This window comes from Leptodesmis sp., from assembly GCF_052746595.1.
This window is the reverse complement of the sequence record NZ_JBRAGO010000017.1, coordinates 11,988-54,161: the sequence shown is the minus strand read 5'-3', so window position 1 is coordinate 54,161 and position 42,174 is coordinate 11,988. Positions and strand designations below refer to the sequence as shown.

40 protein-coding genes and 1 tRNA gene are annotated in these 42,174 nt (G+C 50.5%); 21 read left to right on the top strand and 20 right to left on the bottom strand.

Annotation, left to right across the window (positions count from 1 at the left end; translation table 11 throughout):
- Positions 1-255: 255 nt before the first annotated feature.
- A complete protein-coding gene (locus ACUVQO_RS05835) occupies positions 256-651 on the top strand; it encodes a DUF3110 domain-containing protein (RefSeq protein WP_445924949.1) in 396 nt (131 codons plus the stop codon).
- Positions 652-668: 17 nt separating this feature from the next.
- The gene (gene murQ, locus ACUVQO_RS05830; RefSeq protein WP_445924948.1) at positions 669-1,601 is read left to right on the top strand and encodes an N-acetylmuramic acid 6-phosphate etherase; all 933 of its coding nucleotides are present in this window, start codon (positions 669-671) and stop codon (positions 1,599-1,601) included.
- 57 nt (positions 1,602-1,658) lie between these two features.
- Here the strand turns inward: murQ and ACUVQO_RS05825 are convergent, their stop codons facing one another.
- The 3 genes from ACUVQO_RS05825 to ACUVQO_RS05815 all read right to left on the bottom strand — a co-directional run bounded on the left by ACUVQO_RS05825 (position 1,659) and on the right by ACUVQO_RS05815 (position 4,282).
- The gene (locus ACUVQO_RS05825; protein WP_445924947.1) at positions 1,659-1,973 is read right to left on the bottom strand and encodes a hypothetical protein; all 315 of its coding nucleotides are present in this window, start codon (positions 1,971-1,973) and stop codon (positions 1,659-1,661) included.
- Between the two features lie 123 nt (positions 1,974-2,096).
- Positions 2,097-3,587, bottom strand: a complete 1,491-nt coding sequence (locus ACUVQO_RS05820; RefSeq protein WP_445924946.1) for a hemolysin family protein — start codon at positions 3,585-3,587, stop codon at positions 2,097-2,099.
- A gap of 44 nt (positions 3,588-3,631) precedes the next feature.
- Positions 3,632-4,282, bottom strand: coding sequence for a hypothetical protein (locus ACUVQO_RS05815; protein WP_445924945.1), 651 nt, complete (start codon positions 4,280-4,282; stop codon positions 3,632-3,634).
- Positions 4,283-4,598: 316 nt separating this feature from the next.
- On the opposite strand from ACUVQO_RS05815, the gene ACUVQO_RS05810 reads away from it, so the two are divergent.
- Positions 4,599-4,671: transfer RNA gene (locus tag ACUVQO_RS05810), tRNA-Ile, on the top strand.
- Positions 4,672-4,855: 184 nt separating this feature from the next.
- Here ACUVQO_RS05810 and ACUVQO_RS05805 read toward each other — a convergent pair.
- The 4 genes from ACUVQO_RS05805 to ACUVQO_RS05790 form a co-directional block, all read right to left on the bottom strand.
- Positions 4,856-5,398: a hypothetical protein gene (locus ACUVQO_RS05805; RefSeq protein WP_445924944.1), complete on the bottom strand. Its 543-nt coding sequence runs from the start codon at positions 5,396-5,398 to the stop codon at positions 4,856-4,858.
- A gap of 274 nt (positions 5,399-5,672) precedes the next feature.
- Positions 5,673-7,640 carry an acetate--CoA ligase gene (acs, locus tag ACUVQO_RS05800; RefSeq protein WP_445924943.1) on the bottom strand — a complete coding sequence of 656 codons (1,968 nt, stop codon included), beginning with the start codon at positions 7,638-7,640 and terminating at the stop codon, positions 5,673-5,675.
- 650 nt (positions 7,641-8,290) lie between these two features.
- Positions 8,291-9,508 carry a glycosyltransferase family 4 protein gene (locus tag ACUVQO_RS05795; RefSeq protein WP_445924942.1) on the bottom strand — a complete coding sequence of 406 codons (1,218 nt, stop codon included), beginning with the start codon at positions 9,506-9,508 and terminating at the stop codon, positions 8,291-8,293.
- 168 nt (positions 9,509-9,676) lie between these two features.
- Positions 9,677-9,964, bottom strand: coding sequence for a hypothetical protein (locus tag ACUVQO_RS05790; protein ID WP_445924952.1), 288 nt, complete (start codon positions 9,962-9,964; stop codon positions 9,677-9,679).
- Between ACUVQO_RS05790 and ACUVQO_RS05785 the strand changes: the two genes are divergently transcribed.
- The gene (locus ACUVQO_RS05785; protein WP_445924951.1) at positions 9,903-10,253 is read left to right on the top strand and encodes an AAA family ATPase; all 351 of its coding nucleotides are present in this window, start codon (positions 9,903-9,905) and stop codon (positions 10,251-10,253) included. The genes ACUVQO_RS05790 and ACUVQO_RS05785 overlap by 62 nt on opposite strands.
- A 126-nt stretch (positions 10,254-10,379) precedes the next feature.
- On the opposite strand, the gene ACUVQO_RS05780 is transcribed toward ACUVQO_RS05785, so the two are convergent.
- The 3 genes from ACUVQO_RS05780 to deoC form a co-directional block, all read right to left on the bottom strand.
- Entirely contained in the window at positions 10,380-12,101 is a 1,722-nt protein-coding gene (locus tag ACUVQO_RS05780) for an MFS transporter (RefSeq protein WP_445924941.1), read from the bottom strand.
- Positions 12,098-13,075: a DNA repair protein RecO gene (recO, locus tag ACUVQO_RS05775; protein WP_445924940.1), complete on the bottom strand. Its 978-nt coding sequence runs from the start codon at positions 13,073-13,075 to the stop codon at positions 12,098-12,100. The genes ACUVQO_RS05780 and recO overlap by 4 nt, the downstream gene beginning before the upstream one ends.
- Positions 13,076-13,151: 76 nt before the next feature.
- Entirely contained in the window at positions 13,152-13,838 is a 687-nt protein-coding gene (gene deoC, locus ACUVQO_RS05770) for a deoxyribose-phosphate aldolase (RefSeq protein WP_445924939.1), read from the bottom strand.
- Between the two features lie 206 nt (positions 13,839-14,044).
- Between deoC and ACUVQO_RS05765 the strand changes: the two genes are divergently transcribed.
- On the top strand, positions 14,045-14,530 hold the full coding sequence (locus ACUVQO_RS05765) for a helix-turn-helix domain-containing protein (protein ID WP_445924938.1): 486 nt from the start codon (positions 14,045-14,047) through the stop codon (positions 14,528-14,530).
- Between the two features lie 158 nt (positions 14,531-14,688).
- Here the strand turns inward: ACUVQO_RS05765 and ACUVQO_RS05760 are convergent, their stop codons facing one another.
- Positions 14,689-15,246: a pilus assembly FimT family protein gene (locus ACUVQO_RS05760; protein WP_445924937.1), complete on the bottom strand. Its 558-nt coding sequence runs from the start codon at positions 15,244-15,246 to the stop codon at positions 14,689-14,691.
- A gap of 144 nt (positions 15,247-15,390) precedes the next feature.
- Here ACUVQO_RS05760 and ACUVQO_RS05755 point away from each other — a divergent pair, with 144 nt between their 5' ends.
- From ACUVQO_RS05755 to aceA, 12 genes are all read left to right on the top strand, one after another.
- Positions 15,391-15,936: a single-stranded DNA-binding protein gene (locus tag ACUVQO_RS05755; RefSeq protein ID WP_445924936.1), complete on the top strand. Its 546-nt coding sequence runs from the start codon at positions 15,391-15,393 to the stop codon at positions 15,934-15,936.
- A 428-nt stretch (positions 15,937-16,364) separates the two neighbouring features.
- Positions 16,365-17,180 (top strand): acyl-ACP--UDP-N-acetylglucosamine O-acyltransferase, encoded by an 816-nt coding sequence (lpxA, locus tag ACUVQO_RS05750; RefSeq protein WP_445924935.1) that lies wholly within the window; start codon positions 16,365-16,367, stop codon positions 17,178-17,180.
- Positions 17,164-18,348 (top strand): pyridoxal phosphate-dependent aminotransferase, encoded by a 1,185-nt coding sequence (locus tag ACUVQO_RS05745; RefSeq protein ID WP_445924934.1) that lies wholly within the window; start codon positions 17,164-17,166, stop codon positions 18,346-18,348. The genes lpxA and ACUVQO_RS05745 overlap by 17 nt, the downstream gene beginning before the upstream one ends.
- 128 nt (positions 18,349-18,476) lie before the next feature.
- Positions 18,477-19,460 (top strand): S-layer homology domain-containing protein, encoded by a 984-nt coding sequence (locus ACUVQO_RS05740; RefSeq protein WP_445924933.1) that lies wholly within the window; start codon positions 18,477-18,479, stop codon positions 19,458-19,460.
- Positions 19,461-19,494: 34 nt separating this feature from the next.
- Entirely contained in the window at positions 19,495-19,650 is a 156-nt protein-coding gene (locus ACUVQO_RS05735) for a hypothetical protein (protein WP_445924932.1), read from the top strand.
- Positions 19,651-19,928: 278 nt separating this feature from the next.
- Positions 19,929-22,442 carry a molecular chaperone DnaK gene (gene dnaK, locus ACUVQO_RS05730; protein WP_445924931.1) on the top strand — a complete coding sequence of 838 codons (2,514 nt, stop codon included), beginning with the start codon at positions 19,929-19,931 and terminating at the stop codon, positions 22,440-22,442.
- A gap of 103 nt (positions 22,443-22,545) precedes the next feature.
- Positions 22,546-23,508, top strand: coding sequence for a DnaJ C-terminal domain-containing protein (locus tag ACUVQO_RS05725; RefSeq protein WP_445924930.1), 963 nt, complete (start codon positions 22,546-22,548; stop codon positions 23,506-23,508).
- Between the two features lie 256 nt (positions 23,509-23,764).
- Positions 23,765-26,038 carry an adenylate/guanylate cyclase domain-containing protein gene (locus ACUVQO_RS05720; RefSeq protein ID WP_445924929.1) on the top strand — a complete coding sequence of 758 codons (2,274 nt, stop codon included), beginning with the start codon at positions 23,765-23,767 and terminating at the stop codon, positions 26,036-26,038.
- The gene (locus ACUVQO_RS05715; protein ID WP_445924928.1) at positions 25,990-26,379 is read left to right on the top strand and encodes a WD40 repeat domain-containing protein; all 390 of its coding nucleotides are present in this window, start codon (positions 25,990-25,992) and stop codon (positions 26,377-26,379) included. The genes ACUVQO_RS05720 and ACUVQO_RS05715 overlap by 49 nt, the downstream gene beginning before the upstream one ends.
- Before the next feature lie 188 nt (positions 26,380-26,567).
- A complete protein-coding gene (locus ACUVQO_RS05710) occupies positions 26,568-27,065 on the top strand; it encodes a CopG family ribbon-helix-helix protein (protein ID WP_445924927.1) in 498 nt (165 codons plus the stop codon).
- Between the two features lie 712 nt (positions 27,066-27,777).
- Complete coding sequence (gene aceB / locus ACUVQO_RS05705; RefSeq protein ID WP_445924926.1) at positions 27,778-29,421, top strand: malate synthase A; 1,644 nt, start codon at positions 27,778-27,780, stop codon at positions 29,419-29,421.
- Between the two features lie 229 nt (positions 29,422-29,650).
- Complete coding sequence (gene aceA / locus ACUVQO_RS05700) at positions 29,651-31,096, top strand: isocitrate lyase (protein WP_445924925.1); 1,446 nt, start codon at positions 29,651-29,653, stop codon at positions 31,094-31,096.
- Positions 31,097-31,388: 292 nt separating this feature from the next.
- On the opposite strand, the gene ACUVQO_RS05695 is transcribed toward aceA, so the two are convergent.
- The 6 genes from ACUVQO_RS05695 to ACUVQO_RS05670 form a co-directional block, all read right to left on the bottom strand.
- Entirely contained in the window at positions 31,389-31,712 is a 324-nt protein-coding gene (locus tag ACUVQO_RS05695; RefSeq protein ID WP_445924924.1) for a TatA/E family twin arginine-targeting protein translocase, read from the bottom strand.
- Positions 31,713-31,819: 107 nt separating this feature from the next.
- Complete coding sequence (locus ACUVQO_RS05690; RefSeq protein ID WP_445924923.1) at positions 31,820-32,140, bottom strand: hypothetical protein; 321 nt, start codon at positions 32,138-32,140, stop codon at positions 31,820-31,822.
- A gap of 144 nt (positions 32,141-32,284) precedes the next feature.
- A complete protein-coding gene (gene nblB / locus ACUVQO_RS05685) occupies positions 32,285-32,947 on the bottom strand; it encodes a phycobilisome degradation protein NblB (protein WP_445924922.1) in 663 nt (220 codons plus the stop codon).
- A 176-nt stretch (positions 32,948-33,123) separates the two neighbouring features.
- Entirely contained in the window at positions 33,124-33,588 is a 465-nt protein-coding gene (locus tag ACUVQO_RS05680) for a CBS domain-containing protein (RefSeq protein WP_445924921.1), read from the bottom strand.
- Between the two features lie 91 nt (positions 33,589-33,679).
- A complete protein-coding gene (locus ACUVQO_RS05675) occupies positions 33,680-35,017 on the bottom strand; it encodes an S-layer homology domain-containing protein (protein WP_445924920.1) in 1,338 nt (445 codons plus the stop codon).
- 219 nt (positions 35,018-35,236) lie between these two features.
- Positions 35,237-36,037, bottom strand: a complete 801-nt coding sequence (locus ACUVQO_RS05670) for a pentapeptide repeat-containing protein (RefSeq protein WP_445924919.1) — start codon at positions 36,035-36,037, stop codon at positions 35,237-35,239.
- A gap of 127 nt (positions 36,038-36,164) precedes the next feature.
- Between ACUVQO_RS05670 and ACUVQO_RS05665 the strand changes: the two genes are divergently transcribed.
- The 3 genes from ACUVQO_RS05665 (at position 36,165) to ACUVQO_RS05655 (ending at position 37,869) form a co-directional block, all read left to right on the top strand.
- Positions 36,165-36,560 carry an MAPEG family protein gene (locus ACUVQO_RS05665; protein ID WP_445924918.1) on the top strand — a complete coding sequence of 132 codons (396 nt, stop codon included), beginning with the start codon at positions 36,165-36,167 and terminating at the stop codon, positions 36,558-36,560.
- A 24-nt stretch (positions 36,561-36,584) separates the two neighbouring features.
- The gene (locus ACUVQO_RS05660) at positions 36,585-36,830 is read left to right on the top strand and encodes a TIGR02450 family Trp-rich protein (protein ID WP_445924917.1); all 246 of its coding nucleotides are present in this window, start codon (positions 36,585-36,587) and stop codon (positions 36,828-36,830) included.
- A gap of 208 nt (positions 36,831-37,038) precedes the next feature.
- A complete protein-coding gene (locus ACUVQO_RS05655) occupies positions 37,039-37,869 on the top strand; it encodes an Npun_R2479 family HD domain-containing metalloprotein (RefSeq protein ID WP_445924916.1) in 831 nt (276 codons plus the stop codon).
- 60 nt (positions 37,870-37,929) lie between these two features.
- Here ACUVQO_RS05655 and clpS read toward each other — a convergent pair whose 3' ends face one another.
- On the bottom strand, positions 37,930-38,253 hold the full coding sequence (gene clpS, locus ACUVQO_RS05650) for an ATP-dependent Clp protease adapter ClpS (RefSeq protein ID WP_445924915.1): 324 nt from the start codon (positions 38,251-38,253) through the stop codon (positions 37,930-37,932).
- A 197-nt stretch (positions 38,254-38,450) separates the two neighbouring features.
- The gene (gene lnt / locus ACUVQO_RS05645) at positions 38,451-40,088 is read right to left on the bottom strand and encodes an apolipoprotein N-acyltransferase (protein WP_445924914.1); all 1,638 of its coding nucleotides are present in this window, start codon (positions 40,086-40,088) and stop codon (positions 38,451-38,453) included.
- 236 nt (positions 40,089-40,324) lie between these two features.
- Between lnt and ACUVQO_RS05640 the strand changes: the two genes are divergently transcribed.
- Positions 40,325-40,687: a methyltransferase family protein gene (locus tag ACUVQO_RS05640; protein WP_445924950.1), complete on the top strand. Its 363-nt coding sequence runs from the start codon at positions 40,325-40,327 to the stop codon at positions 40,685-40,687.
- Here ACUVQO_RS05640 and ACUVQO_RS05635 read toward each other — a convergent pair.
- A partial coding sequence (locus ACUVQO_RS05635; protein WP_445924913.1) for an RAMP superfamily CRISPR-associated protein occupies positions 40,607-42,174 on the bottom strand: 1,568 nt, incomplete at its 5' end. The two genes, ACUVQO_RS05640 and ACUVQO_RS05635, sit on opposite strands and share 81 nt — an antisense overlap.

The window sequence follows — 42,174 nt, the reverse complement described above, 5'->3', positions numbered from 1 at the left end:
AGATAAGTGGCGTGGGGCAGGAATGCTCAAGAGCGATCTTGGGAAGCCCGCACCGCATGCGTAGCATCGGTGTCGGGAGGATGTCACTAAAACAAGGCCAGCTGACTATTTTTGTAGTTTAGACTCGTTCTATGGTCAAGCAGCAGAACATTTTCGAGATGGAGCTTGCAGAAAACAGCCCCTATTATAAGGGAAGGTTAATCGCGTAATCTGCCAGTAATATGGATGAACGACGGTTTAAGAGCACCTGGAACCATGCAAGTATTTGTACTGCTGTTTAATGTTGGGACGGAAAATGAGGGGCTGCATACGTTGCAGATTGGCGATCGCAATCTGGTGCTGATGTTTGAAGAGGAGGACGATGCCACTCGCTATGCCCTCCTGCTAGAAGCTCAAGACTTCCCGACTCCTTCTGTAGAGTCTCTAGATCAGGAGGAAATTGAGGAGTTCTGCAAGGGGGCAGGCTATGAGTATCAGCTTGTTCCTAAAGGGTTTATTCCCCAATCGGATGCAGAACGGCTGTTGCTGGCCCCTCCTGAAACCAACGTGCCCCAAACGGACTGGGAACTGACCGCTGACCAACCGAAAGAAAGGTCAATGGCGAATGATGAGTTAGACAAAATCCGGCGCAGGTTGGAAGGATTGTTATAAAAGGTGGATCGCAGATTGTGACTAAGGGACAATGGATAGTGGGGCAAGAACGGGGACATTTGCTGACGGAGCAGGCCAATCCCAATAGCCAGAACTTAGATCAACTGAGTCCTTTGGAGTTGGTAGATCTGTTTAATCAGGAAGATGCCAGGGTGTTAGAGGCGATCGCAGGTGCCCGTCTGGAATTAGCCGCCGCCATCACCCGGACAGCATCCGCTTTGCGCCAGGGAGGACGGCTATTTTATGTGGGAACGGGAACCAGTGGCCGCCTGGGAGTGCTGGATGCCGCCGAATGTCCACCCACCTTCTGCACGGATCCCGAACTGGTGCAGGGGATTATTGCTGGAGGAGCTGGAGCACTGATTCGTAGCTCAGAAGATTTGGAAGATCGAGCTGAGGATGGATCTGCCGCGATCGCTCATCGCCATATCACTGAACTGGATGTAGTAGTTGGCATTACAGCAGGCGGCACGACTCCTTATGTGCAGGGCGCGTTACAGGCGGCCCGCCAACGAGGAGCGACGACCATCTTTATGGCCTGTGTGCCAGCGGAGCAGGTGAGCGCTCACGTAGACATCGACATCCGATTACTGGTGGGGCCAGAAATTCTAGCGGGATCGACCCGGCTGAAAGCAGGCACTGCAACGAAGTTAGCCCTGAATATTCTCTCAACTGGCGTGATGGTGCAGTTGGGGAAGGTTTACGGCAACCGGATGGTGGATGTCGCGGTGACTAATACCAAACTCCACGATCGCGCTTTGCGAATTATCTGTGACCTCACAAATTTGAGTCGAGAAGAAGCCGGATATCTCCTGGAACGCAGTGGACGCAGGGTAAAACTGGCTCTGTTGATGCACTGGACAGATCTGGATCAGGAGCAGAGCGATCGACTTTTAGCGCAGCATCAGGGCAATTTACGAGAGGCCATCAATGCTTTAAAGAATAAATAAAGGTAATTTGCCCCTCAGCTACGCTACTAGGTCTGCAGGCTCGACAGGCTCCAAGCTTTAAGCCGGCGTTTCTGCATTCTCCTCAGCCGGAGTTTCTACAGAGGTCTCTGCGCTCTCTTCGGCACTCTCTTCGGGTTCCGGTGGAGCCTCTGGTTCGGGTTGGGGCTTCACGGGTTTTGGCCCGCGCATTAAAGCTGGATTGATGGGGGGCTTAGGTGCTTCCTGTCGCGACCCTCGTTTGCCTTTGCCCTTGCCTCCCTTACGACGATCAGAACGGGTATCACTACGCTCAGACGGCTGAGCGCTAACATTCTCACCTGCTGCAGCGGCTTTGGCTAACCGCTCAGACTTTTTGATAGGACGTTCTACCATTTGTTAAATTCTGTGAACTATCTGTATCCTACCCCTTCTGGAGTTCCCCTGACAGTCTAAATTCATGGCTTTAATTGTCCCTGGGCATTGAAGGCATTGAGCAGCGATCGCTCATCCATAGCGCTATTGATCTGATGCTGAAGGACGATCGCTGATTGGATCTTTCTGACTGTCCCGATTCAAGAGATCTTCCAGGTTAGTTTCGGGGGGTTCTAGGCGATGAATTCGAATCTGATCCAGTCTTGGCCCTTCTGCTGCCGTCACCATAAACTCATAGCCACCGTAATGCATCACTTCGCCAGGTTGGGGAATCCGTTGTAGACGAAACAGAACAAAGCCTCCCAGAGTCTGGTACTCATCGGTGAGGGGCAAATCCAGGTGCAGTACCTCATTCACTTCTTCCAGATCCACCTGCGCCTGCACCAAAAAGGTCTGATCATCCAGAATGCGAATTGTTGGCTCTTCCGGGTTGTCAGGTTCAACGGAATCACCCAGGATTTCAGCAACTACATCTTCAATCGTGACCAAACCCGCCGTGCCCCCAAATTCATCCACGACCAGAACCATCGGTTGTCCCGATCGCTGCATCAAGGCTAATAGTTCACTTAAGGGTGTATATTCAGGCACAAAGTGTGCTGGCCGGATCCAAGGCTCAATCGATTGATCGAGCCATTGAGCATTTTGGGACAGGGGTTCTGCCAGTTCCTTGAAGTGGATCAGGCCACGAATATCATCCAAAGACTCACCCATTACCGGATAGCGAGAATGGCCTGATGCCGCCACTTCCTGTAATAAGGTTCTGAGGGTGGCATCACTGGGGATAGCGACAATACTGGTGCGAGGAATCATCACTTCCCCTGTGATCACCTCTCCAAATTCAAAAACATTCTGGAGTAACTGCCGTTCTTCCGCTTCCAGCCCCGTCGATTCGCTGGAAGTGGTAATAATTAACTGGAGTTCCTCCGGAGTCACCTGGTTATACCATCCCTGCCCAGTATATTGAATGCCAACTAAGCGAAGTAGCAGCCGGGTAGATTGGTTGAGAATCCAGATAAAGGGGTTGAAGATGCGGGCGATCGCCAGACTGGGGGCCCCCAGAAAGCGGGCCAGTTCTTCGGAATACAACAATGCCACCGACTTGGGGCACAGTTCTCCCAGAACGATTTGCAGGTAGGCAATCACTAGAAAGGTTAGGGGAAGGGCCAGGGAATGGGAGACGGCCTGATTTAGGGCAGACGGTAAGGGTAAGTGGGTCAGCCAGTAAGCCATTAATCCGGCCATGGCGGTTTCACTGATCCATCCCAAAGCCAGGCTGGAAAGGGTAATTCCCAATTGGGTAGTGGAGAGCAACCGATCAATACTACGCTGCAAATCCTGTACTGTTTTAGCCTGAACGTCTCCCGCTCCCACCAGTTGATTAATGCGCGATCGCCGGACTGAGACAATGGAAAACTCAGCCGTAACGAAAAATGCATTGATCGCAATCAGCAAAAAAACGGACAGTAACCGCCCCGCAACCTCTGGCCACGGGTATTCAGTCGCGAGTTGATTTACCAGGTCTTGATTCACAGCCGAAGCAACCAATATAGACGCAGAGATCGCCGTCGATTGCACACCCTTCCCCTGTGCTCCGCTATCAAAAAGGGCATATCCATTCTCTACCGAGTAATTGGAATATTTGCCATTTGAATTTGCACCTGCTGGTCTGGGTAATCAGCCAGAGACAACGATAGTTTGGTTGCCTTATCCACCGAGGTTGCTGGAATCCGAATTGTGCCGGAATAGGTCTGGCTGGAAGGCGGTAATTCAGACGGCAATCCTTCAGTGTTGGTACTTAAGGTGCGGCCCTGGTCATCCTTGATTTCCAGAAAGCTGTAGAGAAACTTAATTGAATCGTTGCTGCTGTTTTGTAAAGAGACAGATAGGGCCAAGAACTCGCCCTGAAATTGCACTGAGTTGACTGTCAAGATAATTCCATCACTTTCACTGGAGATGGGAAATTTAGCCGCCTGTTCTTCTTTCACAGGGGCTGGGGTTGGTTTAGCAGCATTAGTGCCCCCGGCTCCACCGGACATCCGTTCTTTAACACTGGCAATAATTTTGTCTTCTTGCAAAAGAACCAGGTCATCCCGACGAGAACCATTCCCACTCTGTTTAGTCAGATTATTTGTAGGGCGGGTGTCCGGTTGGGTAATTCCCTTGAGTGCTTCTCGGCCTATCTTCATTCCGGCTACGGCACTCATGATTCCGGCCCCCAGCATTGCTGCCAGAAGAATGAGAGTCAGCCCAATTGTTGAATTCCACTTCATGAGTTATTACCTAACCGCGATCGCTCGCCACGAACTACGCTACCAGAAATTACCCTCTAATTTCACGGAAGCGGGGACAGCTTTCGTCCCAGATGAAATAGAGTAGTTGCAATTTTAGACAGGATCTGTGCAATTCGACAGAAACGTTTCAAAAAGTTTTGAGTTTTAAGTTAACAAAACTTTCCATGCGCCTCGTGCCAGAGGTCAGTTTCCCAACTGAAAAACCGAGATCCCAACAGGAATCCCGGCTCTCGGAGAATCAGTTTCCAGGGAATTTTATGCAATTTGCAGGAAGAGCGCTTACAATGAGGGCTAGCCAGGGTTGGCCGAGCGGTTTAGGCAGCGAACTCATAATTCGCCTCAGGCAGGTTCGACCCCTGCACCCTGGATTTTTTCTGGCGCTGCATTAGCCACCCTAGCGACTGAAGTCGCGGCTATAGAGAGGAAACCTGCCGACGCAGGTTACTGAAAACTTCGATTGTGTTGAGTCTGCGTCGGCAGATTGGGTGAGTGTAGTCGCGGTTTTAACCGCCAGATACTTTTCAAACTTAATTGACTTACCAATCGCTTTTTTTACCACAAAGCGGGAACTGGGCCTGCAGGTTTGGCTGGAGGAGTTTGAGGTAAGGGACGCGCCATTGGAGGTGGGGCCGCCAAAGGAGGTTCTACGGCTTGAACTGGAATGGCAACAGCGGGGCGAGGTAGGGTTCGCAAGGAGGCGGGGAAGGGGGAGGGCAGATCCAAGGTGCGAACAATGGGACCTGCATTTAGCTGCCGATACATGGTTGCTTGGTAGACCTGATAAACCTCCTTAGCATCCCTTGCCGCTGAGTTTTCTGGAAAGCCAGGAGTACCAAAGATTGTTTTAAGCTGCCCAGGGATATTTGCACTCCCAAAAAAGTCGCGACCGTGGGAAAAGCATGCTTCGGTAAATTCGTTATAAACTTGCCCAAACGGCACTCCACCCACTGTCGGAAAATCGGTGTATTGACTCCCCGCTGTAACGACCACTTGGGCGATCGCACCAGAACTCAGAACAGTCGATAAAGATAGTGCAGTCAATCCGGCGATCGCGCATGGGCAGGCGATACTGATGAAACGACTCCCAAATTTCATGAGACCACTCCTCAAATTTGCAGTCAGTAATTACCAATGTTCATGCTCAAGATCGGGATTGAATATGCCCCATCTCAATGCTTAACCTTCAGTAAAATTGTACTCAGACTATTTCAAATTGAACCCATAAATTTTTAGGCATTTTGTGTAGAAATAGTTGCAAATGAATAAGCAGGGACTCATGAAGGCAGAAGGAGGGGAAGATAATGGAATGACGAAATCATGAGATTCATCACTCATCTACTCGTCATCCCGTCATCTCATCATTGCCTCCTCATCCCTGACGCAGTTTTTCCAGCACGCCGCGATCTTCCAGGGTTGAAGTATCACCGGAAACTTCTTCACCGGCAGCCAGCGATCGCAACAGACGACGCATGATTTTGCCGGAGCGAGTTTTGGGCAGGGCATCGGCAAAGCGGATTTCACCGGGACGGGCGATTGCTCCGATTTCTGCCACGACGTGCTTCTTCAAGTTTTCCTTGAGTTCATTACTGGGTTCAAAGTCCCCTTCCAGGGTGACAAAAGCAACAATCTCCTGTCCCTTGACCTCATCGGGCTTGCCAACTACAGCCGCTTCTGCGACGGCTGGATGCGACACCAGCGCCGACTCAATTTCCATCGTTCCCAAACGGTGTCCTGCCACGTTGATCACATCATCCACTCGGCCCATTACCCAGTAATAGCCATCCTCATCGCGACGGGCACCATCTCCAGCAAAGTAAACGTACTGCCCATCTTTGGGAGGAATATGTTCCCAATAGGTGCGGCGGAATCGTTCTGGGTCGCCATAAACGGTTCGCATCATTCCTGGCCAGGGGTAGCGAACAACCAGATAGCCACCCTCATTGGGTTTAACCGGATCGCCTTCTAGATCTACCACATCAGCCAGAATGCCAGGGAAAGGCAGCGTGGCGGAGCCTGGCTTGGTGGGAATGGCTCCAGGGAGGGGAGTGATCATAATGCCGCCGGTTTCCGTTTGCCACCAGGTATCGACGATCGGACAGCGCTCTCCGCCAATAATCCGGTAGTACCACATCCAGGCTTCTGGGTTAATCGGTTCGCCTACAGTCCCCAGCAGTCGCAGGGAAGAAAGATCCCGCGCCTTAGGTAAATGTTCGCCCATCTTGATAAAGGAACGAATCGCGGTCGGAGCGGTATAGAAAACTGTCACGCCGTATTTCTCGATTACATCCCAGAAGCAACCGGGATTAGACGATCGGGGTGCTCCTTCATACATTAACGTGGTGGCTCCATTAGACAGAGGGCCGTAGACAATGTAGCTGTGTCCAGTAATCCAGCCGACATCAGCCGTACACCAATAGACATCAGTGTCCTGCAGATCAAAGATCCACTGAGTCGTCATGTGAGTATAGAGATTGTAGCCCCCTGTGGTATGCACCACGCCTTTCGGTTTACCCGTGCTACCGGAGGTATAGAGGATAAACAACATATCCTCACTGTCCATCGGTTCAGCAGGGCAATCGGCAGACACGCCAGCTTGCAAATCCTGCCACCAGTGGTCGCGGCCCGGTTCCATGTGTACATGCTGACCGGTGCGCTTCACCACGAGAACATTCTTCGCGCTGGGAACGCTATTATTGGCAAGTGCTTTATCCACCTGATCTTTCAGGGGAACAGCTGCATCCTTACGCCATCCTCCATCGGCAGTTACCACCGCCTTTGCCTCGGCATCTACCAGGCGATCGCGCAATGCCTCAGCACTGAAGCCGCCAAAAACCACCGAGTGGGGCGCACCAATCCGGGCACAGGCCAGCATCGCGATCGCCGCTTCGGGAATCATCGGCATATAGATGCCTACCCGATCGCCCTTAGTTATACCCAATTGCTTAAGAACATTTGCAAATTGGCAGACTTCCCGATGCAACTGAGCGTAAGTGAGCGTGCGAGAATCTCCCGGTTCCCCTTCCCAAATCAGTGCCGCCTTATTCTTGCGCCAGGTGGCCAGGTGGCGATCAAGGCAATTGTAAGAAATATTAATTTTGCCGTTCACGAACCATTTGGCGAAGGGCGGTTGCCAGTCCAAGACCGTGTCCCATTTCTGGAACCAGTGCAACTCTTGCTCGGCCAACTCAGCCCAAAACGTTTCTGGGTTCGCTTTTGCCTTTTCGTAGAGTTGCTGATATTCTGCCAGACTTTTGATGCGGGCAGCCTGAGAGAATTCGGCAGGCGGATTAAATAAACGATTTTCTTGAAGAATAGATTCAATTGTAGGCTGCGGCATAGCGTTCTAAACCCAAAATCTAAACATCCCCAAAGGGTGATTTCAAAACCATACAACGATTTGGGAAAGAAGATAGAAGGGAAGGAGAGTCAGGGAGAAGCTATCCCTATGCAAAATTCTCAGTGATTCACAACGAAGGTGTATTTTCCTGAGAAATTACAGTATTTTTTAGATTTTTTAACTAAACCCGGTTTAGCTAGAGAACGGTCGTTTTCCGATCAGAGAAACTACAGTTCTGGACTTGGATAAGATTTATTTCTTTAGCGAGTCTAAGGGTTGTAATGAATTGTGTATTTTCTTTGTATCTGGTTTATGGTGAAATTGCTGATTCAACTTTTGGAGGAGATGATACTGATGGTTCAGTTTTTTTAGATCTTGCCGGAGTTCCTGAATGGTATTGAAGGAGAGAAATAGCAAGATCAGCATGAAGGGAGAACTGAGCAGCAGTACTTTAGGAACAGCATGAGTGACTCCGTGAATCAGGGCATACCAGAGGGGGCGTTGGGGATTGGAATGTCAGGAAGGGATTGCATGGGGGAAGAACAATACTACGCAAATAACTACCGCGATCTTAGTTCACAAACCGGAAACCGCTGATTTATCGCAACATACTGATTTATCGCAACATATTGGATCTCTTGTGGCAACGGCTAAGAACGGCCTGAGCGAAGAATATTGTTGCTGAAGCGATCGCGGAATGAATGGCTACTATAATGCTGCACCCGTTTTAAGGATGCCCGCTCTGCCAGCAAATCATGATACAGTTCCATCACTTTTTGAATGTTGCTGCTTAAGGTGTAGCGTTCTTCCACTCGTTGACGTGCATTTCTCCCCAATGCCTTCGTCCAGCCCACATGGTCGCGCAATTGGGGAAGCAAAGTTTTCAATTGAGTGGCAACACTCTGAGTCTTTAAAATCACACCTGCTTCCGCTTCTAACACCTCTCCATCGGCACCAGCATCCGTAGCAACACAGGCCACCCCACAAGCCATAGCCTCTAGTAGGGAGAGAGACAAACCTTCGACCAGAGATGGCAGAACAAAAACATCAGTTCCCCGCAAAATTTCAATGCGTCGCTGCTCATCGGCAATAAACCCCATCCAGACAATTCCCTGTTCCGAACCGTAGAAGGGCATGAGGGAGGCCGCTAATGGCCCATGATTACCTACGATCACAAGTTTAGAGCGGGAACCCATACGGGCCTGCTTCCAGGCTTTCAGCAGGGATTCCACGTTTTTTTCGGGAGAAATTCTACCCTGATAGAGAAAAATTCGATCGGCCTCTAGCTCAGTTTTCAAGCTAGAAGGGCCAGGAGAATATTTCTCAATATCAACGCCATTGGGAATTACGACCACCCGTTCTGCAGGCACCCCCAACTTGGCGAGAATGGAACGCTGCAGGCGAGAGAAGATAATCACGCGATCGTACTGAGCCAACCAGGGTGCATAGAGTTGGTAAGCCAAGTGCTGGGTGCCAGAAGAGATGTTCCGCAGCTTGCGATCAAAGGCAGGATGAAAAGTTGCGACCAAGGGCAATCCTAAATCCTGGCAAATTTCCGGTAGAGCAAAGTCGAGAGGGGAGAGGGTCAGGGAAGCGTGAACAATATCCGGTTGCAGTTCCTCCAGTGCCTGCGTTAACACTTTTTTCGAGCGCAGGGTGGGGATAGTGTAAACATTTTGCAACTGGTAGAGAAAGGGAATAGAGATTTCGTGATCGTCTGCTGGCCAATTGTCTGGCGGAGGTTCATCCTGAGCAAAGTGAAAAAAACTGACCTGATGCCCAAATTCTCGCAGAGCGTGAGTTACTTCCCGACTGTAAGTAACATTGCCGCAGAAAGGTGATTTTTTTCCAAGCCAAGCAATATGCATTCAGATGAGCCGTGTAGTAGACAGAGACAAGTCAAGCGATACTCAGATTAAAAGAAATTTAAGTTCATCGCGCTACTGGGTATGGCGTGAATCTACAGAGTATTGCCTAAGAGCATACGATAAAACTTTACCCTTGCAGACATTAGTTAATCAAAACAGTGAAGGTAGCTAACTTCCTGGTGCTGGCGATCGAGCCGGAATAGTGGTGGAACGATCGGTATCCATAAGAGTCAGGTTGAGGAACAAAGATATGCAGCAGCAAGGAAAACTCGTCTGCTTTTGCGGCAAGATGGCGGCGGGAAAATCAACCCTTGCCAGGGAAATAGCACGATAAGAGGATGCCGTTTTGGTAGAGCAAGACGACTGGCTAAGTAAGTTGTTTCCGGATGAAATTGTGGACATCTCTAGCTTCGTCAAATATTCATCCAGTCTGAGAGAGGCTCTGACAACACACATCTGCTTTCTGCTCTCAAAGGGACTAACCATTGTGCTTGACTTTCCCGTTAACACAAGAACCCAGCGCGCCTGGTTTCGGGAGCTAATTGAATGGACAAACGTCGCTCACGAGTTACACTACATCGATGCTATAGACGAGGTATGCAAGCGCCAGTTACGAGAGCGGAGTGAGAATCTTGCTGAAGGCTCACCTTTTACCAGTAATGCCGAGTTTGAGGCTATTACCAAGTACTTTCAGGCACCATCAGACGATGAAAACTCTAATGTTATTCGTCATCAGCGCACTTAAGATAATTTATGACAGTAGAAAATAAGGAAGGAGAGATAAGTCTATTGTTCCCTCGTACTTAAATTATTGAATGTCAATGCTGCACAAAACTGACATCTATATCAAGCGATTTAGCAATCACTACACCTAAACGGGTTTACCTCGCCGTGCCATATACCAGGTCAGGACGCCACCTGCAACCATGAGTGCGGCCAATCCTAAAAAGACAGCTCGAATCCCAAACAAGGTTTCAGCGACTCCAGCCAGAGCCAGGGGTAAACTGAGGGCAATATTGATGGCGTTATTTTGCAGGCCGAACACCTTACCCCGCATCTCCTCCGGTGTTTCTTCCTGAATTGTGGTCTGCATCGGCACCCCAACGATCGCCGCAAACGCTCCCAACCCCGTAATCAACAGCAGCGCAGGCCACAAATGTGCAGAGAACAATGACAGGCCTAGCAACGCAGCCGCCATCCCCAGAGATCCATAGAGACTGAGACGATAATGGGGGAAGCGCTGGCCAAATTGGCCCACAAATGTCGCACCGATCGCCATACCCACACCGCCTGCAGCCAGCAAGAAGCCAAATTGGGAGGCTTTGATTTCGGGAATCACTTCTGCCAGTCGCACCGAGAGCACCGCCAGGGCCGCAAAAACGGAAAATAGGAGCACCAGCTGGATCATGGCGCTGCGCACCCGATGCTGTTGCCCCAGATAGCGAATACCATCTCGAATATCGGCAAATACGTGGGGTTGTTCAATCGCCCCTGCCCCATTGGAAACTCCATTGGCTGAGAAGCGATTCTTTTCAGAAATCTTCAGTAATATCAGGATCAACCCGGCAATGCCGTAACCGCCCCCTACAACCAATTCTTTGCCCAGTCCTACCGCTTTCCAGCCCAGATTCGCGGTGATTATATCAGCGATCGCCAGCAGGGGTTCTCCCACCGCAAACCCAATAATGACCGAGGCCATCATCGTGGTGGTATACAGGGAATTGGCAGAAAGCAAATGTCGCCGATCGACTATCAGGGGAATAGCCGACTGTTCAGCAGGGGCGAAAAACTGGGTTAGAGTCGAAACCAGGAAGGTGACCCCCAACAAGATACCAAAGCCGATCGGTAAGCCTGCTACAGGCCCCCATCCCTTTGTCAGCCAGAACAGAAAGGGAAGGGACAGGACTAAACCTCCCCGCAGTAAATTGGTGGCGACCAGAATGGCTTTTTTCGGCCAGCGATCAACATAAGCTCCGGCAATCGAACCAAACAACACGGCTGGAATGGTGAAGGCAATCATGATGGAGGATACCCAGCCACTGATGGTCTGATCTTCGGATTGAAACCGAGTGGCGATCAGGGCAATCATCAATACCAGATAAACCTTGTCTGCCAGTTGGGAGAAAACCTGCCCACTCCAGAGGGTGAGAAAATTGCGATTTTTTAAGACTGGTAAAAAACCCTGTTCTAATTGCAAGTCAGTATTGCCATTCTCCAGGTCTGAGCTACTGAAACCATTCACCTGATCCGCTTCGGTACCAACTAAGAAAGCGGGCCGTTGAGATGCCAGATCCTGATTTGAAAAATCAGTGACGACTTCAAAATCGTCCTCTTCGGAGCGAAACATGGGCAGCTTGTTCTCCTTATCCTCACCATCAAAACTGTCCTGAGCCAGTACTGGTTTTTCGAGCAAGGGTGATTTTAAATCAGTTATTTGATCTGCTGCGGATTGTAACAAAGTTTGTGGAGTGTTGGAATCCGCATGGGGAGTGGCTGAAGTAGAGGCACGATCGCTCAATTCACGGCCTGCATCTGCGGCATCACAGGACAGCATCAACAGGGATTCTAAATCAGGTTTTGGCAATTGCATCATGGCTCAGGCGACTGGGAAGAGATGGACGAATTCAAAAAGCAGGCATCCATCAAGGCAGCCGAGCGAATGGGTCGATCAAAATGATACTGTGCATACTGGCGCAAGAGTCGTTCAAGGGAAAACCAAAGTTCATTAAAGGTGGCCAGTTGGGCAAAGTCCAACGTGGATGGTTCGGTTTCAGTCGGGTTGGATGGTAACGCCTGAATCAGAGTTTGCAGCAGGGTTAATTCGATCGCTCCCAGTTCCCGGTTCAAATGAGGCGATCGTGAACTGTATGACAATGAACGCCAGGATTTAGACTCAGCGACCACCGAACTGCTGGCACCAGATTTGCTGGGATGAGCAGGTGGATCAGGGTGGGAACGCAATCGAGCCGGCACAGGTTTAGGGATCTCGCGTAATTGTTGCAGGGCTGCCAACGTTACCACTCCACCTGCGGCCACACTGAACCCGGAACGCCAATTGGGATCGGTCAGATCGGGTTGCAGCAGTTCTCCTGTCAGGCAGCAGCGATCGACCTGGGGCATCACTCCGCCCAGGCTCAGGAGTTGCACGAAGCCATACAGAAAGCAGGGCAGAACCTCTCCGGCAGCGGCCTGTTGCAGTTGCTGCAACTGTTGATTTAAGGCAACAAACAATTCTTCTTGGGGTTGGTCACTGAGTGCCTGACATAAACAAAGTTCTGCCAGGTATTGGCTAACCGTCAGTTTCTGTAAATTCTTGCCCAACTTCGGGTAGGATTCCAGCGTTTCTGCCTGAGTCACTTTATCCAGCGATCGCCCTTTCACAATCAGCAAATCATTCACCACAAACAGCCCACTCCGCCCCGCCAGACTGGAGTTATGTTTGCGTGATCCCATCGCGATCGCCTGAATCAGCCCATGCTCCCGCGTCAGAATCGTCAGCAGGCGATCGGCCTCACCAAACGGTATACTTTTGAGATTAATTCCAGTGGCGCGGTAAGTACGGCTCATCAAAAATAGCTATGAACTATAAGTTTAAGTTATAAGTTAACCAGATTAAGGAGGTAAAGCCAGGGCAGTTTGCCTTTTAAATCTCCTTCACTTCCATTGTTTCTCGCTGCCGCACCAGTTCTGGCCCACGGGAGGTGCCAATGCGGGTAGCCCCAGCAATGATTAACTCTAAAGCTTGTTCTGCAGTACGGATTCCTCCGGAAGCTTTAATGCCCACCCGGTCTTGAGTCAGTTCTTTAAGTAAACGGACATCTTCTACCGTCGCACCGCTATATAACCCTGTACTGGTTTTTAGAAAGGCGGCTCCGGCATCCATACACAGTTCAGCAGCTAACTTTTTCTCATCCGGAGTTAATAGCGCCATTTCCAGAATGGCTTTAATGGTTTGCCCGGTTTCTTCTCGAATTTCAGCAATTTCTCGATGCACTTCGTTAGTTTTGCCTGCTTTCAGCCAGCCAATGTTAATTACAACATCCAGTTCGGTGGCCCCATTTTCTACCGCATCCTCCGCTTCGTAAAGTTTCACCGCAGAGGTCGTGGCTCCATAGGGAAAGCCAATCACGGTACAGACTCTGGGCGATTTATTGTGCAATAAATTAGCAGCCAGTCGCACATAGGTAGGATGAACACAAACGGCGGCAAAGTTGAAGCGATCGGCTTCTGCACACCAGCGCTCTACTTGTTCGGGAGTGGCCGTGGGCACCAACAGCGCATGGTCAATAAAGGGAGCAAGGTCTATGTCCGGATGGGATGTGATCGCCATATTCTTTCACCCATATTCACCCTTACTTAGGGTAGCAAGGTACTTTTCTAACCATCTAAGAAAAATTATGAACGGATCTTGCCGGAATAATAAAATATGAGAATGAGGGATTCTAGAGTTGCGATTTTGGCTGGGCGACTGTGCTGGTTCTGGCTTTTTACAGGTGTTTCAAGCTTCGTCTCTGGTGTAATCGGGAATGAATACCGATGATGAAAGGAGGAAGCAAGTACCAGCCCTTACAAACCTTTTTGCAGGGAAGCGATCGCACCCAAGTAACCCTGACTTTTGATGAAATTGAGGCTGTCATGGGAATTCCCCTACCCGCTTCTGCCCGCACCCAGCGAGCCTGGTGGAGTAACCGTAGTAAAGGAGCTTTACAGGCGATAGCCTGGATGGGAGCAGGGTATCTGGTTAAAGAACTAGATTTAGCTAGGGAACAAGTGACTTTTCATAAGCCTCCCGAAGTCTACAAGGTTCAGCGGGTGGATGATGTAGTGCAATGGAATGGTGAATTGATCCGTGCCTTGCGACTGCACATGGGTCTGACCCAGTCTGCAATGGCTAAGGAATTAGGAGTTCGGCAACAGACGGTGAGCGAGTGGGAGAAGGGGGTGTATGTTCCCACTAAGGCCAGTGCCAAATATTTAACCTTAGTGGCGGAGAAAGCCAACTTTAAGTATGAGGAGAGTTAGTAGTACTCGTGGACAATCGAGGAACAGAAACAGTTTGTGCAGGCATACTAGCGGGGTCAGAAATAACTAGCCAAGTGCCGAAATCCCGCAAGGGAGTAACCAGAAAAGCCAAATCGTGAGGTTTGGAATCCCCATCCGCCGATGCGGTGGGGAGGATGTCAATAACAATATTTGCCGTCCTTGGGAGTGGTCTGATCTGCTCCCTTCCGTAAGGTTCCTAATAATGTGGAGACAATTACGCAGCGTTTGGTTCTTCCCCCTTGTTTTCCAGATAGAGTAATGCGTCCCAGTTGTCCATTGACCCGCCCCAACGGGCTAAATTCAATTCGCCAAACGTTATCAGTCTTTTGCAGCGTAGTTTCGGGATCTAAGCGAACATTGGGATCCAGACTATGCCACTGAGCCTCAGAGGGAGTGCTTCCATCAGGATGGATCGCCCACTGCACCACCTGATTGACTTGACGGAAATCTGCCTGCCAGGCTAAATGCTGCTGTTTGGCACTTGTCTGAGCGGTTCGCATAGCCAGAAAAACCTGTTCCTGAGCCGTATTCAGACGATAAATGTTGAGAAAGACGTTCCAACTTGTTGCAGCGATCGTAAACAGAATTCCGGTGATAACAATAACGATGACAATTTCCAGCAAGGTAAATCCCTGCGATCGAGTGAGTTTGTGTAGCGTTCCCCAAAACCCACGGCGATCAATGGCTTTCTTCACTGTGCAGGCACCCTGAATTTCAAAGACTGATGCCTTTTAAGGTGCCCTGGAAGAAATGAAAACTACCAAGTAAATTCTCCTGTTAGATCTCTTCCAGGACGGGAACCCTACAAAAAATAATCTCGTCAGGAACCTACCCTACTCATGTCTAGCGTTGGATTGAATAAATGGATTGTTAGTGGACATTTAGCAGCAGATGCAGAAATTAAGACCGTTGACCTAAAGAGCGGTGAAAAGGCCAAGGTTGCAAAAGCCACAATTTATGTACGTAAACCCCGCAATCGAGAAGATGCATTTACTGTGGCGCTCACCATTTGGGAAGGATCCAACGCGTGGCGCAGACTTCCTTATCTGAAAAAAGGTTCTTTGATCATCTGTACGGGATCCCTGGATGCGAATCCCTACATCTCCAGCAGCGATAATTTACCCAAGGCGGGTCTAGCGATGACAGTTCTAGATATTGATCTGGATAACGTCCGGTATCCGGAGGAGGAAGAGGAAGAGATTGCTGGCGATCGCGGAGAAACCACTCCTGAACCCAAGATTCCCGCTCCCCCAATCCCATCTACACCCAATTCACCCAAGGCAGGAGATAAAAAATCCAGTCCTTCAGGAGTCGATATCAAATCTCAGAAACAAGCGTCTCCTGCAGCACCAAAGCAAGAATCCAAAGCTTCCATTAAACCTTAGAGAGCGTTTGAAAAGTATCTGGCGGTTAAAACTGCCACTACACTCACCCAGTCTGCCGACGCAGACTCCATATAATCGAAGTTTTCAGTAACCTGCGTTGGCAGGTTTCCTCCCTATAGCCGCGACTTCAGTCGCCAGGGTGATTATTCAAATATCCGGTTTTCCAGTAAGTCAATCTAAACTAGGAAGAACCGGGTATTTTTCATTTTTGGGTATTTTTTATTTTTAAAGAGAACCTCGATTGCCTACAAAAAGATGTGATGAGACAGGTCATTGATTTCTCAAAATATTTCTCAGAATAAATCACGTTTCATCTATCACCTATTGCCACTCATCTACTTATCTTTTCAGTTTCCTTTAACAGAAACTCGATGGGCCTCTGATAATCCATTCAGTTTCTGAATTAGTGTTAAGAGCGAGGATTGTGAATGGAGATTCACCCAACGGCTGTCATTGAGCCTGGGGCCGAATTGGGCAAAGAGGCCAAGATTGGAGCCTTTGCATATATTGAGAGCAAGGTCAAGATTGGAGATGGGTGCGTCATTAGCCCCCATGTCACAATTTTGAACTATACGACGCTAGGCGATCGCTGTCGGGTTCATGCCGGAGCCGTACTGGGGGATTTGCCGCAGGATCTGGCCTATCGGGAAGCAGAAAGTTATGTTCGGATTGGAGATGATTGTGTGATTCGGGAAAATGTCACCATTCACCGGGGGACGCAGGCCGGAAGTGTGACCGAAGTTGGCAATGGCTGTCTGCTGATGGCCCAAAGTCATCTGGCCCATAATGTCAAACTGGGCAATCAAGTGATTGTGGCGAACGGGGCACTGCTGGCTGGGTACGTGGAAGTGGGCGATCGGGCATTCATCAGCGGCAATTGTCTGGTGCATCAGTTTACGCGGGTGGGCCGACTGGCGATGATGTCTGGGGCTTCTGCTGTGCAAAAAGATGTGCTGCCCTTTTGCATCACTCGTAGTGTCAGTCCTAACACGATCATGGGCTTGAATGTGGTGGGACTGAGACGGGCTGGATTTACCGCCAGCGATCGCCGGATGCTCAAACAAGCGTTGCTGGTGCTGTATACCTCTGGCCTCAATGTTTCCCAGGCTACCGATAAACTGGAACGGGAATTTGACTCAGAACTGGTGCAGGAACTGTGTCAATTCATCCGCGAGTCTAAACGTGGCATCTGTAAGTTCTTCAAGCGTTCCGGGGGAGGAGAAGGGAATGGAGACATGGAGTAAGCCAAACTCCACCCGGATGGAGCAGGTGCAAACTCCCGTGATTCCGATCGTAGGAGAACTCATTCGGCAACATCCAGGCACCATTTCGCTGGGGCAGGGAGTTGTCTCCTATGGGCCGCCGCCAGAAGCGATCGCTCAGATTAGCGCATTTCTCAACCGTCCCAACAACCACAAATACCAATCTGTCCAGGGTATTCCACCCCTACTGGCGGCGATCGCGACCAAACTGCAAACGGAAAACGGGATCACGATCGGTGATCAGCAGCAGGTTGTGGTCACCGCAGGCAGCAATATGGGCTTTTTGAATGCGGTGCTGGCGATTACCAATCCCAGTGACGAGATCATTCTGCAAACGCCCTATTACTTCAATCATGAAATGGCGATTCAAATTGCCGGATGTCATGCTATTTGCGTTCCCACAGATGAAAACTACCAGCTTCAAATTGAGGCTATTCAACAGGCGATTACCGAACGCACACGGGCGATCGTCACTATTTCACCGAATAACCCAACCGGCGTCGTTTACCCGGAAGCGGTATTGCGGCAGGTGAATCAGCTTTGCCGCACCTATGGCCTGTATCACATTCATGATGCCGCTTATGAGTATTTCACCTACAACGATGTGGCAGCCTTTACTCCGGGTAGCATTGCCGGAAGCGCGGACTATACGATTTCCCTGTTCAGCCTCTCGAAAGCTTATGGATTTGCCAGTTGGCGGATTGGCTACATGGTCATCCCAGAGTCGCTGCTGCTATCAATCATGAAGATTCAGGATACGAACGTCATCTGTCCTGCTGTGATTTCCCAATACGCGGCTCTGGGAGCTTTGCAGGTGGGCAGGAAGTACTGTCAGGAACGGTTAGGAGCGATCGCGGAAGTCCGCCAACTGATGCTGCAAGAACTGCAAACCATTCCAGACCTGTGTACCATTCCTCCCACCGATGGCGCGTTCTACTTCCTCCTCCGTATCCACACGTCTCTTGAAGCCATGGATCTGGTTCAACAACTCATCCAGCACTATCGCGTAGCCGCTCTCCCCGGAACCACCTTTGGCCTTCAGAACGGCTGCTATCTGCGAGTGGCCTATGCCGCTCTGGAACGAGACACAGCACAGGAGGGAATTGGGCGGCTGGTGAGAGGATTAAAGGAGATCATAGGGAGAGGGTAACTAGGTGGATGGGTAAAAGTGGCTAAGGTCTTATGAGTGAAATTCACAATCCTGAGCTTTACAAAAATGATTCACCTCTCTAGGATTGTGGCATCTTGGATAGCATTCATCCTGTCAGGGTAAATTCCATGTCAAACTCTTCTCCTCCTGGGCAACGTCCCCCCCGTTTCGGAGATGATGAGCCGATCGCGCTACTGGTCGCCTTTCTTGCGTTTGGTGCGATTTTCTTCTGGGCCTTGACTCAGGGGCGACAGGGATTTGATGTCTCAAGCTGGCTGAATCAACCCGGTGAAACTGCTACCAAACTCTTCCCATTCCTCCAAACGTCTCCCTCTCCAACTCCCATAGTCACACTTTCCCCACCAACCGTACAAGCCAGTCCTACCGTCAGTCCTACTGTGCAGGTCAGCCCAACGGTAGAATCCAGTCCAACAGCTAGCCCCACTCCCACCATCAGTCCTGAAGTTTCGTTGGTAACGCCTACTCCTACGCTCACCCCCACTCCTGTTCCTACTCAAACGGTCGTACCAGCACCTCCACCGCAGGCTGCGATCGCCTTTCCGGATGTTCCCAATACCTACTGGGCCTATCCCTTTATTGCTGCACTCTCCGCCCGTGGCATTATCGGCGGCTTTCCAGACGGTAACTTCAAACCAAACGAACCTGTGACACGGGGACAATTTGCAATTCAACTCCAGAAAGCCTTTACCAAACCGGATCAGCGCCCCCCGAAGCAATTTCCCGACGTGCCAGCGAATTATGGGCCAGCCGTCGATCAAGCGGTTAAGAGCAACTTCATGACAGGCTACCCTGATGGTACCTTCCGACCTGGGCAGCAGGTTTCACGAGTGGAAGCAGTCAGTGCAATGGTAAAAGGGTTGGGCACCCAGATTCCAGCCAATCCAGAAGCTGTTTTGCAGGCTTACCCAGACAATGCAGAGGTGCCAGCTTGGGCTAGAGGCAGTATGGCAGCTGCAATCCGGGCTGGTTTACTTCCCGGAGATCCAAACAGTCAATTGCTGAACCCAAATCAAGCTGCCACCCGTGCTGATGTTGCCGCCTTGGTTTATAAGGGCATGGAAGCGACGGGCCAGATTCCCAAGGGGCCGTGAGGGATGGAGTCGGTTACGGGGACGTGCTCTGGCGGTGGATAGCCATCACCGACTAGTCGTGCGGTTGGGCATTATTCCAGAAACGATTTTGCTTGGGCCTGCTCACGCAATCTTTCAGGCATTATTACCGGCAGACTGGACAGTCCAGCAGGTTTACGATCGTCATGAAGTCATGATGTTGCATGGGTAAAAGTGCTGCTATTATCGCAATCCAGAGTGCAATCGCTATCCTTTGCTAAATGAATGTCCTTCGGGAAAGACAGAACGCAATCGTAAAAGTAGCCGTTGCGCTTGATGCTCTGCCCGAACAGGGCAGGCTCCTTTCGCACGATACAATGGAATTCAACTAAGCCACGTCCAGCTCAAGAACTGGAGATTTTCCTCAGAAAAACTACAGGTCTGGACGTGGCAGCGGTTTAGTTCCAGCCATAATCCATCGCTCAAGCAGCAACGGGAGATCACATACGAATGGGCAGAGTAGTCGGCATAGATTTGGGAACCACCAATTCGGTCGTCGCAGTCATGGAAGGCGGCAAGCCCGTCGTGATTGCGAACGCCGAGGGCATGCGGACTACCCCTTCCGTCGTGGGTTTCAGTAAAGAGGGAGAACGGTTAGTGGGGCAACTGGCCCGTCGTCAGGCCGTTCTGGATCCGCAAAACACCTTTTTTGGCGTGAAACGGTTTATTGGCCGCAAGTATTCCGAATTATCGCCAGAATCAAAACGAGTTCCTTACACAATTCGTAAGGACGAGAACGGCAACGTCAAGATCAAGTGTCCGCGATTGCAGCGAGAATTTGCGCCCGAAGAAATATCAGCCATGATCCTAAAAAAGCTGGTGGATGAGGCTAGCCGATATCTGGGAGAACCCGTGACCGGCGCTGTAATCACTGTTCCAGCTTATTTCAACGATTCCCAACGACAGGCCACCCGGGACGCAGGACGGATTGCCGGATTAGAAGTCAAGCGGATTCTGAACGAACCCACCGCCGCGTCGCTAGCTTATGGCCTGGAACGGCGGGACAACCAAACCATTCTCGTCTTTGACTTGGGGGGTGGCACCTTTGATGTGTCGATCCTAGATGTAGGCGATGGTGTGTTTGAGGTCAAAGCGACTTCTGGGGATACCCAACTGGGCGGTAACGATTTTGATAAGAAAATTGTGAATTGGTTGGCCGAGAAGTTTTTAGAAACCGAAGGGGTGGACTTGCGGCGCGATCGCCAGGCCCTGCAACGTCTTACAGAAGCGGCAGAAAAAGCCAAGATTGAACTGTCTGGAGTTAGCGTGACCGACATCAACCTGCCCTTTATCACCGCCACGCCAGACGGCCCCAAGCATATTGAAACGCGCCTCACCCGTTCCCAGTTTGAAGACCTGTGTGCCGATTTATTTGCCCGTCTGCGTGGCCCCGTGAAGCAAGCCATGCGCGATGCTGGCCTCAGTCCTTCCCAAATTGATGAAGTGGTGTTGGTGGGCGGCTCCACTCGCATTCCGGCAGTGCAGCAACTAGTGCGTAGTTTTATTGATCGCGAACCCAACCAGAATGTGAACCCCGACGAAGTTGTAGCTGTGGGAGCCGCAATTCAGGCAGGCATTTTAGGGGGTGAAGTCAAAGACATCCTGTTGCTGGACGTTACGCCCCTTTCCCTGGGACTGGAAACGATCGGCGGCTTAATGAAAAAGCTGATCCCCCGCAATACCACTATTCCTGTCCGGCGTTCGGATGTTTTCTCCACCGGGGAAGATAACCAGACGATGGTAGAGATTCACGTCCTGCAAGGCGAGCGGGAAATGGCAGCAGGCAATAAATCCCTGGGACGGTTCAAGCTGACGGGCATTCCTCCGGCTCCCAGAGGCATTCCCCAGGTGCAGGTCGCCTTTGATATTGATGCCAACGGTATCCTGCAGGTGACAGCGATGGATCGCACCACGGGCCGGGAGCAGAGCATCACCATTCAGGGCGCTTCTACCCTCAGTGATGAGGAAGTGAAGCGGATGATTCAGGATGCGGAAGAATTTGCCGCCAGCGATCGCCTGAAGAAAGAAAAAGTTCAAAAGCGAAACGATGCGGAATCCCTGATCTTGAAGGCAGAGCGGCAACTGCGAGAGGCTACCCTCGACTTTGGCATGCAGTTTGTCAGCAGCTACCGCAACCGCATTGAAGGTGCCTCTCAACGGCTGCGGGATGCACTGAAACAAAACGACGATCGCAACATTGATCGCTTTCAAGCCGATCTGCAGGATGCTCTGTACGATCTGACCCGCGAAGTCTATCAACGCAACAAACAGGAGGAAGAGGAAGACAGCCTGTTGGGAGCCATCAAGAGCTTCTTTACCGATGACGACGATGACTACTATGAATACGATGATCGCTCCTCCTCCTACGGACGTCAGGGGTACGGCAGCGATCGCTATGGCAGCAGTAGTTACAGCAACGATCGCTATAGCAGTAGCAGCTATGGCAGTAACAGAAGCAGCGGTGGGTACGGGAGCAGCAGTTATGGTAACGATCGCTATGGCAACAACCGCTATACCAATTCCGGCAGTTCTGCCCCCCGTAACAACAATCTTCCTTCCCGGTACGACGAGCGCGCTGATCGCGACCTTTGGGATGACGAGTACAGCCCACGGGAGAGCAAACGGGAACCTAATCGAGAACGAAACACGCCCAGTCGCTATGGTAATCAGGACTACAGCAAACCTGCCCGCCCGAACGATCGCTATGGCACCAGCAGCCGCAAATCCGATGCTTATGATGACTGGGGAGATGACGAGGCTTACAGCAAACGAACTCGTCGAGAACAGCCTGCCACTGAGCGCGATCGCCCTGTTGCCACCCCGCGTCCGCCTGCTAGAGAGCCTCGCAGTTCACAGCCCGATCGCTATGAGCCACCCCGCAGCGATCGCAAACCCACCCCTCCTCGCAACGCCCGCCCCAACCTGTACCAGGACAACTGGGATGATGAGGATGACTGGCTTTAGAGAAGAGTGAATAGTGGATGGGGGATAGTGAATGGTATCTCCTAACCCCCGTTCCCTGATCCCCACTCCCTAATCCCCAATCCCCCTCCTACCGTTCACGTCCATGCAAAATTTTCGGAACTATTACGACATATTAGAAGTTTCCAGAGAGGCGACTCCTGAGGAGATTAAGAAGGCTTTTCGGCGGTTAGCCCGTCAATTTCATCCTGACTTAAATCCCAACGACAAAGCCGCAGAAGAGCGGTTCAAAAGCATCAACGAGGCTTATGAAGTCCTCTCGGATGCCAGCAAACGCGCTCAGTACGATCGCTATGGGCAGTTCTGGAAACAGCGGGGATTTCAGAGAGCCGCAGGTGCCGCAGCCAAAGTTTGGGATCGGATGAGCGATCGTGGGGTAGATGACTTCAATTTCAGTGAATTCAGTGACTTCAACAGTTTTGTAGATCAACTTTTAAATCGTCGGGAGGCAACAGCCAGCAGTACTACAACCAATAAGGAACCTTACCGTCCCGGTACCAGCAAAAAGGCTTATACAGTCTCCCGTCCCAGTAATCGTCGCGATGCGGAAGCTCGGCTGACAGTCCCCCTGGAAAAAGCTTACCTGGGTGGACGAGAGCGAATTCGCCTGGAGGATGGCCGATCGCTGGAAGTCAATATGCCTTCTTGCATGGTGACAGGACAACGGATCCGGCTGAAGGGGCAGGGAGTTGCTGGGGGGGATTTGTATTTAAAGATCGAGGTTGCCCCCCATCCTTACTTCAAGCTAGAGGGGAATGATATTGTTTGTCAGCTTCCCATTACGCCCAGTGAAGCAGTGTTGGGAGAACAGGTACAGGTACCAACCCTGGATGGATTAGTGAAAGTTTCGATTCCACCGGGAGTCCGTTCTGGGCAGCGGCTCCGGTTAGCGAACAAGGGCTATCCATCGGGCGAGGGCGATCGCGGCGATCAAATTGTGGAAATTCAGATTGTGGTTCCCAAGGAACTAAGTGAGCAGGAGCGGGAACTGTACGAGAAACTGCGCCAGTTAGAAACCTTTAATCCCCGTGCAGATTTGCCAATCTAAGCAGATTCAGCTTTTTAATTGCATCAGGTGGATGAGGGAAATTGCGGCAAAGCCGATACACTAAGAGACAAAACTAAACCAGGTCCAGCTAGGGTACAGTCGTTTTCCGATCAGGGAAACTACGATTCTGGACTTGAACAAGGTTTAATTCGTGATTGGGTTCAAATATAGCTGATATGGCCAATGGGCAGGGGTAGAAGCCGTTCACATCCCCGCTCCTGGATTCTCTGGGTTATTTGTTCAAGGTGCATTTACCATGACTACTCCTCCCTGGAACGCTCAGCAGGCCGTCCCACCCATGCTGCGAGGACAGCGAATGTTGGCCGCGATCGCCTTTACGGATGGAGTGGGGTTCAGTACCCGCATGGCCGCAGATGAGGAAAACATTCTGAAGCTGATTCAGCGGGACTTGCAAACCATGATGGAACTGTGTCAGCAGTTTGAGGGCCAGGTGCTGAAAACGACTGGGGATGGTTTGCTGATGGCCTTTACCAGTGCGGTGCAGGCAGTGGAGTGTGCCGTAGCGATTCAACGAGCGATCGCAGACATGGCGGCCCAGCTTCCTCCGCAAGACACCCTGGCTCACTGGATTGGCATTCACCTGGGCGATGTCTTTTTCAGCGAAAACGATGTCATGGGGAATGGGGTCAATATTGCCGCCCGCTTGCGGACGAAGTCTGAACCCGGTGGGATTTGCATTTCCCAGATGGTCTACGACCTGGTGAAAAATCAACTCGACCTGAAAGCGACCTATCTTGGCCCCCAGCAACTCAAGAATATTCAGGAACCTGTTCCGGCTTATCAGATTCTGGTTGCTCCTGCCCCGGAAACACCAACCGCTCCTGCTGGGCCTGTCAGGGAACGGGTGGAACCGGAGCTGACTTCTCCTTATCAGGGACTGAAAAAATTTGAGCCAGAGGATAAGGATCGATTTTTTGGGCGCGATCAACTGGTGGCCAGCTTAGTAACTGAGCTAGAGCGCGGCCAGATGATTTTATTGCTGGGAGCCTCTGGAAGTGGCAAATCCTCAGTGGTGAGGGCGGGTGTCATTCCCCAGTTAGCAGCAAAGTGGGGCAGTGGCTTTGTGCCTCTGATGTTTACCCCAGATGAGGATCCCTTTGAGTCGTTGTATGCCAGTTTGCTCAGTAAGTACAAGCAATCTGAGGTGAAGTCGGTGCGGCGAGGCAAGGCAGATACTCTGGTGCAATTGGTCAAGACATTGAAGCGACCCAACGAACACTGGCTGATTTTTGTTGACCAGTTTGAGGAAGTATTTACTCTGGCGACGGCAGAACGGCGCAATCAGTTTATCGATGGTCTGGTGCAATTGCTGCGTCTGCCCGATCGCACCGTCATGGTCATACTTACCATGCGAGCCGATTTTCTGGATCATTTCAGCCCCTATCCCAATCTGGGCAAACTCACGCAGCGGCAGATTCGCCTGATGACGGATATGCAGCGGGATGAACTGTGGTTGGCCATTAAACAGCCTGCAGTCCGTCAGGGGGTGATGTTTGAAGAAGGGCTGATTGCCGAGATTTTAAAGGATGTGCAGGGACAGGCAGGATATTTGCCATTGTTGCAATATACATTAGATTTATTGTGGGAGAGCGAACGGCACAATGGCAATTTTCAGGATCGGATTTTGCACACTCGCACTTACCGGGAATTGGGTGGCGTGCGGGGCGCGTTGCAAAAACGGGTGGATCAAATCTATGAGTCGCTGCCAGAATCGAAGCAGGCGGCGGTGAAGCAAATTTTTCTGCAGCTGGTGAGCATTGAGAGTACTCAGGAAGCAGGCACGATCGCCAAAGCAGTCAGCCGTCGGGCCTATCGAGCGGAATTTACGGGTGATCTGGTCAACAGTACGCTGGATGAATTGATCAATCAGAATTTGCTGGTTAGTAACGATGCCAATCGCCTGCAACCGACGGTAAAAGTCGCCCATGAAGCACTGCCAGGCTCCTGGCAGTCATTCAAGGACTGGATTGCGGATGCCCATCAGGTGATTGCAATTAAACACCGACTGGCCGAAGATATGGCTCACTGGCAAGAGTTGCAACGTACGGATGGGGAGCGTGCGGATGAAGAGTTATGGAGTGGATCCAAGCTGGAACAGGCTCTGGAAGTGCGCCGAGAGAAAATCTTTGATGGTGCGCTGGGTGGTTTGAGTGCAGAGGAAAACCACTTTATTGATGCCAGTGTGGGACGACGCGATCGCCAGCGGCGCAAAACGTTGTTCAGCTTTACCAGCTTTTCTGCTGTAGCCCTGGGATTGGCAGTTGCGGCGGGCTGGCAATCCTGGCGGGCGGAAACCCAACGGAGACAGGCGATCGTCGGTCATATTGAGACCCTCAGCCTGTCCTCGGATTCCCTGTTTAAATCCAATCAAGAATTGGATGCCTTGATGGAATCGCTGAAGGCAGTACAAAAGCTGGCAACGGCTTCCTGGGTAGATGATACCACCGTAATCAGGCTCAATTGGCGCTCCAACAGGTTGTTTACGGCACTCGAGAACGCAATCATTTAGAAGGCCATACGCAAGCGGTTTACAGTGTCGTCTTCAGTCCAGATGGTCAGATGTTGGCTTCGACCAGTGAGGATAGCACGATCCGCCTGTGGGATAAGGATGGCCGATCGCTGCACGTCCTCAAAGGTAATGGGGAGCCAGTTTACGCTGTAGCGTTCAGCCTGGATGGCAAAACGCTTGCCTCTGGCAGTGAAGATAAAACCATCAAACTTTGGAAAACCAAAACCTTCCCCTTTCATACCCTGGTAGAACGGGGCTGTCACTGGCTGCAACCTTATCTGAATACCAGTCCGAAGTTGCGAGATAGCGATCGTCAACTGTGTCGGGCAATCAACCCCTAATACCAAGTCCGCTTTCAGTAGGCCCTGAAGTACAAATAATTAAATTCCTGTAGAATTCGCTGAAATCTGCTGCCTTGCTTCAATAGGGTGGTATTACTAGGTTAGGGGTGATTTTAACTGGCCTTACCGCGCAGCATTGTAACTGGCTAGTCCCCTGATGACTGCTGAGGATGTTGGAGGTGCCGACGATGGCCAATTCCCCACTCATATCAATTCGTATTCCACCAGAAACCTTAGCGCGGATTGACCAACTGGCGCAAAAGCGCTATCCCTCTCGACGAACCGGGAGAAAACCTAATCGATCGCAGGTGATTCTGGATGCCATCGAGCAATTTTTAGACCAGTACGAATTGCAGGAATCCACATTCACGAATACCGAGTTTAACTCTGTGAATTCAGGTGAGCTACTGACACCGATCCAGATTGCAACAGACGAACAACGGGTTATGCGATCGGAGTCTAACTATCAAGTGATTCACGCGATAGCAGCAAACCAACCGGGTGAATTAAACTTGCCAGATGCTCTCAATAGCTACGAAACCGATTGGCCTCAGCCTACCAATCAATTTCCTGAGATTCCAGCGGATATGAAAGTTTCTTCAACCCGCAAATACATTGATTGGTGGCTAGATTATTTCTCTTACGTGGGTAAGTTGACTAAACCCTGGTTCATTTCTAAACGCTAATTCAAGCCAGGAATTTGCTTCCCTAACACTTTGCGCAGTCCCCTTGTTGATTGCGTTAGTTCAATACGTGAAAGTTCTTCTTTACAGTGTCATACACTTCTAAGTCATACACTTATAAAGACATAAACTAGATTTTTTTAAGAATTAAAGAATAATGTATTACACTGTTATTCAGTGTTGTAAAAAGAAGAATAAAAATTTTGAAACCCTTATCTGAAAGACTTTTTGAGGTTTTCTTTTAACTGGAAAAGTATCCAATCTTAGTAGTTTTGCAATGTTTGTTTAAATATTAAGTTTTTGTGTTATATGACACACATTTAAGATGAGAAAAAGTATAGTTGCTAACACATACCTATTCTTCACATATTCAATGCGCTGAGAATTCATTTCACAAATCATTAAGCCTCAATCTGGTTTGGACGAGTGAAGTTGGTTCAGTATTGCTTTATTCTTCAGATAAACGCATTAACGAAGAAAATCGCGAAACCACGAATTTTCAGTTCAATCGGTTTACAAGATCAGGTTGCATGAGGGCAAGCTGATTGCTACTCATTCCATTCGGTGAGTAAATTTCTACTTAAACCAAGTCCAGCTAGAAAACGATCGTTTTCCTATCAAAGAAACTACAGTTCTGGGAAACTGCAGTTCTGGACTTGAACAAGCTTTATTTAATTAACGTAACGAATTCTTTTGCGAGATGACGGGAGTTGACATGACAGGCACTCTTCTAGCTCAAACGAATCAATTATTGCCCCAGGGCATTACTTTACGGAGCAATGTTTCTGCGGCCCATACCGAAATTTTGACTCCCGACGCACTCAGCTTTCTGGCCCGATTGCACCGTCAGTTTGAGCCTGAACGATCGCGCTTAATGCACCTGAGAGCCACCATTCAGCAACAACTGGATGCGGGCCGGCTTCCCGATTTTCCAGCAGAAACGGCAAATATCCGGGCGGCTGATTGGAAGGTGGCTCCCATCCCACAGGATTTACAAGATCGACGAGTAGAACTCACTGGTCCGACCGATCGCAAGACGGTGATTAATGCCCTCAATTCGGGAGCCAATGCCTTCATGGCTGACTTTGAGGATGCCAGCAGTCCCACTTGGGAAACGATGCTCTCCGGTCAGGTGAATTTGCGCGATGCCGTCGATCGCACCATTTTTTACCGGGATCCGAAAACCGGCAAAGACTATACCCTTGGCCCCAATCCCGCTGTCCTGATTGCCCGTCCCCGTGGCTGGCATTTGCTGGAAGAGCATCTGTTGATTGACGGCCAACCGATCTCCGCTGCTCTGTTTGACTTTGGTTTGTACTGTTTCCACAATGCTCACCGTCTGCTGCTGCAGGGTTCTGGGCCTTATTTCTACCTGCACAAGTTGGAAAATCGCCATGAAGCCGCACTCTGGAATGCCATCTTTGTGGCCGCAGAAGAGGCATTGGGATTATCCATTGGCACCATCAAAGCTACCGTCTTGATTGAAACCATTCTGGCCGCCTTCGAGATGGATGAAATTCTGTATGCCCTGCGTGATCATATTGTGGCGTTGAACTGTGGCCGCTGGGACTACATTTTCAGTTTCATCAAAAAGTTTCGCAATCGACCGGATTGGGTGCTGCCCGATCGCCAGCAAGTCACCATGACTACCCACTTCTTACGATCCTACAGTCTGCTGACCATCAAAACCTGTCATCGTCGGGGGGCACTGGCGATCGGGGGGATGGCGGCCCAAATTCCGATCAAAAATGATCTGGAGGCGAATGCAGCCGCACTGGCGAGAGTGCGGGCTGACAAGGAACGGGAAGCCCAGGATGGTCATGATGGCACCTGGGTCGCGCATCCCGCCCTCGTACCTGTGGCCCGTGAAGTGTTCGATCGGCGCTTGTATGGATTTAATCAACTGTCGGTATTGCGAGAAGATGTGCAAGTTGTGGCTACCGACCTGCTCACCCTGCCCCAGGGAACGATTACGGAAACTGGGCTACGGACTAACATCCGGGTGGGCATTCTCTATTTGACCTACTGGTTGGCTGGAACAGGCTGTGTGCCCTTGTTCAACCTGATGGAAGATGCAGCTACGGCTGAGATTTGTCGTGCTCAAGTCTGGCAGTGGCTGCATCATGGCGCTCACCTGGATGATGGTCGATTGATCGATCAGGCATTATTCCAGAACGTATTGATGGAAGAAATCGCCACCGTCGCCGAGTATCTGGGACAGCGATCGCCCAACGGCGACCATTCCAGTTGGCGCACGCCTCTGGATCAAGCCATTCATTTATTTGAATGTCTGGTCACTAATGACCACTTTGAAGAGTTTCTGACCTTACCCGCTTATCGATTGCTTGTTCAGTTGTAACTCCCCCCGTCGTCAGGGAGATGCTCTAGGCCATTCAACGAGTGAATGGTCACAGTTGGTTATTAGCTCGTGGCGATTTACAAGTCTTAAGTTCTAAGTTTTGAGTTTTAAGTTTTAAGTTGCACTCCTCACTGAGAACTTAAAACTTTTCTTCCGCCTCGCGCCAAACCCCAACCAATGCCCCATTCGTCTAAATTACCTAATTCGTCTACTTACTGAGAGGAACACCATGTCTGAACCAACTTTTGCCGCATTGATCCCAAAAGCTCCAGCAGGCCGATTTAATGGCATTCGCCGTAACTATACCCCGGCGGATGTCGCCCGCTTACGGGGATCGGTTTCCATCTGCTATACCCTGGCAGAAATGGGCGCCAATCGCCTGTGGGAATTGCTGCACCAGGAAGATTACATTCATGCATTGGGAGCCGTGACGGGCAACCAGGCCATGCAAATGGTGAAAGCTGGCTTAAAGGCGATTTATCTATCCGGCTGGCAGGTGGCGGCGGATGCAAATGTGGCCGGGGCGATGTACCCCGACCAGAGCCTCTACCCGTCCAATAGTGGGCCAGAACTCTGCCGCCGGATTAATCGCACCTTCCAGCGAGCCGATCAGATTCAACACATGGAAGGTAAGGGAGATACCTATTGGTTTGCCCCGATCGTGGCTGACGCCGAAGCTGGATTTGGTGGCCCGCTCAACAGTTTTGAAATCATGAAAGCCTACATTGAGGCCGGAGCAGCGGCGGTTCATTATGAAGACCAACTGGCTTCCGAGAAGAAATGTGGTCACTTAGGCGGTAAGGTGTTGATTCCCACTGCGGCGCACATTCGCAACCTGAATGCGGCTCGTCTGGCTGCAGATACGATGGGGGTGCCGACGCTAATTGTGGCTCGTACTGACGCGGAAAGTGCCCGTCTGATTACCAGCGATATTGATGAACGCGATCGTCCCTTCCTGACTGGAGAACGCACCGCTGAAGGATTCTTCCGTCTCAAGCCAGAAACCGGATTATTGCATTGCATTGCCCGTGGGTTAGCGTATGCCCCCTATGCCGATCTGCTCTGGTGGGAAACCTCGAAACCCAACCTGGAAGAAGCCCGCCAGTTTGCCGAAGCAATCCACAAACACTATCCGGGTAAGCTGTTGGCCTATAACTGTTCACCCTCCTTCAACTGGAAGGCGAATCTGGATGACTCGACGATCGCTACCTTCCAGCGAGAATTGGGCGCAATGGGCTATAAATTCCAGTTTGTCACGCTGGCTGGCTTCCATTGCCTGAACCACAGCATGTATGAGTTGGCCCAACGTTATCGGCAGCATGGCATGACCGCTTATGCTCACTTGCAAGAGGCAGAATTCCTCAGTGAGACTGAAGGCTATACGGCGGTACGCCACCAGCGCGAAGTTGGCACGGGCTACTTTGATGCGGTGTCTGTGGCGATCTCCGGTGGTCAATCCTCTACTACGGCAATGGCAACTTCCACGGAAGCTCAGCAGTTCCATACTGATACCCATGACAGCCGCTCTGGTTATGCAACTTATTCCGGTCAATACGGTGGCTCTCGCCAGTCAGATGAGTTGCGGGCACTGGAAGAACTAAGAAAAGAAGCCTACTATGCCCGTGCCAAGGAAGTCTACAAGGAAATTGAAGAATTCGCCTGGATTGATGATTAGGGTGTGGTTTCAGAAACCGGGTTGCTGCTCCTAAATGGCATGGCTTGATCGCCGCTTCTGATTCAGAAACCTGGTTTCTCGCAATGCAGTTCCTCTCTGCTTCCCGTTTGTCCAGCCGAGATCCTCCGCGTAAACAGAGGATTTCTTCTTTAAGATGTAAGTTGAAGGGGCTTGCTACAGTTTGGCTTGAGGATGGAACAGTATGTGAGGCAGAAGTTCACTTTGTCGATGAATCAGGCGAAGACTATCTCTATCCCAGCAGCTACTTCATGCCATTTGAGGAAATACCTGGTCAACTTTTAGCGTCTTCACTAGACTCGACAACCTCTGCTTCTACAGGCGTTGTTTCAGAAGTGACCGTGGCTCCTGGAACTGGAGAGAGGGCCGGTTGTTCGGGTTTTTCCAGTTTGGCCTCCATCGGTTCTTTGACCATTTTCTCTAGCTGTTCTGCTTCTCGCTTAAATTCAGCTTCAAATTCCTTGGAGGCATCCTGAAATCCCCGAATGGCCTTACCCAGACTGCGGCCAATTTCTGGTAATTTCTTAGGGCCAAAGATTAGCAATGCCAGAATGAAAATCAGTGCCATCTCTGGCAATCCAATTCCAAATACATTCATGGCCGCCTCCTACCTATAGGGAATGCTCATTAGTTTAGTTTCTGATTGTAAAACAGATTTGCAACCCTAGAGGCAGCCGATGCGGCAGGCAAGGACTCAAGCCCTACTTATGTCTGCAGGTATTCATGTTTCGGAACAGTACTGGCAAACGTTTCGTAATCAGATTGATCGATCAATGCCCCTTGAAATAGCAGCGCGATCGGCAATTTTTCTGAAACTGTAGTGGCTCCAGGAAGCACCGGGTAGTAGATCTGGGTTACATCCGAGCCGCCGTCACTTCTGGGAATCACGGTAGAGTAGCGGGTAGCCTGTTCAAAGAGGGGAGCCGGATTGAAGGTGGCGGCGATCGCAGAAGTTGCGCCCAGGGCCACACAGGTAATACCGATCGCTGTTACAGATGGCAGGTAATTAAACAGAGTCAAATTCATTGCTTGAGAAAAGCAATGCTTTACAGAGAAAAGTCGCAGAAACTTTCTCCACCTAACAGTTATAGATGGATAGCTAAGCTTCAGCTTCTCATTAAACCTCTGCCAAAACTTTAAAGTAAAACTTAAATATTCTCTTTCCTCCGGTTACTGATTGCTCAGTCCCGCCTTGGCCTCCTCCGCGACGGGTTCTATCTCATCCTGCGCCAGTTGTTGTAGGGTTGCTTTGGCTTCTGGTGTACCCAGCCGACTGAGGGCTTGAGCAACTCGATGGCGAATTTGCCAATCTGGATTTGTTGCCTGGTGAATCAACAATTGCACTGCTCGTTCATCTCCTAACTCACCAAGAGAACCGATCGCGGCCATTTGCATCAACTCATTGGGAGATTGCAACGCCTCTTCTAATAGAGGGAAACTGCGGCTATCTCCCAGTTCCCCCAGTGCCGCCAGAATGCTGAACTGTACCAGCCATTCTGACGTGGAGCGATAAAGCTGCTCCAGATCCTCAAAGGCATCAGTCAGTTGCAAGGCTCCAATTGAATCTGCTGCCGCTGCCTGCACATCCGGTTCTGGATCATGGAGCGACTGCCGCAGAATTTCGATGGTGCGGCTCTGGTCGTGCTGCCCCAGGCTGGATAGCTGACTCACGGCGGCATATCGAATTCGCGGATTGGCATCAGTAACTGCGTGTTGGATCAAGGCAAAGCCATCTGCGGGAGCTAATGTGCGAATTTGGTTGACAGCCTGCAGGCGATCGCCCAGATTTGGCGATTGCAACAACTCTCCAACCGATTCGGGGGTAATGCTCATAACTCAGTAAGTAAGAAAATTATGAATGTTGAACTAAACCTTGTCCAAGCCCAGAAGTGTAGTTTCTCTGATCGGAAAACGACCGTTCTCTAGCTCGCCTTGGGTTATCAATTAAGAATTAGGAATTTTGAAGCGGTTTTCAATTCATACGTCCTAATTCATAATTCTTAATTTTTCTAGCTTTGCTCAGCTGCCATTGCTCGCACGATGTCGCCCCGTGTCAGGATGCCAATCACCCGTCCTGTGCTATCCAAGACAGGCAAACTGTTGACAGTCCGCTCGTGCATAATCTGAGCAGCCTCTCGCAGCGGTTTATCGGGAGTAATAGTGATTACATGGCGATCGCTCATCACTTCTCCCACCGTTTGGCCCAATGCCTTATGGATTTCACGTTCATATCGGGCGGGATTTTCCAGATAAATCACACTATCCAGCAGCATGATGTAGGGTGGCGGAGTAACCCCCGACTCTCTCCACATCAGGTCAGTTTCGGAAATTATGCCGACCAGCTTGCCGCCCTCTACCACTGGAAGGCTGCTAATTCGCCGCTCTGCCAGAATCTTAATCACATCAGTTAGCGGTGTTTCACGAGTTGCCGTGATTGGATCACGAGTCATTACATCCGCAACAGTTTTGGTCATACCGAACCCAAGTTCAACACAATCTCACCCCATTGTAGGGAATTGCAGATTAATTACTCACAACTCAACCTTTAACTTAAAACTTAGAACCTCACTTGGTTCCCTTGAGCGCATCTCTGGCTGACACCCCATTGCCCTGGTAGCCGAAATACCAGAGGGTGGCCGCCGCTTCTGCACGGGTCACGGGTTTCTGCGGTTGGAACAAGGTGGTGTAACCGAAGACTCGGCGAATATTCGACAAGTCCCCGTTTTGGAAATCGGCCAGCACCGCCCGTTGGGCAGAGGGTTCAATGCGGGCCGCATCTTGAAAGCCCCAGGTTTGCTTAATCGCGTCCAGATTCGCGATTGGTAAAGGCTGCCGGGTATCCATAGGCACTTTCCAGAGCAGCATGGCTTCCCGTGTTAGCTGGGCATCGGGGCGGAACGTAACCACGGTTGGGTCGCCTGATAAGGAACTGGGAATAATCCCCGCTTCTGCTAATCCTTGAATGGCAGCAAAGTCAGGATCCGTAGGAGGAACATCGCGGAAAGCTGGCTGACTGGCTTGACCAGAACGAATTTGTTGAGCGGCACGATCGCTATACAGTCGATTATTCGCCGCAAATAACCAACGAGCATATTCCCGCCGAGACACAGGCTTGTCAGGAGCAAAGGTGGTATCGGCTGCTTTCGTTTTATCACCCGATGGTGACAGGCTGAGAACACCCAACTGAGCCAGATCCATTAAATACTGCTGCAGTTCTTTGGGAGCTTTGTCCAGATCTGTATAAGGGGTAGGAGTAGAGGTGATGGGTGGGGGGGCGGGACTTGCTTGGGCGATCGCGCCATCGGAGGTTCCTTTAACTCCCAGGAAGACTTCCAATTGAGTAGGAGCGGGGGAAGAAGAGAGGGAGGGGGAAATTGAAGCCGTGGGAGATTGGGCAGTGGAGGCTGATTCGCGACTGTATTGAAGAGTGAAAGTGGTGCCTGGATTGGGAGCCGGGGAGGCCGTACTGTTGGGAACTGTGACCGTTACTTTGAGATCTTTCTGGCGGGCTACCAGGGTTCCCTGGGGAGCGGTTAAGGGCGTTGGCTCTAATGTCCAGTTGCCAGTTTGCAGTTGTTCCTTATAAAAAGCCAGGACGCGATCGCTGGTATCTGAAGTGTTCCACTCGGTGAGGGTGCTCTGTGCTCCGGGGAGAGGGCTGTCTGCGCCACTAGCCTTGGCCACTTGCAATTGAGCGCCGGGATAGCGAGGAATTTCACTGGGAAAGTTTTCTGGTAATTGAGCGGATGTTGCAGCCAGGGAGGGTGTTCCATTGACAGACTGCAAGCTACCATCCGGCGAAGTTTCTTTCAGCCTCGGATCTGCTGCCAGGGAGTTTTGCAGGGAGTCACCAAAACCAGAATTGGCACAACTTGCCAGGGGCAGCAACAATACAACTGCCAAAACCAGAGACACTGAAGACCGAGAAGGGCAATTCACGTCACTAACACCGAGAGTTCACTGCTCCTACGCTAGCGCAAAGCGATACCCGATCGCCTGTTGATAGCTGTAGCCGCCAGGATAGCTTTAAGACGGGTCACCCTGGCTTCATGCTCTGCCTGCCACTGCTCATGCCAAGTGATCGCTTACTAAGGTGCTTCCCCTAATTCTCCTGCAAGATCTTTAAAGGAATGGAACGATCGAAAAGCCTTTCAGGAAAATTTGCAGTGCTCCGCCAAGCAGACCCAGTAAGGCCGTACCAATGCCACTGCCGCCTTTCGGTTGTTCTTCTGCTGGGGGACGTTCCAGCAACATGGCGAATTTGTTGGCCAGTTCAGCATTCTTTTGATCACCCTGACTGTTAAATAGGCGTTCGGCTTCCCGCGCATCCGCGATCGCCCCAGTGCGATCGCCGCCTTGAGCACGCGCTGCAGCCCGCCCAAAGTAAGCCGGAGCAAAGGTGGGTTTACGAATAATCACCTGAGTAAAGTTTTCAGTGGAGCGCACATAATCTCGTCGCCGCTCGTTTTGAATGGCTAACTGATAGAAATCTTCTGCTGTTCCTATCGTGGTTGGTAATCCGATCGCTCCTGCCAATAATGCTCCATCCACCGTGGCTCCATCCATCACGGCTCCGATCAGGTAAGCGTCTCGTAGATCAGCCGCCATCAAATTAGCTCCATCCAACCTGGCTCCAGTAAGATTGGCCCCATTTAATGAAGCGCCCATTAGATTGGCCCCTCGCAGGTCGGCTCCCTGCAAATTCGCCCGGCTGAGATTCGCCCGGCTGAGGTCTGCCCGACTTAAGTTAGCTCCTGACAACTCGGCAAAAATCAGACCTGCGTTACTCAAATCACAACCCGGACATTGCCGCGTAGATAGCAACTGCCGACTGTGCTCCAGATTTTCGGCGCGTGCTGGTAACGTGAGGCTAAGGCTGGTCAGGAGGGTTGCGATTGCTACGGTAGTAGGTTTCATATTCATGCAGAGAGACGTGAAGCCATTTAAGCGCAAGTTGCAAACTTTGCAGCAGGATGTTGCCAGATTTTAAATACAATCGGAGGTAGTCAGGTTTTACAGTGGTTTTTGATGATTACGATCGCAAACTTTTATGAATCCTTATCCCGCCTTGATTACCCTACTGGCCCTTATTCTTTACTTCGTCTTGGGAATTAATGTGGGTAGAGCCAGGGTAAAGTACAAAGTTATGCCGCCACAAATGTCTGGTGATCCCAATTTTGAGCGGGTGCTGCGAGTCCAGCAAAACACCCTGGAACAACTGGTGCTATTTCTGCCTGCTTTCTGGTTATTCTGTCAGTATGTCAGCTCTGTTTGGGGTTCTGTTTTGGGAGCAGTCTGGATTGTTGGGCGGATCCTCTATGCCTGGGGGTATTATCAGGCTGCCGAAAAACGCATTCCTGGATTTGGGATTGCCGCTCTGGCAACGATCGCCCTGCTGCTCGGAGCATTGGTAGGAGTAATGCGTGTCCTTTTTCAGCAATTATGAATGCAGCCATAGGGAATCGCAGCCATGCAACGAAAACAAAAGTTTCCCCATCTAGTGGGGTCGAAATGGACAGCGCATCAGAAAGTGGAGGGTTGGCGACACTTTCAGGTGGTAAATCGCAAAAACCAGGGTTCATGGGTATTTGCAGAAATGGTGGCGGCCTGTGATCCGAATGTTCGCTTTTGGATTAATGCCAAGCAGCTGAAGCAGCGATCGCTGTGGCTGGCTGGCTGGCAATCTCTGACGGAGAGCAGCCAGGACACTGTGTAACAGAGGTCACTCCTGGCTTGACCTGCGATCACTCCTTGCCCCATGAATTATCACCCCAACCCCAGCGAAGAACACGGCATAGTAGAAAGAAAGCAATTTACTGGTATTGTTCTGCCAGTCCAGGTTCTGCATCATTATCTCCATGTGGATGAATAGCTCATAGGAGAGGATTGTCTCGTTTCAGACAGACCTATGGAGGTCACAGGCCATGTTCAACGCAACCGAAATTCTGATTAATGCCTTTGTTCAGCAATTGAAAGCTGGATACCGCAAGACTTACGGCAATCTCAAAGCCGATTATGCCGATATCATTGCCTGGGCTGGGAGCATGGCATTGGAAAATATCGCCAATAGCGATGCCCTCTATCATGACGTTGAACATACGATTCTGGTTACCCTGGTGGGTCAGGAAGTGCTACGGGGAAAGCACATCCGGGAAGGTGGGGTGTTACCGGAAGACTGGTTGCATTTCATTATTTCGCTCGCCTGTCACGACATTGGATACGTGCGGGGAGTGTGTCGGCAGGATGAGGGAAATCTCTGCGCGACGGGAATTAATGGCACCCGCATCGCCCTACCTGCCGGTGTAACAGATGCAGCTTTGACGATGTACCATGTCGATCGCGGCAAGTTGTTCATTGAAGAGCGCTTCGGCGGACACAAGTTGCTGGATACCGAGACCATCAAGCGCAACATTGAACTGACCCGCTTTCCCGTTCCTTCACAAGAAGACCACCAGGACACCTCAAACTATCCCGGTCTGGTAAGAGCCTCTGATTTAATCGGTCAACTCAGTGACCCACGTTATTTGAAGAAAATCACCGCCCTCTTCTATGAGTTTGAAGAGATTGGCATGAATAAAGTTCTCAACTACCGCACTCCGGGTGAGCTACGCCAGAACTATGCTCAGTTTTACTGGAAAACGGTTTATCCCTATATCCAACCCGCGCTCCGGTTTCTTAACTTGACCCAACAAGGCCAGCAAATTATCGCCAGCCTGTATGCCAATGTGTTCATGGTGGAACATGAGGAAATGTAGGAGGAAGTTATGAGTTTCAAGTTTTAACTCAAAGCTCAAAACTTAAAACTCATAACTTGTTCAGGCGGCTTCTAACGGGGCCATTGTCAATCCCTCTCGATCAAGTTGCATGTGGTAAAGTTCGGCTTGTTCCAGGGGGCCAACCCAAACTACGGCCTGACCGTCAAAGTGAACTTGATTGGTCAGTTCCCAGGCGCGATCGGGGGTCATACCCGGAACGTACTTGACCAGACAGTTGGCTACATGCTCAAAGGTGTTGAAATCATCGTTCAGCACGATCACTTTGTAGTTGGGATAGTGTTGGCGAACAGTTTCGCTGGAGCGAGTTGGGGCTGTTGCAGGAACTGAAGCAACTATGGAACTTACTACATCGATAACGCTCATAGCCGAAAGAGAAGGATGTTCTATAAGGATTGACATAAAGCAAGTCCAGCTAGAGAACGGTCGTTTTTCAATCAGAGAAACTACAGTTCTCAACTTGGACAAAGTTTAATCTAGTAAGTGATCGTAACGTACTTACTTCGAGAGCGATAGGGCGTAGTTATCAATCCTTGTCATGAGGCCTGGCCATGATTGGGTGTTCATCCTGATCCTGCTCTGCGATCGCCCATCGGTGAAATGACCACCACGATCGCCACCAGACCCAATAATAGCGGAGTGAACCAATCTCCCCAACGCACGTACAGGGTTTGAGTCTGGCGACGGTAGATGGTTGCTGCATGCGTTTCATAAGTATGGGGCCGCGATCGCCAGAGAATTTGCCCGTGGGGATCAATGATGCCTGAATAACCTGTGTTGGTGGCTCGCACCGCCCAGCGATCTGTTTCAATCGCTCGCATTAAATCCTGGGCCTGGTGTTGGGCCATCAAGACCTCACTGTAGGGATCCAGATTAGAGGCAGTGAGAATAAATTGGCCTCCGGCGGCAGCTTGTGCCCGAAATAGTTCTGGAAAGGCGGATTCGTAACAAATGCTGGCGATCGCCCGACCAAAGGGCGTGTCAAATCGTTGGGCTGAGGTTCCCGGCACCATCGATGCCTCAATTGGAGACAGGCGGCTAATGATTGCTCCCAGAACTTCCTGAAAGGGAATGTATTCTCCCAGTGGCACCAGCTTAATTTTGTTGTATTGTCCAACCACCTCCCCATTGCCCGCGATCGCCAGCAAACTTTGAGTAATCTGGCGCTCCTGCTGCACAAAAATTCCCAACCAGGCGGCTACTCCTTGTCTCAAAACGGCCTGTCGCAAGGGATTGCGATCGATATCCCAGAAGATGGGCAAAGCTCCCTCTGGGGTTAATACGGCCTGTACCCCCTGATTGGCCAATGTCTCATACCCCATGACATAGCCCTCGATCGCCCGTCGAATTCCTTGAGTAGATAATTTAATTCGAGTTGGCACATTGCCCTGCACAATGCCTACCTTTAAGGCCGTATCAGGGAGCTGGTTGAGAGGCTGGCTACAGAGGACGAAGCCCGCCGCGTGGAGGGCGAGGAAAAGGGCGATCGCACTCAGCAAGGCAAAAGAATTTGGGATTTTGGATTTTGGATTTTGGCTGACTTGCAGCCATGCGAGGGCAAGTAAACCATTAATGGCGACGATCGCGGCGGTAATCAGGGATGGGCCAGAGAGTTGTCCCAGGTGCAGAATGAATAGGTTGCCAGGACTTTGGGTGAATGAGAGAGAAGTCCAGTAGAGCGGGGTGAAACTCCACAGCCACTCCAGGCCGCACCAGAGAGCGGTTCCCACCAAGATAATTTTGAATTTTGAATTTTGAATTTTGAATTGGATCAGTCGTCTCAATATCCATGCCCAAATGACCACCAGGGCAGTTCCCCAGAGGGTGATGAAGGCCCAGCAGAAAAGCACGATCGCCACACTACCCAGCCACGGAATGCCCAGCCACATGAGAGGATGCAATCCGGCAATCCAGGAGAGAGCCGTGCCGTGATAGCCGATGCCCCAAAGCAGGGCAAAGGGGAGTGGGGAGTGGGGGATCAGCGATCGCGCTTTACCCGATCGCTGATCCCCGATCGCTGATCTCATAACTGCCAACCATAACGGCACCATCGCAATCCAGGCTAAACCCCAGGTATTGATCGGGGCGGCGGCCAGTGCCATTCCGATGCCGCTCACAAACACCAGTCCCAGTTGAAAGAGGGGATTGGAGGAGAGACTGAGAAATCGTTTGGGAAATGGCGGGAAGCTTGGTTTGGTCATGAAACGCGATCGATTTCTTCTCACAAATCCAATAGACGCTCAAGAACGTATCTGCAAATGAAAGCTCTCCTAGCCTATCTTGCTGAAGCGCTAGCTGAGTGTTGATTACTCAGAAGAATTGAGGTGATTAAATGCGAGCAACTACTCTTTCCCAAGCTCCTGCAGGCCAGCCTGATATAACACCACCTGCCATGCAGATGATACAAATGATTACGGGGTGCTAGGTTTCTCAATCCATTTATGCAGCGGCCAGGTTGGGAATTGCCAATCAATTGAAAACTGGCTCCAAATCTTATACAGAGTTAGCGACCCTGACTGGCTCCCACGCTCCGTCGGTATACCGCTTGATGCGTGCCCTGGCGAGTGTAGGAGTTTTTGCCGAAACCGAAGTGGGAATCTTCACCTTAACGCCCTTATCTCACTGCCTGCGGAGTGATGTGCCTGAGTCCCTGCGTGATGTGTGGGATGGTTTCAGGGATGGCGGCGAGGTCAGAGAGGAATTGCGATCGCAGTCTCATTCATTTTCTACGGGTTGGATGATTACTCCGTTGAGAATTTTTGTTCGGCATTGTCCCAAATACCAGGATTGCTTCAGATGACTTGGCAAGTTCGTCGAGTTCTTTTGCAAAGGCGAGACGATCTGGTTGATCAATTCCAAAAATTGTTACAATTTGATATGGATAGCCAACTTTCGGAAAAACGGATTTGATCCAGACGAAAGATGGGGTCTCTAATTTACCTCCTACTTCGGAGTTACCTTGGCCTGTCTTATTTTTGCCTTTGAAGCGATGGTCACTATAGAAAAGACTTAGAGCTTCGCCTCGGACGCTCTCTTGCAGACCTTCCTTATGCCAATTCGAGACCTTATCTGGCGGAGTCTGGCTAGGTGACTTTACTAACCAAACCTGGGCGTTGACATCCAAAACATCTTGTTGCCTTCCGCGGGAAGATTCGGGGCTGCTGTTTCGAGAAGTTATAGGAGATTGAATTCTCTCGAATGTATCCTTAATTTGCTTGAACAGTTGCTGCCAAGGCATCAGATCATATGCTAGAGGAGTGTCATTAGCATCTACAGTCCAGTGACAACCTCGCACATGCTCGTTTCCATTAATGTCTAGGGAATGTAAAGGACGGCGCGAACCCCGCCCCACCCCTCCTAAATGAGATGCAAGAATCAAAAGTTTTTCAAGTAAGTCTAGATATTTCTGCTCAGTTGCTTCTAGATAAATCTTGCCATCGTATAGATACGGAGGCTCATCTCGTTTGGATGGATTGTGAACAGTACTAACTGACACCTGACCTTGTTGGCTTAGTTTACCAAAGACCCTATCTTCTAAATCTCGACAAACCAATGGCTCATAAAGACTGAGAGCAACTGCTCGGAACCAGTAGCGCAAAATCCCACGAATTGCTGTAGGACGAAATTCGGCCTCTCCTTGCCAATGATTTTGTTTCGATGGTGGTTCGCTACCGTACATTCCTTGTGTCCACAGTTCAAAGCTATAGCTTCGACTATGGGGTAATGTAGCAATTTGCTCCAATGCTCGACCATATCCGCTACTGACACGGGAGCCAATTCCAGATTTCAGAGCATTTTCCAGCCATTTTTTAACAACCGGGATGTATTTTGCATTCTCTGGTTTCGTGGGACACAACCCAATCAAAAATTCAGGCCGCTCCATGCTCAATAATAGATGCGGCTCTGGTTTATACTTAACGTTGTGATTTTGCCAATGCCATTGAGGGGTAGCTACATCCACACTCAGGCATTTTTTTGTTGGAAAAGCATCGAGAAACTCCACTTTCGCTGCCTGGGCAGTCTTTCCTTCCAGGATGCCAAGGATCTTGCTAATCTCATTTTTCGATTCTCCATTTCGTCTAGCCCAAGCTCTTGCTGCACCTTTTAGAGAGGAAGCAGGAATGTAAGGTACCCCAAAAACGGGATGGAAGACGGGTAGCAGCAACTCACGAAACCCACGAGTACCACCGACACGCAACCTCCAGCTAAAAGAAACCCGGAGAGTATTCTCAGTTCCACCAGCAAGGAGTTCTGTTCTTTGACAAAGTTTTGTATAGACTGAGCCAC

Excerpts from the sequence above, each read along its gene's own strand:
- ACUVQO_RS05725 (WP_445924930.1), top strand. The coding sequence starts at position 22,546 with ATGCAAAATTTTCGGAACTATTACGACATATTAGAAGTTTCCAGAGAG.
- ACUVQO_RS05670 (WP_445924919.1), bottom strand. The coding sequence starts at position 36,037 with ATGAATATGAAACCTACTACCGTAGCAATCGCAACCCTCCTGACCAGC.
- dnaK (WP_445924931.1), top strand. The coding sequence starts at position 19,929 with ATGGGCAGAGTAGTCGGCATAGATTTGGGAACCACCAATTCGGTCGTC.
- deoC (WP_445924939.1), bottom strand. The coding sequence starts at position 13,838 with ATGGCGATCACATCCCATCCGGACATAGACCTTGCTCCCTTTATTGAC.
- ACUVQO_RS05790 (WP_445924952.1), bottom strand. The coding sequence starts at position 9,964 with ATGTGTGTTGTCAGAGCCTCTCTCAGACTGGATGAATATTTGACGAAG.
- ACUVQO_RS05745 (WP_445924934.1), top strand. The coding sequence starts at position 17,164 with ATGGAGACATGGAGTAAGCCAAACTCCACCCGGATGGAGCAGGTGCAA.
- aceA (WP_445924925.1), top strand. The coding sequence starts at position 29,651 with ATGTCTGAACCAACTTTTGCCGCATTGATCCCAAAAGCTCCAGCAGGC.
- ACUVQO_RS05690 (WP_445924923.1), bottom strand. The coding sequence starts at position 32,140 with ATGAATTTGACTCTGTTTAATTACCTGCCATCTGTAACAGCGATCGGT.
- ACUVQO_RS05655 (WP_445924916.1), top strand. The coding sequence starts at position 37,039 with ATGTTCAACGCAACCGAAATTCTGATTAATGCCTTTGTTCAGCAATTG.
- aceB (WP_445924926.1), top strand. The coding sequence starts at position 27,778 with ATGACAGGCACTCTTCTAGCTCAAACGAATCAATTATTGCCCCAGGGC.
- ACUVQO_RS05765 (WP_445924938.1), top strand. The coding sequence starts at position 14,045 with ATGATGAAAGGAGGAAGCAAGTACCAGCCCTTACAAACCTTTTTGCAG.
- ACUVQO_RS05720 (WP_445924929.1), top strand. The coding sequence starts at position 23,765 with ATGACTACTCCTCCCTGGAACGCTCAGCAGGCCGTCCCACCCATGCTG.
- ACUVQO_RS05835 (WP_445924949.1), top strand. The coding sequence starts at position 256 with ATGCAAGTATTTGTACTGCTGTTTAATGTTGGGACGGAAAATGAGGGG.
- acs (WP_445924943.1), bottom strand. The coding sequence starts at position 7,640 with ATGCCGCAGCCTACAATTGAATCTATTCTTCAAGAAAATCGTTTATTT.
- recO (WP_445924940.1), bottom strand. The coding sequence starts at position 13,075 with ATGAGCCGTACTTACCGCGCCACTGGAATTAATCTCAAAAGTATACCG.
- ACUVQO_RS05795 (WP_445924942.1), bottom strand. The coding sequence starts at position 9,508 with ATGCATATTGCTTGGCTTGGAAAAAAATCACCTTTCTGCGGCAATGTT.
- ACUVQO_RS05805 (WP_445924944.1), bottom strand. The coding sequence starts at position 5,398 with ATGAAATTTGGGAGTCGTTTCATCAGTATCGCCTGCCCATGCGCGATC.
- ACUVQO_RS05680 (WP_445924921.1), bottom strand. The coding sequence starts at position 33,588 with ATGACCAAAACTGTTGCGGATGTAATGACTCGTGATCCAATCACGGCA.
- lnt (WP_445924914.1), bottom strand. The coding sequence starts at position 40,088 with ATGACCAAACCAAGCTTCCCGCCATTTCCCAAACGATTTCTCAGTCTC.
- ACUVQO_RS05755 (WP_445924936.1), top strand. The coding sequence starts at position 15,391 with ATGTCTAGCGTTGGATTGAATAAATGGATTGTTAGTGGACATTTAGCA.
- clpS (WP_445924915.1), bottom strand. The coding sequence starts at position 38,253 with ATGAGCGTTATCGATGTAGTAAGTTCCATAGTTGCTTCAGTTCCTGCA.
- nblB (WP_445924922.1), bottom strand. The coding sequence starts at position 32,947 with ATGAGCATTACCCCCGAATCGGTTGGAGAGTTGTTGCAATCGCCAAAT.
- lpxA (WP_445924935.1), top strand. The coding sequence starts at position 16,365 with ATGGAGATTCACCCAACGGCTGTCATTGAGCCTGGGGCCGAATTGGGC.
- ACUVQO_RS05825 (WP_445924947.1), bottom strand. The coding sequence starts at position 1,973 with ATGGTAGAACGTCCTATCAAAAAGTCTGAGCGGTTAGCCAAAGCCGCT.
- ACUVQO_RS05695 (WP_445924924.1), bottom strand. The coding sequence starts at position 31,712 with ATGAATGTATTTGGAATTGGATTGCCAGAGATGGCACTGATTTTCATT.
- ACUVQO_RS05780 (WP_445924941.1), bottom strand. The coding sequence starts at position 12,101 with ATGATGCAATTGCCAAAACCTGATTTAGAATCCCTGTTGATGCTGTCC.
- ACUVQO_RS05815 (WP_445924945.1), bottom strand. The coding sequence starts at position 4,282 with ATGAAGTGGAATTCAACAATTGGGCTGACTCTCATTCTTCTGGCAGCA.
- ACUVQO_RS05740 (WP_445924933.1), top strand. The coding sequence starts at position 18,477 with ATGTCAAACTCTTCTCCTCCTGGGCAACGTCCCCCCCGTTTCGGAGAT.
- ACUVQO_RS05665 (WP_445924918.1), top strand. The coding sequence starts at position 36,165 with ATGAATCCTTATCCCGCCTTGATTACCCTACTGGCCCTTATTCTTTAC.
- ACUVQO_RS05660 (WP_445924917.1), top strand. The coding sequence starts at position 36,585 with ATGCAACGAAAACAAAAGTTTCCCCATCTAGTGGGGTCGAAATGGACA.
- ACUVQO_RS05710 (WP_445924927.1), top strand. The coding sequence starts at position 26,568 with ATGGCCAATTCCCCACTCATATCAATTCGTATTCCACCAGAAACCTTA.